General features: G+C 41.9%; 46 protein-coding genes, 4 tRNA genes and 1 pseudogene (2 of these 51 only partly in view). 28 read left to right on the plus strand and 23 right to left on the minus strand.

Translation table 11 applies throughout. The features are described 5' to 3' along the window. From CA265_04835 to CA265_04860, 6 genes are all read left to right on the plus strand, one after another. Positions 1 to 297, plus strand: partial view of a dihydrodipicolinate synthetase gene (locus CA265_04835; GenBank protein ARS39038.1) — the 3' end only. Its footprint begins 651 nt before the window's first position; the window shows 297 of its 948 coding nt (coding positions 652–948); the start codon falls outside the window, past its left edge; its stop codon occupies positions 295 to 297. Between the two features lie 69 nt (positions 298 to 366). Then, positions 367 to 1,524 (plus strand): hypothetical protein, encoded by a 1,158-nt coding sequence (locus CA265_04840; protein ARS39039.1) that lies wholly within the window; start codon positions 367 to 369, stop codon positions 1,522 to 1,524. After that, on the plus strand, positions 1,521 to 2,750 hold the full coding sequence (locus CA265_04845; GenBank protein ID ARS39040.1) for an MFS transporter: 1,230 nt from the start codon (positions 1,521 to 1,523) through the stop codon (positions 2,748 to 2,750). The genes CA265_04840 and CA265_04845 overlap by 4 nt, the downstream gene beginning before the upstream one ends. Continuing rightward, positions 2,743 to 4,320, plus strand: coding sequence for a glycosyl hydrolase (locus CA265_04850; GenBank protein ID ARS39041.1), 1,578 nt, complete (start codon positions 2,743 to 2,745; stop codon positions 4,318 to 4,320). Before CA265_04845 ends, CA265_04850 begins: the two co-directional genes overlap by 8 nt. Positions 4,321 to 4,325: 5 nt before the next feature. Beyond that, positions 4,326 to 6,398, plus strand: coding sequence for a sialate O-acetylesterase (locus tag CA265_04855; GenBank protein ID ARS39042.1), 2,073 nt, complete (start codon positions 4,326 to 4,328; stop codon positions 6,396 to 6,398). A gap of 6 nt (positions 6,399 to 6,404) precedes the next feature. After that, on the plus strand, positions 6,405 to 7,586 hold the full coding sequence (locus CA265_04860) for an N-acylglucosamine 2-epimerase (GenBank protein ID ARS39043.1): 1,182 nt from the start codon (positions 6,405 to 6,407) through the stop codon (positions 7,584 to 7,586). 57 nt (positions 7,587 to 7,643) lie between these two features. Here CA265_04860 and CA265_04865 read toward each other — a convergent pair whose 3' ends face one another. Beyond that, the gene (locus CA265_04865) at positions 7,644 to 8,054 is read right to left on the minus strand and encodes a DUF4440 domain-containing protein (GenBank protein ARS39044.1); all 411 of its coding nucleotides are present in this window, start codon (positions 8,052 to 8,054) and stop codon (positions 7,644 to 7,646) included. Positions 8,055 to 8,115: 61 nt separating this feature from the next. Then, complete coding sequence (locus CA265_04870) at positions 8,116 to 9,081, minus strand: hydrolase (GenBank protein ARS39045.1); 966 nt, start codon at positions 9,079 to 9,081, stop codon at positions 8,116 to 8,118. Between the two features lie 87 nt (positions 9,082 to 9,168). Between CA265_04870 and CA265_04875 the strand changes: the two genes are divergently transcribed. Then, on the plus strand, positions 9,169 to 10,041 hold the full coding sequence (locus tag CA265_04875; protein ID ARS39046.1) for a LysR family transcriptional regulator: 873 nt from the start codon (positions 9,169 to 9,171) through the stop codon (positions 10,039 to 10,041). Between the two features lie 1,484 nt (positions 10,042 to 11,525). Here CA265_04875 and CA265_04880 read toward each other — a convergent pair. Then, positions 11,526 to 11,609, minus strand: a tRNA-Leu gene (locus tag CA265_04880). Positions 11,610 to 11,676: 67 nt separating this feature from the next. Continuing rightward, positions 11,677 to 11,752: transfer RNA gene (locus CA265_04885), tRNA-Gly, on the minus strand. Between the two features lie 203 nt (positions 11,753 to 11,955). On the opposite strand from CA265_04885, the pseudogene CA265_04890 reads away from it, so the two are divergent. The 4 genes and pseudogenes from CA265_04890 (at position 11,956) to CA265_04905 (ending at position 15,945) form a co-directional block, all read left to right on the plus strand. Then, positions 11,956 to 12,266, plus strand: a pseudogene (locus CA265_04890) (hypothetical protein). A 237-nt stretch (positions 12,267 to 12,503) separates the two neighbouring features. Beyond that, on the plus strand, positions 12,504 to 13,604 hold the full coding sequence (locus CA265_04895) for a hypothetical protein (protein ARS39047.1): 1,101 nt from the start codon (positions 12,504 to 12,506) through the stop codon (positions 13,602 to 13,604). Then, positions 13,604 to 14,869: a hypothetical protein gene (locus tag CA265_04900; GenBank protein ID ARS39048.1), complete on the plus strand. Its 1,266-nt coding sequence runs from the start codon at positions 13,604 to 13,606 to the stop codon at positions 14,867 to 14,869. Before CA265_04895 ends, CA265_04900 begins: the two co-directional genes overlap by 1 nt. An 11-nt stretch (positions 14,870 to 14,880) precedes the next feature. Then, positions 14,881 to 15,945, plus strand: a complete 1,065-nt coding sequence (locus CA265_04905; protein ID ARS39049.1) for a hypothetical protein — start codon at positions 14,881 to 14,883, stop codon at positions 15,943 to 15,945. Positions 15,946 to 15,967: 22 nt separating this feature from the next. On the opposite strand, the gene CA265_04910 is transcribed toward CA265_04905, so the two are convergent. From CA265_04910 to CA265_04940, 7 genes are all read right to left on the minus strand, one after another. Continuing rightward, a complete protein-coding gene (locus CA265_04910) occupies positions 15,968 to 17,659 on the minus strand; it encodes a hypothetical protein (protein ID ARS39050.1) in 1,692 nt (563 codons plus the stop codon). Positions 17,660 to 17,661: 2 nt separating this feature from the next. Further along, positions 17,662 to 20,052 carry a hypothetical protein gene (locus CA265_04915; GenBank protein ARS39051.1) on the minus strand — a complete coding sequence of 797 codons (2,391 nt, stop codon included), beginning with the start codon at positions 20,050 to 20,052 and terminating at the stop codon, positions 17,662 to 17,664. A 10-nt stretch (positions 20,053 to 20,062) separates the two neighbouring features. Continuing rightward, positions 20,063 to 21,490 carry a hypothetical protein gene (locus tag CA265_04920; GenBank protein ARS39052.1) on the minus strand — a complete coding sequence of 476 codons (1,428 nt, stop codon included), beginning with the start codon at positions 21,488 to 21,490 and terminating at the stop codon, positions 20,063 to 20,065. A 44-nt stretch (positions 21,491 to 21,534) separates the two neighbouring features. Then, positions 21,535 to 22,350: a hypothetical protein gene (locus CA265_04925; GenBank protein ID ARS39053.1), complete on the minus strand. Its 816-nt coding sequence runs from the start codon at positions 22,348 to 22,350 to the stop codon at positions 21,535 to 21,537. Between the two features lie 558 nt (positions 22,351 to 22,908). Beyond that, positions 22,909 to 22,992, minus strand: a tRNA-Leu gene (locus CA265_04930). Positions 22,993 to 23,061: 69 nt separating this feature from the next. Next, positions 23,062 to 23,137, minus strand: a tRNA-Gly gene (locus CA265_04935). A gap of 94 nt (positions 23,138 to 23,231) precedes the next feature. Continuing rightward, a complete protein-coding gene (locus CA265_04940; GenBank protein ARS39054.1) occupies positions 23,232 to 23,720 on the minus strand; it encodes a RecX family transcriptional regulator in 489 nt (162 codons plus the stop codon). 61 nt (positions 23,721 to 23,781) lie between these two features. Between CA265_04940 and CA265_04945 the strand changes: the two genes are divergently transcribed. The 3 genes from CA265_04945 to CA265_04955 all read left to right on the plus strand — a co-directional run bounded on the left by CA265_04945 (position 23,782) and on the right by CA265_04955 (position 27,311). After that, on the plus strand, positions 23,782 to 26,241 hold the full coding sequence (locus CA265_04945) for a bifunctional UDP-N-acetylmuramoyl-tripeptide:D-alanyl-D-alanine ligase/alanine racemase (protein ID ARS39055.1): 2,460 nt from the start codon (positions 23,782 to 23,784) through the stop codon (positions 26,239 to 26,241). A gap of 124 nt (positions 26,242 to 26,365) precedes the next feature. Then, positions 26,366 to 26,956 (plus strand): hypothetical protein, encoded by a 591-nt coding sequence (locus CA265_04950; GenBank protein ID ARS39056.1) that lies wholly within the window; start codon positions 26,366 to 26,368, stop codon positions 26,954 to 26,956. A gap of 10 nt (positions 26,957 to 26,966) precedes the next feature. After that, entirely contained in the window at positions 26,967 to 27,311 is a 345-nt protein-coding gene (locus CA265_04955) for an arsenate reductase (glutaredoxin) (GenBank protein ID ARS39057.1), read from the plus strand. Positions 27,312 to 27,540: 229 nt separating this feature from the next. On the opposite strand, the gene CA265_04960 is transcribed toward CA265_04955, so the two are convergent. From CA265_04960 to CA265_04975, 4 genes are all read right to left on the minus strand, one after another. Then, positions 27,541 to 28,035, minus strand: coding sequence for a hypothetical protein (locus CA265_04960; protein ARS39058.1), 495 nt, complete (start codon positions 28,033 to 28,035; stop codon positions 27,541 to 27,543). Positions 28,036 to 28,059: 24 nt separating this feature from the next. Continuing rightward, positions 28,060 to 28,560 (minus strand): hypothetical protein, encoded by a 501-nt coding sequence (locus CA265_04965; GenBank protein ID ARS39059.1) that lies wholly within the window; start codon positions 28,558 to 28,560, stop codon positions 28,060 to 28,062. Between the two features lie 315 nt (positions 28,561 to 28,875). Further along, entirely contained in the window at positions 28,876 to 29,583 is a 708-nt protein-coding gene (locus CA265_04970) for a Rossman fold protein, TIGR00730 family (GenBank protein ARS39060.1), read from the minus strand. Between the two features lie 17 nt (positions 29,584 to 29,600). Further along, on the minus strand, positions 29,601 to 31,109 hold the full coding sequence (locus CA265_04975) for a sodium:solute symporter (protein ID ARS39061.1): 1,509 nt from the start codon (positions 31,107 to 31,109) through the stop codon (positions 29,601 to 29,603). Between the two features lie 458 nt (positions 31,110 to 31,567). On the opposite strand from CA265_04975, the gene CA265_04980 reads away from it, so the two are divergent. The 3 genes from CA265_04980 to CA265_04990 are packed head-to-tail and all read left to right on the plus strand — an operon-like array spanning position 31,568 to position 33,781. Next, positions 31,568 to 32,185, plus strand: coding sequence for a recombination protein RecR (locus CA265_04980; GenBank protein ARS39062.1), 618 nt, complete (start codon positions 31,568 to 31,570; stop codon positions 32,183 to 32,185). Next, positions 32,185 to 32,922, plus strand: coding sequence for a hypothetical protein (locus CA265_04985; protein ARS39063.1), 738 nt, complete (start codon positions 32,185 to 32,187; stop codon positions 32,920 to 32,922). Before CA265_04980 ends, CA265_04985 begins: the two co-directional genes overlap by 1 nt. Positions 32,923 to 32,962: 40 nt before the next feature. Further along, a complete protein-coding gene (locus CA265_04990; protein ID ARS39064.1) occupies positions 32,963 to 33,781 on the plus strand; it encodes a short chain dehydrogenase in 819 nt (272 codons plus the stop codon). Between the two features lie 149 nt (positions 33,782 to 33,930). Here CA265_04990 and CA265_04995 read toward each other — a convergent pair whose 3' ends face one another. Next, positions 33,931 to 34,335, minus strand: a complete 405-nt coding sequence (locus CA265_04995; protein ARS39065.1) for a hypothetical protein — start codon at positions 34,333 to 34,335, stop codon at positions 33,931 to 33,933. A gap of 103 nt (positions 34,336 to 34,438) precedes the next feature. Between CA265_04995 and CA265_05000 the strand changes: the two genes are divergently transcribed. Beyond that, the gene (locus tag CA265_05000) at positions 34,439 to 35,278 is read left to right on the plus strand and encodes an esterase (protein ARS39066.1); all 840 of its coding nucleotides are present in this window, start codon (positions 34,439 to 34,441) and stop codon (positions 35,276 to 35,278) included. A gap of 149 nt (positions 35,279 to 35,427) precedes the next feature. Here the strand turns inward: CA265_05000 and CA265_05005 are convergent, their stop codons facing one another. Continuing rightward, on the minus strand, positions 35,428 to 36,369 hold the full coding sequence (locus CA265_05005) for an ion transporter (protein ARS39067.1): 942 nt from the start codon (positions 36,367 to 36,369) through the stop codon (positions 35,428 to 35,430). A gap of 286 nt (positions 36,370 to 36,655) precedes the next feature. On the opposite strand from CA265_05005, the gene CA265_05010 reads away from it, so the two are divergent. From CA265_05010 to CA265_05025, 4 genes are all read left to right on the plus strand, one after another. After that, complete coding sequence (locus CA265_05010; protein ID ARS42890.1) at positions 36,656 to 37,645, plus strand: anthranilate phosphoribosyltransferase; 990 nt, start codon at positions 36,656 to 36,658, stop codon at positions 37,643 to 37,645. Positions 37,646 to 37,662: 17 nt separating this feature from the next. Further along, positions 37,663 to 38,268 carry an N-(5'-phosphoribosyl)anthranilate isomerase gene (locus tag CA265_05015; protein ARS42891.1) on the plus strand — a complete coding sequence of 202 codons (606 nt, stop codon included), beginning with the start codon at positions 37,663 to 37,665 and terminating at the stop codon, positions 38,266 to 38,268. Positions 38,269 to 38,319: 51 nt separating this feature from the next. Continuing rightward, the gene (locus tag CA265_05020) at positions 38,320 to 39,501 is read left to right on the plus strand and encodes a tryptophan synthase subunit beta (GenBank protein ARS39068.1); all 1,182 of its coding nucleotides are present in this window, start codon (positions 38,320 to 38,322) and stop codon (positions 39,499 to 39,501) included. A gap of 106 nt (positions 39,502 to 39,607) precedes the next feature. After that, positions 39,608 to 40,375 (plus strand): tryptophan synthase subunit alpha, encoded by a 768-nt coding sequence (locus tag CA265_05025; protein ID ARS39069.1) that lies wholly within the window; start codon positions 39,608 to 39,610, stop codon positions 40,373 to 40,375. A gap of 386 nt (positions 40,376 to 40,761) precedes the next feature. Here CA265_05025 and CA265_05030 read toward each other — a convergent pair whose 3' ends face one another. Next, positions 40,762 to 41,205, minus strand: a complete 444-nt coding sequence (locus CA265_05030; GenBank protein ID ARS39070.1) for a GNAT family N-acetyltransferase — start codon at positions 41,203 to 41,205, stop codon at positions 40,762 to 40,764. Between the two features lie 571 nt (positions 41,206 to 41,776). On the opposite strand from CA265_05030, the gene CA265_05035 reads away from it, so the two are divergent. The 5 genes from CA265_05035 (at position 41,777) to CA265_05055 (ending at position 50,026) form a co-directional block, all read left to right on the plus strand. Further along, positions 41,777 to 42,382 (plus strand): TetR family transcriptional regulator, encoded by a 606-nt coding sequence (locus CA265_05035; GenBank protein ARS39071.1) that lies wholly within the window; start codon positions 41,777 to 41,779, stop codon positions 42,380 to 42,382. 70 nt (positions 42,383 to 42,452) lie between these two features. Next, positions 42,453 to 43,655: an efflux transporter periplasmic adaptor subunit gene (locus CA265_05040; GenBank protein ARS39072.1), complete on the plus strand. Its 1,203-nt coding sequence runs from the start codon at positions 42,453 to 42,455 to the stop codon at positions 43,653 to 43,655. A 24-nt stretch (positions 43,656 to 43,679) separates the two neighbouring features. Next, positions 43,680 to 46,880, plus strand: coding sequence for a hydrophobe/amphiphile efflux-1 family RND transporter (locus CA265_05045; protein ARS39073.1), 3,201 nt, complete (start codon positions 43,680 to 43,682; stop codon positions 46,878 to 46,880). Continuing rightward, the gene (locus tag CA265_05050; GenBank protein ID ARS39074.1) at positions 46,867 to 48,273 is read left to right on the plus strand and encodes an RND transporter; all 1,407 of its coding nucleotides are present in this window, start codon (positions 46,867 to 46,869) and stop codon (positions 48,271 to 48,273) included. The genes CA265_05045 and CA265_05050 overlap by 14 nt, the downstream gene beginning before the upstream one ends. Before the next feature lie 1,222 nt (positions 48,274 to 49,495). Further along, positions 49,496 to 50,026 carry a hypothetical protein gene (locus tag CA265_05055; GenBank protein ID ARS39075.1) on the plus strand — a complete coding sequence of 177 codons (531 nt, stop codon included), beginning with the start codon at positions 49,496 to 49,498 and terminating at the stop codon, positions 50,024 to 50,026. Positions 50,027 to 50,336: 310 nt separating this feature from the next. Here CA265_05055 and CA265_05060 read toward each other — a convergent pair whose 3' ends face one another. Next, the gene (locus CA265_05060) at positions 50,337 to 50,648 is read right to left on the minus strand and encodes a hypothetical protein (GenBank protein ID ARS39076.1); all 312 of its coding nucleotides are present in this window, start codon (positions 50,646 to 50,648) and stop codon (positions 50,337 to 50,339) included. Between the two features lie 137 nt (positions 50,649 to 50,785). On the opposite strand from CA265_05060, the gene CA265_05065 reads away from it, so the two are divergent. After that, positions 50,786 to 51,019, plus strand: a complete 234-nt coding sequence (locus tag CA265_05065; GenBank protein ID ARS39077.1) for a hypothetical protein — start codon at positions 50,786 to 50,788, stop codon at positions 51,017 to 51,019. Between the two features lie 222 nt (positions 51,020 to 51,241). Here the strand turns inward: CA265_05065 and CA265_05070 are convergent, their stop codons facing one another. The 4 genes from CA265_05070 to CA265_05085 form a co-directional block, all read right to left on the minus strand. After that, positions 51,242 to 52,396, minus strand: a complete 1,155-nt coding sequence (locus CA265_05070) for a Na+/H+ antiporter NhaA (GenBank protein ARS39078.1) — start codon at positions 52,394 to 52,396, stop codon at positions 51,242 to 51,244. Between the two features lie 190 nt (positions 52,397 to 52,586). After that, positions 52,587 to 52,835 carry a hypothetical protein gene (locus CA265_05075; GenBank protein ID ARS39079.1) on the minus strand — a complete coding sequence of 83 codons (249 nt, stop codon included), beginning with the start codon at positions 52,833 to 52,835 and terminating at the stop codon, positions 52,587 to 52,589. A 483-nt stretch (positions 52,836 to 53,318) separates the two neighbouring features. Beyond that, positions 53,319 to 54,239: a hypothetical protein gene (locus CA265_05080; GenBank protein ARS39080.1), complete on the minus strand. Its 921-nt coding sequence runs from the start codon at positions 54,237 to 54,239 to the stop codon at positions 53,319 to 53,321. Positions 54,240 to 54,247: 8 nt separating this feature from the next. Further along, positions 54,248 to 57,671, minus strand: the 3' portion of a protein-coding gene (locus CA265_05085; protein ID ARS39081.1) for a hypothetical protein. It continues 2,891 nt past the right edge of the window; only the last 3,424 of its 6,315 coding nucleotides appear in the window; its start codon lies beyond the right edge, outside the window — the gene reads right to left on this strand; the stop codon is at positions 54,248 to 54,250.

The following is a 57,671-nucleotide window of genomic DNA, read 5'->3' on the forward strand; positions in this document are numbered from 1 at the left end:
AACTATTTGACGCCTTTATACAACCGGTTAATTGAAGCTTTTGAGCAAAATGACCTGAAAACCGCCGTTGCCTTCCAGCAGAAATCAATTGATTTTATTCGCTTATTGGGTAAATATGGTGGAATTGCAACAGGTAAAGCTTATATGAAAATGATCGGTTTAGACTGCGGCGAATTCAGGTTGCCGGTTAAAAATATGGATACAGCCGCATTCGAACGCTTTAAAAAGGATGTTGAAAGTTTAGACTTTGAAGGTTTTAAATCAACAGCCGGGCTAAATAAAATTGAAAAGGTTTAAAGCTTAACCGCATTGCGCTCAATTATCATTAAGCAATGGTTATCTTTATTTAATCCCTATTTCGTATTCATGAAAAAGATCATCTTATACCTTACTTTCTTGCTTACATCTATCATATCACCAGAATTATCGGCTCAGCACCACTATGTTAAAAATATAGGCTGGAATATAGCCGCCAAAATACCACCTGCTCCTAAACAAACAACCGCTATGGGTTTAGCTGGTGCGATTTCAGGTACCAGTCAAAACATGTTGCTTATTGCAGGAGGAACAAATTTTCCTAATGAAATGCCCTGGAACGGTGGCAAAAAGAAATACTACGATGATGTTTTTCTGTATCGAAAAGCCAATAGTAACCTGCGTTTAATGCCCGCTAAGAAAGACTTAAAATTACCTTTTAACCTGGCATACAGTGCAGTTTGTAGTACTCCACATGGTATTGTTGTTGCCGGCGGTGAAAATGAAAACGGACTGAGCAAAAAAGTATTGATCCTGAATTGGAAAGCAAATGAATTGCAGATCAGCTTTCTTCCCGATTTACCAAATGGACTAAGCAATGGCGCGCTAACCGCAGTAGGAGATGTTGTTTACCTCACTGGAGGCGAAGTAGAAAATGGAGCAACAGATCAATTTTTATCCTTGAATTTAACAAAACCACAAGATGGATGGAAAAAAATGATCAATCTTCCTCATCCCGTTTCACATACGGTATTGCTGCATCCTGAAACCAGCCGGGAAATTTTCATCATCGGGGGTAGAAAAAGAAACCAGGGCGATACCAGTACGCTCTATAAAAATGTATTTACCTATAATATCGACAAGCAAACCTGGACCATAAAAGAATCATTACCTTATGCTTTATCTGCCGCCTCGGGTGTAGCAAATGCGCAAGATCTTTTCATTTTTAGTGGAGATCAGGGTGAAACCTTTCATCAGGCAGAAAAACTAATTGCCGGAATAGATCGGGAGAAAGATCCTGTAAAAAAAGAAAGTTTAAATCAGCAGAAAATTAAACTTCAGTCTAATCACCCTGGTTTTAGTAAGTCGGTGCTAAAATATGATCTAAAACAGAATACCTGGCTCAGCCTAAATGGTTTATTGCCTTATGGTACAGTGACCACCAATGCCGTGCTTTTAGGTCAGGAGGTGATTATCCCAGGTGGTGAAATTAAAGCGGGGGTAAGAACGCCTAATATTTTAATGGGGAAATTAAAACCAAACAAATGAGAGAGAAAAGATACGCATGGGTAGTAGTGGGATTGCTTTGGTTTGTAGCCTTGTTGAATTACATGGACCGCCAAATGCTTTCGACCATGAAACCTGCCATGCAGATGGATATTGCTGAGCTAAAATCGGCCACTAATTTCGGCTATCTGATGGCTATTTTTTTGTGGATATATGGTCTAATGAGCCCTGTTTCAGGAATCATTGCCGATAAATTGAATCGTAAGTGGTTAATTGTTGGTAGTTTAATGGTTTGGTCGCTGGTTACTTTTTTAATGGGCTACGCCACTACTTTTAATCAGATTTATTGGTTAAGGGCATTAATGGGCGTTAGTGAAGCACTTTATATTCCTGCGGGATTATCGCTCATTGCCGATTACCACAGTTCTAAAACACGATCTGTCGCCATTGGTATACACATGACAGGACTTTACATGGGGCAGGCTTTAGGTGGTTTTGGTGCAACTATAGCTTCAAAATTCTCTTGGCAGGCTACCTTTCATTCTTTCGGCTTCGTAGGTATTGTATATGCATTAATCCTGATGTTCTTTTTAAGAGAGAAAAAACATACTGAAATACAGGGTACCGAAACGATCCGGATTAAACAACCGCTTTTTAAAGGACTGGCGCTTTTATTCAGCAATATTTCTTTTTGGGTAATTCTCATCTATTTTGCCATTCCCAGTTTGCCTGGTTGGGCCACTAAAAACTGGCTCCCTACTTTATTTGCCAATAATTTAGGCATCGATATGGCACAGGCCGGACCCATTTCGACCATTACGATTGCGGCATCCTCATTTTTAGGGGTAATTTTCGGAGGTATTTTATCCGATAGGTGGGTGCAAAAAAATATCAAAGGGCGTATTTACACCAGTGCCATTGGCTTGGGTTTAACCATTCCATCACTATTGCTTATTGGTTTTGGCCACTCTTTGTTCAATATCATTGGAGCTGCTTTTTGTTTTGGTTTCGGTTATGGCATGTTTGATGCCAACAATATGCCAATTCTTTGTCAGTTTGTTTCCTCAAAATCTAGGGCTACAGCATATGGGGTGATGAATATGACCGGTGTTTTTGCCGGGGCTTTCATTACCGATTTATTGGGCAAATCGACCGATTCAGGTAGTCTGGGGAAAGATTTTGCCATGCTTTCTATCATTGTTTTTATTGCCTTAATGATTCAACTTTATTTCCTGCGTCCAAAATTTAACGATTTTGAAGATGCTTAAATCAACAGAAAAAAATATGAAACTTATTAAAATAGGGGCAGTCTTGAATTTGCTGCTCATGCTTACCACATTCACCTTACAGGCTTCCCCATTAAAAGGGTTAAGCATTACCGCTTCTTCACCCGTAGTTCCTGTTTTAAAAGGGATGGATTCAAACCCACTTTTGCGGGTATTGATTTATATCCCGGAAGGTGATAAAGAAATTACGTTTAAAAAAATAGCGGCCAAGCTCAATCCCGCTGGACTGCAGTCGGTTGAAAAGATTGATGTTTATTTTACCGATCAGGAACCACTTTTTTCAGCAAAAAATAAACTAACTACCATTAATCCAATAGCTGTAAATATGGGCATTGAGGTGAACATTAAGCTCAAGCCGGGTATGTATTACATTTGGTTTAGTGCAAAATTAAAAGATCAGGCCGATATCGATTCGAAAATTGAATTTCATGTGAATCAGATGGAAGACACCAATGCTAAAAAATATACCGTTAAGGAAGAGGGGCAAGGTTTTGTTAAAAGATTGGGGATAGCAGTAAAAAAGGCTGGCGAAAACGGCATTAATACCTTTCGGATCCCTGGAATTGCTACAACAGACAAAGGTTCGTTGATTACTGTATACGATATCCGCTATAAAAACTCAGGGGATTTACCCGGAAATATCGACGTGGGCATGAGCAGAAGTACCGATGGCGGTAAAAGCTGGGAACCCATGAAAGTAATTATGGATATGGGCGAACCGAACGAAAATAATGGGGTAGGCGATCCCGCGGTTCTTTTTGATCCCGTTACCAAAAAAATATGGGTAGCCGCATTGTGGAGTAAAGGAAACAGATCAATAGCCGGATCAAAACCAGGCTTGTCAGAAGATGTTACCGGACAGTTGGTATTGGTGAGTAGTGATGATGATGGATTAACCTGGTCGGCACCGAAAAGCATCACCAAAAATGTTAAAGATCCGGCCTGGAATCTGTTTTTTAACGGTCCGGGTAGTGGTATCGCTATGGCCGATGGTAAACTGGTTTTTGCTGCGCAGTATTGGGATGAAAATGCCATGCCACATTCTACACTGTTATATAGTGCAGATCATGGCTTAAGCTGGAAAACAGAAGACGGCCCTAAGCCAAACACCACCGAAAGCCAGATTATAGAAACCACACCAGGTATTTTAATGCTGAATATGCGCGATAACCGCGGCAGCTTTAGAAGTGTAGCCACAACGGCTGATATGGGTAAAACCTGGGTAGAACACCATACTTCGTACAATGCATTGCCTGATCCGGTTTGCATGGCCAGTTTCATTAAAGCCATGGTGATGGTAAAAGGTAAGGAAAAAGAAGTGGTATTTTTTGGGAACGATAATACGCAAGCCAACCGTTACAATTTAACCATAAAAGCAAGTTTAGATTTGGGGGAAAGCTGGAATAAGAAAAATGAACTCTTGGTAGATGATCGAAAGTTTTATGGTTATTCCTCATTAACGAAGATTGATGACCAGACCATTGGCTTTTTCTACGAAGGCTTAAAAGATTTATACTTTGTGCGTATTCCGGTGAGTGAAATCGTAAAATAGACCTTATGAAAGCTTTTTTCGGGTTAATAACAGGACTGATCTTTTTGATCAGCGGCAATATTTATGCGCAAAAAGTAAAGGTTGCCTGTGTCGGGAATTCCGTAACGGCGGGTTATTTATTGCCTAATCCAAAACAAGAATCTTATCCGGCGCAATTGCAGCAGCTTTTGGGCGATCAATATCTGGTCGGTAATTTCGGCCATAGCGGAGCTACCTTGTTGAAAAAAGGCCATAATCCTTATTTTAAAACCAAAGAATTTAATGATGCACTAAACTTTCAGGCGGATATTGTCATTATTCATCTCGGTTTAAATGATACCGATCCCCGTAACTGGCCAAATTATAAAGGCGATTTTCAAGCTGATTACCAATGGCTGATCGATAGCTTGAAAAAAGGAAACCCAAAGCTTAAAATTTATTGCTGCAAACTAAGCCCGATTTTTAGCGGTCATCCAAGATTTAAGTCGGGAACACGCGATTGGTATGGGCAGGCTCAGGATAAAATTGAAGGGGTTGCAAAGGCAAATCAATTTGAACTGATCGACCTCAATAATGCTTTAAATAACCGCCCGGAGCTTTTTGCCGATAATCTCCATCCTGATATTAATGGCGCTGGTATTATTGCAAAAACGGTATATGCACATATTACCGGAAATTTTGGAGGCTTTAAATTAAATACACTATTTGCTGACCATATGGTTTTGCAGCGCGACCGGCCGATCCCGGTTTATGGAACAGCCAATGCTGGTGATTGGATTGAAGTCCAGTTTAACCACATTACCCGGCGAACAATAACCGATCGAAATGGCCAATGGAAAGTGTTTTTTAAACCGATGAAATTTGGTGGGCCATACCTGCTTAAAGTTAAGTCAAATCAACATGCTGTTTGGTTAAAAGATGTGATGATTGGCGATGTATGGTTGTGTTCGGGGCAATCGAATATGGCCTTTCCGTTAAAATCATCGGCTACCGCTCAGGCTACCTTAAGCCGGCTAAACAAAAATCTCCCGGTTAGATTATTGAAGTATAATCTACTGGCCGAAACAGATAACATTGCCTGGGATGAAAAAACATTAAAGCAGGTAAATGAACTCAATTATTTCGCTGGAACCTGGGCTAAACCCGATGAAAATAATGTCGGTAGTTTTTCAGCCGTTGCTTATTATTTTGGAGAAAAAGTTGTCTCAAATACGCAAATCCCAATTGGGCTCATTCAAATGGCCGTTGGCGGTTCAACGCTCGAATCGTGGATGGATCGAAAAACATTAGAACATGATAATTTGCTGGTTGATTTGTTGGCTAACTGGCGGAAATCGGATTTTATCCAGGATTGGGTAAGGGGCAGGGCAAATGTAAACCTCAAAAATGCATTGATCCCGAAACAACGGCACCCTTACGAACCAGCCTATAATTATGAAGCCGGGATTTCTAATTTAATCGGCTTTCCAATAAAAGGTGTGATTTGGTACCAGGGAGAGAGCAATGCACATAATATTGAGCTTTATAATCACGAATTTCCATTATTGGTTAAAAGCTGGCGTGAAAAATGGAATGGTAACTTTCCTTTTTATAGTGTTCAGCTGTCTTCTATCGATCGTCCTTCCTGGCCCTTTTTTAGGGATGCACAACGAAAACTGCAGGCTGTTATTCCCAATTCAGGTATGGCCGTGAGCTCTGATCTGGGCGATTCGCTTAATGTTCATCCTACACATAAAAAAGAGATAGGCGAACGCCTGGCTTTACTCGCCTTAAAAAATACTTACCATCAAAATATTTCAGCTATTGGCCCTGTTGCAGTGAAAGCTGTACGTAAGGGAAATACCATCATGATCAACTTTAGCCATGCCAAAAGGCTGATGTTGGGCAATGGGCCGGTTTTAAAAGGTTTTGAAGTAGCGGATGAAAAGGGAAATCACCTTCCCATCAGAGCGACTATCATTAATAACCAGGTACATTTAATTGTTCCTGCTCAACTGAAAATCAAGCAGGTTTTATATGCCTGGCAACCTTTTACCAGGGCTAATTTAATTAACGAAGCCAAACTACCAGCTTCCACATTTTCCATTTCCATCAATTAAATCTACATGAGTTATACGACCCAAGCACTGCAAAAACTTGCTGCATTTTATAAAAACCAGTTGTTAAATAATACCGTTCCTTTTTGGTTTCCAAGATCGTTTGATCAGGAACACGGCGGTTATCTGTTTATGCGCGATCGTGACGGAAGTTTAATCGATGATGATAAAGCGGTATGGATTCAGGGGCGCGCCGCATGGTTGTTATCTACCCTTTGTAATACCATTGAACCTAAACAAGCGTGGCTTGATGGCGCAAAATCCGGAATAGATTTTTTAAATAACCATTGTTTTGATAGCGACGGACAGATGTTTTTTCATGTAACCCGTGAGGGGCAGCCGATTCGCAAAAGACGCTATTATTTCTCTGAAACTTTTGCGGTGATTGCCAATGCAGCCTATGCAAAAGCCAGCGGTGATGAAGCTGCAGCTGAAAAAGCAAGATATCTGTTTGGGAAATGTATCGAATACGCCACAACACCAGGATTATTGCCTGCAAAATTTACAGGAACGCGTCCGGTAAAAGGGATAGGTGTACCCATGATTATGATGAATACCGCCCAGCAGTTGAGGGAAACCGTTGGCGATCCGCGTTGTGATGAATGGATTTCAACCTGGATTGAAGAAATCAAAAACGATTTTGTGAAAGATGATATCCAGTGTGTGATGGAACAGGTCGCACCAGATGGCTCCATAATCGATCATATCGATGGAAGAACATTAAATCCTGGTCATGCCATAGAAGGCGCCTGGTTTATCTTACACGAAGCAAAATACCGCAATAACGATCCCGAATTAATTAAATTAGGCTGTAAAATGCTCGATTATATGTGGGCGCGTGGCTGGGACAAAGAATATGGTGGGATTTTATACTTTAAAGATGTGTACAACAAACCTGTTCAGGAGTATTGGCAGGATATGAAATTCTGGTGGCCACAAAACGAAACGATTATTGCCACATTATTGGCTTATACCTTAACCGGTGATGAAAAATATGCGCGCTGGCATAAAATGGTTCATGATTACGCTTACGATAAATTTCATGATCAGGAACATGGAGAATGGTTTGGTTACCTGCATCGCGATGGTACGGTAGCGCAGACAGCGAAAGGCAACCTGTTTAAAGGGCCATTTCATTTGCCAAGACAGGAATGGTATTGTGCACAGTTATTGCAGGGAATGGGTTACTAAATAAAACACAAAAGCCATCATTGCTGACGGCTTTTGTGTTGATTCAAACTTCAATTTTTACAAGTGTCGATCCTGTTCAGCAATTTGCATATCATTTATACTGGCATAACGTTTCTGCATTAAGCCATTTTCGTCAAACTCCCATAACTCATTGCCATAGCTGCGGTACCACTGGCCAGCCTCGTTATGCCATTCGTATTCAAATCTTACTGCTATGCGGTTTTCGGTGAACGACCATAATTCTTTTCTGAGCTTATAATCCAGTTCCTTTTCCCATTTGCCCGATAAAAAGGCTTTTACCTCTTCACGACCATTAATAAATTCGCTTCGGTTGCGCCATTCTGTATTGATGGTGTAGGCCATACATACCCGCCCGGGATCGCGTGAGTTCCAGGCATCTTCGGCCATTTGTACTTTCTGTACTGCAGTTTCATGGGTAAATGGTGGTAGCGGTGGTTTTTGTTCCATTGTTCTAAAATTTTTTGATAGATAACACTTAAATCCAATTTATTTATGTTTGCTTTTCTGCTTATTTAGGTAAAGTTGCCAGAAATTTAAGGATTTCATCTCCAATTTCAACAACATGCGATTCTAAAGCGAAATGGCCGGTATTGTAAAATTTCACCTTTGCATCGGGTTGGTCTTTTTTATAGGCTTCTGCACCAGCAGGTAAAAAGAAAGGATCTTTATTGCCCCAAACAGCTAGTATTTTTGGCTTGTATGTTCTAAAATATTCCTGAAATTTAGGATATAAGGCCACATTATTTTTATAATCCTTAAAAAGATCAAGCTGAATTTCGGCCACACCCGGACGATCGAGAAAATACTGATCTAATGTGTAAGATTCCGGTGCAATAACCGAAGGATCATTCACCCCTGTCAAATATTGTGATTGAGTTGCTTCAAGGGTTAGAAAGTCTCTTAATGCCGCTCTGTTTGCTTGAGTGTCGTTTTCCCAGTAACGTCGGATCGGGTTCCAGCCTTCACTAAGCCCTTCTACATAGGCATTGCCGTTTTGTGAAATGATGCCCGTAATTTTTTCGGGATTTGCCAGTGCGAGACGATATCCGGTCGGTGCACCATAATCAAAAACATATATGGCGAATCGTTTAAGTTTTAATTCATCTACAAACGTCTGCATGGTTTTAGCCAGATTATCGAAAGTGTAATCAAATGTAGTGCGCTCAGGTAGATCGCTATAACCAAAACCTGGCAGATCGGGTGCAATAACATGATACTTTTTGCTCAGGATGGGGATGAGATTACGAAACATATGCGATGAGCTGGGGAAACCGTGAAGTAATAACACCGTTGGGGCGCCCAGCGGACCTGCTTCCCGATAAAATACATTCAAACCATTTATACTTACGCGGCGATAATGAACATTTGCTGTTTCTGAAGCAGATTTGCTTGTTGTTGAAATAGATTGTGCCATGAGGTTTGATTTTCCAAATACAACAGCCATTATTAATGCTGACCAAATTAATTTTTTCATTTTTTGTTTCTTTTCAAAAAAACTATCAACGATATTTGATTATTAAAAATGATTTATTAAGATGTTAATTATCATAATTTGTGATTTATGAATACCAATGATTTAAATTTGTTCGAAGCAGTTGCCCATCATGGTAGTTTTACCAGGGCTGCTGAAGCCATGTTTACAGTACAGTCGAACGTTACTGCCCGTATCAAAAATCTGGAAGAAGAATTCGGCACGCCATTGTTTACCAGAACATCGAGAAAGGTAGCGCTAACAGCTGCAGGTGAAACATTGATGCAGTACAGCAAGCAGCTTAACCACATCATTAGCGAAGCAAAGAGGGCTATTGGTAAAAGTGATTTGGTTAGAGGGCAGATCAAAATTGGCTTTTTGGAGACGATGATGACGATTAAGGGACCGGAGCTGGTTAACGAACTTGCGGCTAAATTTCCTTTTGTTGAGCTAGAATTTAAATCGGCCATGCGCCCGACCCTTTTAAATGATGTAATAAATTATAGGCTCGATGCGGCATTTGTGCCAGCTCCAATAGATGTTCAGGAATTGCATCAGATCAAAATCAAAGAAGAAGAAATTGTTGTGGTTGCGCCGGGCGACTGCAAAACGCTTGACGATTTATTGAATAAGAAACCGGTAAAAACGATAGTGTTCGATCAGGGCTGTGTATTTAGGGCCAGGCTCGAATCGTGGCTGGTAAGCAAGGGGATTGATCAATATCATAAAACGGTTATGAATTCGATAGAAGGTGTAGTTAATTTTATTGAATCAGGTATTGGCTTTAGTTTTTTGCCTAAAGAAATTATCTCCAGCTTTTATCGTGGTAAAAATATCAAAACTTTTGCCCTTCCGCGCGAACTTGGATTAATGACTACCCTTTTTGTTTATCGTAAAGATTTACCACTTACACCCGCTTTGCAAGGATTTATTAGCCTTTTTGAGGAAGGTAACAAGAATTGAATTAGTTGTTAAACAAAAAAAGCCATCATTGCTGATGGCTTTTTTTGTTCGATTTTTTTTGTGTACTCGGGGCGGGAATCGAACTGTGGTCTTAACCCCTTGATATACAGATATGTTTTATTCTGAAAGGCTAGAACGCACGAATGACGCGCTCGGGCCAATAGACAGGATCTTAAATTACTTACTATTCAAAGCCTGCATTACTTAAAAAATGATCTCAAAGTACTACAATCCTTATCAACCCAAAGATACAAATTCCTATTCCAATTTCATGCGGCAAATAAGAATTCGTCTGATAATAAAACTCCGGAAATCGAGCACCATATAGTCCTGTTCCATTTTTACGACTTTGCATAAAAGCTCTTAATTCAAGTTCGCGCTTGACCAGATAGAGGTTCAATTTTAGGTAAAATTGTTTTACGGGATTCAGGTAAATAAAGCGCTAAATAGTGTAAACATTTTTATCAATCATGTCCTTCAGAAATCCTTCCATTTTTTCCAACAACGAGATTGATTCCTCTATTTCCTTTGTTGTAAAGGTAGCCATACCGGCTACTGCGTATTTCGGCAAAAGTGTACACGCGTTTCGCATTTATGCTGACACTCTATTTCGCTGCAAACTGACGAGCTGTTTCGGACCAAACTGACGGTGCTGATCTTTGGATCAGAATTTCTTCTCTTGGCAATTCCATTTAATTTTATAAGTTCAGGCTAAATAAAAGGCTCAGGCGTTAATTACTACTAGATGCAATCTTCGATCTGTCTGGTGGGGTTTGGATGCTGTGGCGCGTCTTTTAGGTGTAATTCCTCTATGGTTTTCAATTAAAGAGCCGTTGTTGACCTTAGGGGATAGGTTGGATGTGAACCTGAATTAGATGAATCTGGTTGCTCCAGGAAGAAGGAAATTTGAGGTCGAGGCCTGTTTTTGTTCAGAGGGAAAGGGACATTTTAGACAGCCGCCCGGCAATCAAATTCGCGTACAGTTTGGCCCGAAATGGATTGACCAGTTTCATTGAAATATGCAGTATTGTGAAGGGAAGTTTAGAACATACGCTATTGATTCAATATTTTTAAGTAACACATTGGGTATAAATGAAAATGGGCTTCTCAAATTTGAGAAGCCTACTAACCTTGGGACGTTAGTCCCGTCCAGTACTCGGGACGGGAATCGAATCCGCACGCCTTTGAAAGCATCCCGACTTAGGTCGGGACGCGTCCATCAGTTCCACTATCAACCATTAGCCTTTCGGTCTATAAGAAATGACTATAAACAAAAAAACCTTTCATTTCTGAAAGGTTTTTGTTCGATTTTTTTTGTGTACTCGGGGCGGGAATCGAACCCGCAGGCCTTTGAAAGCATCCCGACTTAGGTCGGGACGCGTCCACCAGTTCCACTATCAACCATTAGCCTTTCGGTCTATAAGAAATGACTGTAAACAAAAAAACCTTTCATTTCTGAAAGGTTTTCGTTCGATTTTTTTGTGTACTCGGGGCGGGAATCGAACCCGCACGCCTTTGAAAGCACAGGATTTTAAGTCCTGCGTGTCTACCAGTTCCACCACCCGAGCATTAGCCTGTTCCGAAATCCTTCGGTAGGTTAACTTTAAAATAAATGCCTTCTGTGAGGAAGGCATTTAGAGCGAAAGACGAGATTCGAACTCGCGACCCCGACCTTGGCAAGGTCGTGCTCTACCAACTGAGCTACTTTCGCAAATGAATACTTGTTGTATTCCTTTGGGGTTGCAAATATAGAAATTAAACTTTCCAAATCAAAAAAATAAAATAAATTTTTTGAATAAAATGCTTAGTGCTTCAAAATCAAAGGGATAAAAATAAGGTTTGCTATGAAATGATTTTCTTATTGGTGGATTCTAAATAATAGCACGGTTATTCTATATTGTATAATCTAATACCATGAAAACAGATCAAATTCTTGTTTATCACACTAAAGATGGTGAAACAAAAATAGTCGTAAGGCTTGAAAATGAAACAATTTGGCTTACCTAGATCCAGATTGTTGGACTTTTTCAGCGTAGCGAGGCAAACTTAGCGAACATATTAAACATATTTTTCAATCCTAGGAACTGGATAAAGAATCAACTGTTCGGAATTTCCGAACAGTTAGAGAAGAAGGAGAAAGAAAGGTAAATAGGGATTTAATGTATTCTAGTCTTGATTTAATCATATCGGTAGGATATTGTGTCAATTCTATAAGGGGTATATAATTTCATATCTGGACAAATAAAGTGTTAATGATTGCAGAGAGTGAGATCAGGATTGAAAGATCATTTAGCGTTTTTAGAATGGTAATCGTCTATTTCTTTGTGGTTTATAAATAAAATCGCTATTTTAGTGTATCTAAATTCTGGGGCTCGAGATCGGATGGTGGTTACCATGGTTATGCCTCTTCATAACAGGGACTGCCGATTTAGCTATGTCTTTAGGTGCTAGCTTCAAAAACTATGGCAATTAGATTTAAAGATATCAAGCCCGGCCCCCAGACTCATGTAATGATTATCGGGGTTGGCCATTATCCATACCTTACAGGGGGTGACGAGGAAAAGGTACAGACCTTTGCCTTGGCCAAGGGACTTGGACAGTTGGATTCTACCGTGATTTCGGCACATGCCTTTTATGATGAGGTAATGGCGCTTCAAACAAGCAGTTCGTGGATCTCACCCCTTGGTAGTGTTGAGCTTTTGACCGATGGGGTAGAAGAGGCAACCAGGGCGAATGTGGAAAGAGCATATTGGGAATGGAAAGAGCGCTGCAGTTCCCATGAGGATAATGTAGCGGTATTCTACTATGCCGGACATGGCTTTGGGATGCCGCAGGAGCAATACCTTGTCCTGTCAGATTTTGGAAGGTTTCCTGCAAATCCCTGGAATTCATGTATTCCCTTTAGTGCTACCCGAATGGCCTTTCATGCCTGTAGGGCAAAGACCCAGCTTTTTTTCGTGGATGCCTGCCGGTCCGTAACTGCCGATGTGATGAGAAATACGATCGTAGTGCCCAATGTGGATGTGATTGATAATCTTCAGTCTGAGTGCATCCATAACCTGACTGTCCTCGGATCTGCTGCAAATGAGCAGGCATTCGGGATCAAGGGCGGAACAAGTTATTTTCTCGAAGCTATCTTAAGTGGATTGAGAGGCTTTGGCGCGGAAAACGGTGCGGAATGTATCATCTCAACGGCAGATTTTCCGCCGAATATCAACAATTGGCTCTCCCTTGCGCAGCGAAAGGATTCATCAGCCCAGCGTTGTACCGCAACGATCAATAAGCCAGGGAATTTCATTAAGCTGCCCAAGCATCCCGATGCCGAACTTGAACTGGACTGTATTCCGGCCGATGCAGTGCCGTTGGCAAGTTTCACTTATATGGGGGCAGCTGGAAGCCAGAGTCGGGCCCCGGAAGTTGCGCCCTGGAAGGTAAAGATTCCAGCAGGGATCTATCAGATGTCCGTCAATTTTACCGTTCCACATTACCAGAACAAAACGGATTTCAAAAAGGTGGTCGCACCCGGAATCAGGCAGATTTTTAACGTTAAAGTCGAACTGTAATGGCAGGAAATAATAAGATCAGGATTTTTGGAGATGTATCCTCTAAAAATGATTTTGCACTTAAAACGGCAAAACAGGTTGAGCTCCTGGATGAAAATCTTAACCGGGTGCAGTCCAAATGGATTACCGGAAACAGTTTTAACTATCTCGATGTTGATCCCGCGCTTTACGTGGTAAAACTTTCTTTTTCAACCGGTGAGCAGTATAGTAAGGTTGTAGATGTTCGTGAGGGAGGCGATAAATCAGTAGACTTTGATCTTGAGGACCTCGTGGAAAAAGACAAAGCTTTCTCCGGTCCCCAGGAGATGGATTTTATACTTTCCGAAGAAAGCAATCTGGAAATGCATGCACCTTCAGGAACTTCGGGAGGAATTGATCTGGATAATGATAAATCTGGAAGCATCTTCAAGTATGAAATAGACCGAAGTGTTCAGTTCCAGCTCAAGCGTCTTTACCTTCATGCGGGTAATTTTCTTCCCGAGACCATCATCACCTTCAGCGATTCTGAGCTAAGGGATGGACCTTTGAATCATGATTTTTTTAGCGGTAAAACCACTTTGTTGCTCCTCGAGTCCAACCGCTATGAACCGATCCTGCTTTGCTGTCCGTTCAATCAGCATATGTCCGTACAGATCAGGCTTAATCCGATTGAAGAGAAGTCAATTCCCATCGAGATTAAACTGATGTCCGAAAACTCTATTGCAGAATCACTCTTGAATCTGATGAGCAATGGCAGTATGATCCAGGCAGAGTCATTTTTTGATGGGGCAGTGGCAGCAGAGATGTTGTTTCAGGAGAAGCGTCGCGATGCAGCGGCAGCGGCGATCGGCGGTTACTTTTTACTCAAGATCAGGGACTATGAGCGGATGCATAATTGGGCCAATAATCTGGCCAATTGGTTTGGATGGATGCCTGATGGATGCATTATCCACGCATGGCAGATGATCAATGATGGTGTGAATGAACCTGGTGATGAATTAAGGGTGAGGGAGAGGCTGCTTGAAGCGCAGCAACGGGGAATTCCTTTATACACAGAAGGCGTCCGCCTATTATTCGATGGCTTAAAACAGCTCCATACCCTTGCCAAGGGACGGGATCGAGAAATTGCAGCTGCGCTGGAGATGGTGGATACTTACGTCGGAAAGATCGACTGGAGCCAAAAGAATACCACTGTAATTAACCCCGGGCGTAAGATTAATGGAGAAGAAATCCCATTGACTGACCGAAATGACCGTGGATTTTTGGATAGATTATTTGATCAATAACAAATACTGAAATGAGTTTAACCATTAGATTTTTTCCGGCCAGATATGGTGATTCGATCCTGATAGGTTATGGTGATGCCGGAAACCTCAAATATATTCTGATCGACGGGGGTACAGGAGGGACGCGATCAGAAATCCTTTCCTTTCTTAATGGATTGCCAGATGGGCATAACCGACTAGAGATAATGGCTGTTACCCATATTGATAAGGACCACATTGAAGGGGTTCAGCGAATCCTGGAAGCAGATGCGCTCGGTTTTGAAGTTGGGGATTTTTGGTTCAACGGCTATCACCACCTTTCTCCGGAAAGACCGGGTGAAGAAGCTTATGGTTCCAGACAGGGCGAGCTGATGACCGGAGATCTACTTCGGCACAATCTGAAATGGAACGATATTGTTGGCGGAGCTGCGCTTTTTGTACCCGAGGAGGGACCTCTTCCAGCTTTTGAACTGCGTGGTGGGCTCAAAATTACCCTGCTTTCCCCTTCTCTTCAGCACCTTTTTGATCTCAAACCGTTATGGGAGGCTGAACTGTTGAAGCTGAAACTTGAGTCGGGATTTGGTTCTGAAAAGGCGGAACCGAAGAGGGGTGATGAGCAAGCTTATGGAGCCATCAATGTAGATGCGCTCAATGCAATGAAGTTTGAAGAGGACCGTGCTGAGGCCAATGCCAGCAGCCTCGCTTTTCTGCTTGAGTTTGAAGGCAGAAAAATCCTATTACTGGGCGATGCGCAGCCAGGCCAGATTTATCAGAGCCTGAAAAGGCTTCAGCCCGAAGGCAGATTTGCGGTGGATCTCTGCAAAATCTCCCACCATGCGAGTCGCGGAAATACCAGTCCGGAGCTTCTTGAACTTTTAGACTGCAACCATTTTGTGATCTCCACCAATGGTTCTATCTATGGCCATCCCCATCAGGAGACCATTGCCAGGATCATCAAGCGTTCTTCAGCCGATGTAAAACTTTATTTTAATTACCGCACCAAACATAATTCGATCTGGGAGGATGCTGACCTTTGCTTTATGCACGGTTACTCCACCACTTATGGAAAGAAAGGAATGTTGGAGATCTCGCTCTGATCGGCAAGTCCCCAACATTTCTTTAGCGCTTTGCGACGGCCGGCTTTGCGGCCATCTCATCATACATAAAGTAGGGATCTTTCCTGAAACGATCAAAATCTGCTATGCACTGCGCATAGACTTCATCGATGAGTGTCTTATTGGTGGTATCCATTTCGGCATAGCCACTGCAACTATCCGTCATAATCTTTTCCAGGTAGATCTTCATGTTGAAGCACATGGTGAACTCACCCGATGCAATGAGCTTTCTCAAGGTCTGGTCAAGTACCTGCGTATCGGTGAACCAGAGGGATGTCCCGCATGTGGCAGCCTCCTCTGCTACTTTTTTAATGTTCTTGCCGATCAGGGTATCGTAATCTCCCTTTTGGCGTTTCTTGAAATCCGCTTCGGTCAGTTCTTTGATGCGGTTGTCTATCCGCTTAAACTTATAGCGCTCGTCCTCATAAAGGGTATTGTAGTTCAGCCTACGCACAATTTTGAGAAATACCTCGATCAGTAGGGTGATCAGGGAGTTTGCCCTGTCCATGATCAGTGGCTCGAGCCGGTGGAGCGAAAGCTGGTCAATATCGAGTGCCGAAAGCTTTTCCTGATAGAATTTTGGGATCAGGGCCAGAAGTTTTGCAGCTAACCATGATCTTCCCTTTTGGAACTGCCTTAAAAGATAGTTTTTGGAAATCATCAGCGTCATAGTAACTCCGCTCAGTCCTAAAAAAATGCCAGTGGCAATGTTGTGCTCATAGTGCCAGAAAAGCGGCAGGGACGGGAAGAGCAGTAGGCAGAGTGATAAGATAGTATTGATCCGCTGATCGATCCGCTGCGCCGTGGTCTTGAGTTGGCTATAGGTATATGCCTTGATGCCCTCCTTTGGCCCTGGAATAAATGGTTTGAATGCCTGCATGTCGGGAGAGGCAACATCTGAGATGATAATCAGGTCAAAATATGGATCTTTACTGTAAGAAAGGATGCTGTCGATTCCCTGGTTGTCAAAAATGCCACCATCCATTACCCCCATTGGTGGCTGCTGTTTTACAAGGTTGCTCGCTTTTAATGCGCTCAGGTTCGGGCTTTGGTCGTGGATAAAATCGTCTGGCCAGAGCATAGGCTCGAATCCGCCCGGGAAACAGGACGAAGCCGCGATGATGTCGGCCATGCTGACTTCATCCAGCTCCGGTCCGTAGATCCGGTTGTAAAAGTTTCCAGCATAAGAAGTTAGACTTAGGCTAATGTTCTTGAAGCGAAAGTTGATGGCATTGCTGAACTCGGTCGAGTTGAAAACGACCTGTTCGAGTTTGTCGGGAAGGATTTGAAGCTCCGCCATTACTGCATTCCCGGTAAAATGTTTCTTATACTGCTCGGCGAAGGCATTGATCAGGTTCTTCGTCTTTCCGGGGTTTTTCCAGACCGCGTCCGGATTGAGTTGTGTAATCCCGGTCCGCACCAGATCAAGGCTTTCCAGTTGTTGCAGCAGTAGCTCATAGATCTTTTCAAAACTTACTTTCTGTTTCCGCATGAGTACATATACTACCCCGGTTATCGTTCCTCCCGAAACCGTAGAGATCATCCGAAGATTCTGTAGAAGAGGATTTTTATCATAAATAAGCCGGTTAAGATAGGCCATTGTTCCCAGATGGAACGAAGCAGCACGGTAGCCTCCGCCCGAGAGGCTAAGGGCAATCTTGTCAAGTGGGTTGATTAGTTTTTGGTTGCTTTCCATGCTTATCTGCTTTTAAGAAAATTTAATAATGGGATGTCCAACACAAATGCGGCACTGATCCTGGAATAACGGGTATCTGCTTTTTCGGCAACTGTATCCGAGAGCTTGCGCAGGAGCGGTCCGGTCTGGTAACCGATATTGAATGAAATGGGAACCTTTGGAATCCCCAGTGAAATAAAAGCTCCAGGAGAAATGATATCGCCTAGCTTGATAGTTGGGATCTGCTCGGTCTCATCATCCTTAAACCTAAAGGCGACCGGCGCCCCAATATCAACGATGGATAAAAATAAGCTTGCCGACCAACCAGCCTTTTTATTAAAACCAAAGGACTTATTGATGGCAATTCCGATCGGAGCGGTCAATCCAGCAGTATTTAGTTTGTAGCTGTTGTCAAGACCATGGATTTTTTCTGACCCCACGTAAGGACCTACATACGCATTTAAGGAAATACTGAAACTGTTCTGTCTTTTCATCGAAGCACTGCCTACAGGGAGGGCGACTGCCTTGATCGCAGCGGAAATGTCTGACGAGCTGGAAGCGTTCACCACATTAGCCATGAAATTCCCGTATTTTTTGATAAAAGTTGCTGTTTTTGAAGATTCTTCATTGGCTTTTTCGCTGGCCTTTTCGGCTGCCTCTTTGGTTTTTTGGTCATCCAGGTTTGCTGTTTGGGGTTTGGTCACATAGATTTCACCATTCGGAGTCTGGAGCTCATTTGAGGATTTGTCCCGTTGACCAGTATACTGGGAATAAAGGTTGAAGATATCAACCACTGCAGAACCATAATTGTTGCGATTGAGGTTAAGCGCCAGGTTTGCTGCATTCTTGGTATAGGCCAGGTATTCGGGAATCTTTACAGCTAGGGGATTGGTGATGCCAAGTGCCGCCAGTTTCTCATTGTTTGAGAGTATTTCGATGATCTCGGTCGAGGAGAGGAAGATCCGGTGGTAAAGCTCGATCCGGGGCTGTTCGTTCTTTTTTTCCTTGAGCTCAGCCAGAGCACTTTCAATGGAACTGCACTTTTCACCGATCTGTTTGATGAGCGCGATCGCTTCTTGAACCTTTTCGGCCTGTGGTGCAAGTTTGTTCAATGCAGCGGTTAGCTTCTCCCCACCAAAGGAGATTTCGCTAACCTGTTCATAAAGTAGTCCAAGGTAAAGTCTGGCGACAAGAAAGTTGTTTTCGGAGCTAGCTAGCAGCTTTAATTTCTCTTTTGTCTCCCAATATTTTCCTTCATCGGGAGATCTTAGGGACTCGGAGATAATCTGGACAAGTTTGATGCTGGACTTAAGGTCGGTGTTGTTGATCTTATCGATGTAATCAGTGGGAAGATCACGGATGATGTCGGCCGGATGATTTCCTTCGGTGAGCTCCATGGCGATAAACAGGCCGATCAGCGCAGAATATTTGAGGTCGGGATGGTCAGTGAAATAAACACTGAACCTGCCTTCTTTAATAACCTTTGGCATCCTGTCAAGCAGCAATGAGAGATCCTCCTTAAAGCTTTCCCTCAAGGTCGAGATGTAGTTCTCGAACATATAGATGTCCCGATCGATCACATTTAAAGTTTCCATGGTGCGCGGAAAAAGGATCTGTGCATCCCGGTATTCGGGTTTGTTGATAAGTTCCTTAAACCGTCTGAAGAAGGCGATACTGAGTTCCTGCTTGCTCCGCTCGACCAGGAATTTGGCCATGCCGTCTGTTGCACTAGTAACGTCCCAGCCAAGAGCCTTGGCGCCGAATTGGGCGATGCCACCTGAGTTAATTCCTGCAGCAGTTTCTTTCATGCTCTTGGCATTAAGCTCTTCGAAGAATTTCTTCATAAAAGCATTGTCCCCATATAATTTCGCCAGCTCCTTGGGGTCTTTCTCATCGGTATGCTTAAGCTTGGCCAATAAAATATAAATCCCATTATCGCCCTTTTTGAATAGGTCAGATAATGTTAACGCATCCTGGAGTGCCGAGTTATAAACATTGGTATTTTTGTTCTGGGGCGGTTCTTCCCTATTGTCATTGTTTTTGATTCTGATAAATTTGCGCATATAATATATGCCGATGCCCTGACTCCCGCTCAGGCTGAGTTTTTGGTCATCTGCTAACATCGTTTCCAGCATCCGGGTGGTGTTGCTATAGCTGATTTTGAGAATATAGTCGGTGCCGCTTTTTTCGATCACGGGTTTTTGCTCAACACCCTGATCGCTTAAAATGGTGATGGGCGGTGCTTTGGAAGCCTTTTCACCCTGAAAGATGATTTTGATGCCCTGGGCGAACTTGGCTGCTACAGACTGGGTATCCTGGAGCTTGGTAACATTAATGTTCAGATCCTGTGCGCTGGACAGGTGGCTGCAGAGTAGGAGAAAAAGGAAAGCGAGGTAAAAATATTTTTTTTTCATGTTGTTTGGGTTATAATTGGATGACCGAATCTGCTTCTTTCAGGATTTCAACAAGAGGGAGGGCGTAGGTAAAATTGCTGTCTGCAGCGATTACCATCCCTATAGGGTGATCGTGTTCATCGTATACGCATGCACCGGAGTCGCCGGGAAAGCTTAGCGAGCTATAACTGGTGACCCCGTTTTTGGTACTTATGTCCGAGAGCAGCATGAGGTTGATTACCCCAAAATTCCCATCACTATATTTGATTTCAATGGGCATGGGTACATTTGCATTAATGATCGTTCCATTCTTGGGGATCCTTCCCTTTTGACGGATGACCCTGACCTTGGTGACCTTGATGTCTGCGCTGCTAACCGGTCTGGCATTTTTGGTGGGGTGGATGTAGGAAAAATTGTCGTTTGGAATGTTGATCAGCGCCGCATCCAGTTTACTGTTGCAGATCGCCCAAAAGAATTTTCCATTTTTGGTTTTATCTACAACACCGCTAATGGAGGGACTGATGTTGCCAAAATGATTCGTTGAGTTGCCCCCTTCCAGCACATGGCTACAGGTAAGCAGACCCAGTTTATCGTCCGAATTCCTTTTTACCTGGCAGCAGATGGTTCCATCAAGAGTTGAATTGCTTCCTAGGCCTACCGGGTCACCCTGTTGGCTCTGCACCGTAGGCGGATTTCCCTGAACAGGGACCAGGTTGACAGGAACCAAAATCACCTGCCCCTTTTCCAGCTTCACTTCTACTTTTGAGGGAAGGATCGGGCTGGTTCGGGTAATTACCCTAATATCGATACAGTCCACCAGCTTTCCTTTTTCCATCATCTTGCCGTGCATCGGAGGGGCCATGGTTCCTTTCGGGCTGAGCGCGGAAAGATTCTGGCTGATGGCATCCTGAATAATGGATCCATACCGCTTGGAGACATACTCATCAAACTGTTCGATGTCTTCCGCATTGAAGGTGTTCTCATCTGCAAGTTTCCGCTTGATGTTCTTCACCTGATAAAGCATATCCAAAAGATCGTGGAAGAACTTGGATCCAAAGGTGAGAAAGAATCCGGTCAAGCCAATGGAGGCCAACAGGCGGAAGTCGAGCAGAGTGCTGAAGGTCGGAAGTGGGTCCCAGAATATGACCATCCTTGGATCCGGTTGCTTAAGCATTTCGAACAGGTCGATATGAAAAATCCCTGCAATCAGGATTCCGATGATCAGGCTTAATGAAGTGACCTCGCGTTCGATCTTTTTTTTCTGTTCGGGGCCCCGGTCATTTGATTTCCTGTTGACGTTCCGCCAGATCCGAGTAGCAAAAGTTTTGTATAGCAAGTTTCCCGGCCTGATGAAAGGCGAGTATTTGCGTATGAGCTGGGTGACCTTTTCCACGATCACGCTCAGGAGGAAGAGAATGATCGCAATCGAGATCAGGCAGTCCAGAATATTATTTTCCATTTTGTTTAGGTTTGGTTAAAGAAAATTTAACTGCTTTTTTTTTGCTAATCCAATAAGGAATATCCTCCGCGGGGCTTAGATCCGTTGATAAGCGTTCCCCAAAAGCTTGCATGTCTTTTCCTCAGCTGATCGATTTCCAATGCGGTGGGGAAACGGTTTCCGGATTCATCATAATATCCCTTACTATAGTATACCGCGTGGGCAGTATTCCATATCAATAGGTTAGCATGAGTGCTTAAAGTTTGGTAAGAAGGGTTTTCATCCAAAGGAAGGACTTTTAAGCCCAGAAGTTTATAGATTTCTTCGGTCCTATAGCCGCCATTGATATCTGCTAAAGCCTCACTATAGCTGCCAGTGGCTGGCTCCGTCAGTCCCTGATAACGCTTCACGAGTACTGCGAAGCAGAGCTGGGCATAGTTGAAGATTTCCTTGAGTTCCTTTTGTGCCGTGTCACCGGGAAGGAACGCGCTGGCAGCGCTGGCCATTTCCAGTTCAGCTAGCGTTAGGCTTAGCAGGGTGCCGTCCCTGAGGATGACCGCTATCCCGTTCTCCCTCAGATGCTGCTGAAAAACTTTTCCGGTACCATAGGTGCCGATGGCAGCTTTGATAATTGCTACCGAGGCGCAATTTCCAGCTTTTTTTTCCTGGGTTTTTACAATGCCCTGCTTGAATGCGGAGAATAGGGGGCTTGATGATTGTGCAATGGCACCGCTGTTTATCAACAGCAGGATAATCAGAACATAGGTTGTTCTTTTTTTATTTCGGGTCCCTGCGTTTTGCTGCGCACAGGAGTTCCAAAAGATCGTTTCCCTCCAACTGCATGGAAAGAAAACGCGCTCTTTTTTGAGTGCATTGTTCATAATGGTGGATGAATAGTTTAGTTTTTCGAAATGTTCCGAATGTTGGTTTGGTTAACTAAATCTATAGAAATTTAGCAGACATACCAATACTTACTATTGGGTATTTTGATGTTATATCGCTGATTCTTAGTAGGATGTTCAGTTGATTCGGGTTTGTGTATTCGCCTTTTGGTCCGGTTTGTATTTGCCTGCTGACATTTTCGTTGGTTTTTGTTTGGGTATTGTTCCGGGCACAGATTGGAATTGAAACAACAGGGCTGATGAAGGGCTTTCAAACGGCAGATAAATCCAATTTCAGCGCCCTATAAAATCAGGATTGCCTGCAGGACGGAATCACCCGGTTACAATACTTATTTATCGGTATAATCAAGCTGGACTTGGATGGAACTTTTGTTCAAGGATAGGAAAATCCTGAATGGCAACTTCGGCAATAAATGGATCAAGGCCAAAAGCTATTTGTTTTTACCTTCCTCCACAACTTCTGGTATTGATCCTAAATAATCCTATAAACAAAAAAACCTTTCATTTCTAAAAGGTTTTCGTTCGATTTTTTTTGTGTACTCGGGGCGGGAATCGAACCCGCACGCCTTTGAAAGCACAGGATTTTAAGTCCTGCGTGTCTACCAGTTCCACCACCCGAGCATTAGCCGCTACCGATCTCCATCGGCTTGGTTAACTTTAAAATAAATGCCTTCTGGTAGGAAGGCATTTTGGAGCGAAAGACGAGATTCGAACTCGCGACCCCGACCTTGGCAAGGTCGTGCTCTACCAACTGAGCTACTTTCGCATGAACAAAACTGATGTTGTTGTTTCGTTTTGGTGATGCAAATATAGGCAGATTTATATTTCTGTCAAGAGATTTCTTGTTAAAAATTTAATATTTAATTTAAATTGCTGGCTTTCAGTACAAGTAAAATTAAATCAGTTTCAAAACCTTTTGCCTGAAGGTAGCTCATCAGCTTGTTTTTTCTTTTAAACGGATCATTTTCATTCAAACTTGCTGCTTTTTTTGAAGCTAATTTTTCGATGGTCTGTAAATAATCATCATCATCGATGCTGTAAATTGCCTTTTGCAAAATTTTATCGGGCACACCCTTTAATTTCAAACCCTGTTTAATTTTTACACGCCCCCAATGTTTGATGTTAAATTTGCCCGAAGCATAACTTTTAGCAAACCTTTCTTCATTCAAAAAATTATTCAAAATCAGTTCGCTTAAAATCTCTTCCAATTCATCTCCACGCATTCCCCATTCTACCAGTTTATACCGTACTTCCTTTTGCGAACGCTCCTGGTAAACACAAAAATGCTCCGCTTTTACCAGCGCTTGTTTTTTATCTAATAATACTGCCTCTTGTTTACCGCTTTTCATAATTATTTACTGAAATTCGTAAAAATAATAGCGATTACCGTATTTTTCTGAAATATAAAGCATGCAAAATCCAATATACACCATTGCCAAAATAGCCGAAATTTTAAATGCCGATGCCAAATTAGTTGATGAACAGGTGATTATTCAATATCTGGTGATCGATAGCCGTTCGGTTTTGGTGTCTGAAAATTCTGTGTTTTTTGCCCTTTCTCAGCACCGTGACGGACATGAATTTATTAAAGATGCCTACACAAAGGAAATCAGAAATTTTGTCATTACCGAAGCGAAATACATTAACGAATATCCCGACTGCAATTTTTTACTGGTAGACGATGCTTTGGCGGCGCTTCAAAAGCTTGCAATTGAACACCGGAATCAATTTGACCTAAAAACAATTGGTATCACGGGGAGTAATGGAAAAACGATTGTTAAAGAATGGTTATATCAACTTTTAGCAACCGACTTTAATATCGTTAAAAGTCCGAAAAGTTATAATTCACAGATAGGCGTTCCGCTTTCAGTATGGCAGATCGAGTCCGATCATACCCTAGGCATTTTTGAAGCTGGTATTTCTGCGGTTAACGAAATGCAACGTTTAGCTGAAATTATCCACCCTGAAATCGGAATACTAACCAATATTGGTGAAGCACATGCCGAAGGATTCAGCTCCAAAAAGGAAAAACTAACCGAGAAGCTGAAACTTTTTGCAGCATCTGAACTGTTTATTTATTCGCCCGAATATGTAACCGAAATCAGTGCAAAAGAACTTCCTGGTAAAAAACAATTCAGCTGGAGCAGTAAACAAGCGGCAGATCTTCAGATTATTGCGGTTGAACCCATTGAAGGAAACTGTTATTTACGGGCCATTTATCAAGACAGAGAAATTGAATGCATTTTGCCTTTTAAAGATAAAGCTTCGATAGAAAATGGAATGATCTGCTGGGCAACCTTACTGGCATTGGATTATACGCCGGAGCAAGCCGATTTACGTTTGGAAAAACTGAGCCATGTGAGCATGCGTTTGGAACTGAAAAATGGTATCAATCAATGTTCTATTATTGACGATTCTTACAGCGCCGATATTTCTTCCTTAGCCATTGCCCTCGATTTTTTAAATCAGCAGAATCAGCATGCAAAGAAAACCGTTATCCTTTCCGAACTATTTGAAACGGGGAGAGATGACCTGGATTTATATACAGAAATAGCCGAATTGCTTTTGCAGAAGAAAGTAAACCGACTGATTGGAATTGGGACTCATATTTCGAAGTATGCTGATCTTTTTAAATTTGAGACGCAGTTTTTCGACGATACGAATGCTTTTATTGATGCTTTCCCTGGTTTACAGTTTAACCACGAAACCATATTGGTAAAAGGGGCCAGGCGCTACGAGTTTGGCCGGATCAGTAAACTCCTTACCCAGAAAATACACGATACGGTTTTAGAAATCGATCTGAATGCCATGGTGAGTAATCTGCAATTTTACCGTTCTAAAATCAAACCAGGCGTTAAAATGATGGCCATGGTTAAGGCCTTTTCGTATGGTAGCGGAAGTTTCGAAATTGCCAATTTATTGCAGTTTCATAAGGTAGATTATCTGGCAGTAGCTTATGCCGATGAAGGTATTGCCTTGCGTAAAGCGGGCATTACGTTGCCCATTATGGTGATGAGTCCTGAGGAATCTGCTTTCGAAGCCATCATTAAACATAAACTCGAGCCCGAAATTTATAGTATCGAAATCCTGAATAGTTTTTTAAATGCACTGTCTGATTATGATTTCGATTATCCGATCCACATTAAAATAGATAGTGGAATGCATCGTTTGGGCTTTGATCAGCCTGAAATTGATACCTTGTCTAATCTGCTTAAAGATTCAGCGAAGGTCAAAGTTCAAAGTGTTTTTTCTCACCTGGTGGCAAGTGATGCTGCAGAACATGATGGATTTACACAACAACAGATTGAAAGGTTTAAAATCATCGCGGATCAGCTGCTTGAAGCTTTAAGTTATAAACCGCTGCTTCATATCTCCAATACTTCAGGCATTTCGCGTTGGCCCGAAGGGCAAATGGATATGGTACGCCTGGGGATAGGTTTGTATGGTTTTGATTCTGCTTTGGCTAATAACCGGGGTTTACAGACCGTAATGACACTTAAGACTACGGTTACCCAGGTGAAGACGCTGGCTCCGGGCGAAACTGTGGGTTATAGCAGGAAGGGTGTAATGCCAAATGGAGGGAAAATAGCGACGGTAAAAATAGGCTATGCAGACGGATACACCCGATATTTTGGCAACGGAGTGGGTAAAATGCTTATCAATGGCCATCTGGTGCCCACCATTGGCTCGATCTGCATGGATATGACCATGTTGGATATTACAGGTATTGATGTTAAACCTGGTGATGAAGCTATTGTTTTCAATAAAGCGCACACCATTATGCAGCTGGCGAGAGATATCGGTACCATTCCATATGAAATTTTAACCAATATCTCGCAAAGGGTTAAAAGGGTTTATTTCTATGAGTAAGAAAAGTGCTAAATTGTTTAATTGATATATTGTTGGGCTCAAAGCTAAAAGATTGGTAATAATCTAGCCATTAAACAATATAACAATCCTAACCATTTAGCCATATTTTTCCTAAGTTTGCACCATGAATAAAGTCGGGAAAGCTATTTTAAACTATTTGATTAAAGGTTTATTAATTGTTGTACCCATTGCCGTGAGTATTTTTATTGTGGTTTGGGCGGTTACAACTGTTGATAGCTGGTTAAATGTAAACAATATTTTAGGCGTAAATCCAAATACAGGCGAAAGCCGGAATATCCCTGGTTTAGGTTTATTGACGGTTTTAACGATCATTTTACTTGCTGGTATCTTTGTAACCAATTTGGTAACCGAACCCATGTACAATTGGTTTCAGCGGATTATGCAGCGGCTACCCTTACTTAATTTTATCTATTCATCTATAAAAGATTTAACAGAGGCTTTTGTTGGCGATGAGAAGAAATTTAACCACCCGGTGCTGGTAGAAGTGGAGGGAGGCTTAAAAAAAATCGGATTTTTAACGCAAAACGATCTCCATAAACTCAATCTGCCGGATGAAGTTGCCGTATATTTTCCACTTTCTTATTCTTTTGCAGGTCAGCTTTGCATTGTAAGAAGAGATAAGGTAACCGATTTGCATATGACAGCAGCAGATGCCATGAAACTGGTGGTAAGTGGCGGCGTAAGCGGACTTTAAACATTTCTAAATGATCACGATATACCATAATAACCGATGCACCAAAAGCCGTTGTGCTTTGGCCGAATTAGAAAACAGTGGAAAGGCTTTTGAGGTGATTTATTATTTGGAAACCCCACCCGGTAAAAGTGAACTGGAAGAAATTATTCGTAAACTGGGCATAAAACCACTGGAACTGATCCGTAAAGGGGAAAAGGTTTTTACTGAAAATTATAAAGGAAAAACTTTAACCGATGAAGAATGGATTGATGTTATGGTCGCGCATCCTATTTTAATTGAACGACCAATTATTATCTCAGGAGAGCAGGCGGTTATCGCCAGACCAACGGAAAAGATAAAAGAGATTTTGGATTAACCTAAGAAGTCGCTCTCGAGGTACGTCACCCTGAATTTATTTCAGGGTCTATATTGCAAGGTAGATGCTGAAATAAATTCAGCATGACGATTGCGTTTGGAAATGGACGAAAAATGACACTAGTCCTTGCGTCTCGCTACGACATAAAATAATGCTGTAATGTTGTTTAGTGTTTTCTAATGTCTTAGCGAGACGCTAAGACTAAATTAGACGCTAAGACTAGATTAGTCTAAAAAATATTCTTAAAGCTAAACAGAATGAACATAAAAATAATAAAACCAACCAAAAGCCTCGAATAATATTCCCTGATAAAAAGCCCGCATAAAATAAGCATATCATCATCTACATTGGTATGTACCAAACCATTTCCGGTTGAAGCATTAAACAGGATCTGTTTATCCTGATGGTTATTTAACGACCAGCGACTTAACCAACTGTTTTGAAAGCTCCAGTCAAAAGTATCGCCGGAGGCAAATAAAATTTTTGCTTTAAAACGAAGCCAATCGTAGGTAATTATAGCTAAAACCTCATTCTGGTTGTTCAGTAATTTAGTTTCAGGTTTAGAGAACCCTTCACTTTTTAATAAGTAAATACCGGTTTGAGTAGTGGCTATTGCCGAATTTTTCCACGAACTAAAATTTAACGCAAATTTTAATTGTGCATTGTTATATACCTGATAATTGCTATCAAATAAACCTTTTCTCCAATTTAATACCTGTTCCATCTCACAAAAGGATTTAATAAGTTACTAATCACGAAGTGTTGATATCGTAATGATCGGCATGAAGCATGCAATAAGGACAATTGCCTGTTTGTTATAAATCTGCTTAATAAATAAGCCTGCTATCATTAATAATTCATTGTCGGTATCAGATGATAATGCACCGCTGCTGCTGCTGGCGCTATACATAATGTGCTCATCTTTGTAATTGCTTACCGTCCACTTCGAACGCCATAAATTTGTCGATTTCCATTCGTACTGCTCACCTGACTTTAAGCTGATTACCGCTTTTGATTTCCAGGTGTCGTAAGTAATCATGGCTACCGTTTCATTTGTTTTTCTGTCGATTACCTGCGTGCGCGATTGCCAAAAGCCCTCGTTCGAAAAGAAGTAGTTTTTATCTTCGAACATGCTTTCTGCATCGCTTTTCCATGTTGCAAAAGTGATTACGCCTTTCTGTACACCATCTGCAAAGAGTTGAAAGTTTCCACTAAGCCAATTGTTTTTCCAGCTGATAAATTTCGACATCTTAGATACGTTTTACTTTAGATGGCAGTTTTCGTGAGTTGTTACAAATAAAAAAAGTGCTTATTGTTGATAAGCACTTTTTTAGTTGGCAGTTTACAATTTGCAGTTTACAATTTGCAATTTTCAGTAACCGATTAAACAGTTTACAATTTGCAGTTTTCAGTTAACCGATTAAGCAGTTTACAATTTGCAATCTTCAGTTAACCGATTAAGCAGTTTACAATTTGCAGTTTTCAGTTAACCGATTTAAACAATTAAGCAGTTAACCCTACTAATAAACCAATGACTAATGAACCAATGAACTAATGAACCAGTCTAAAAATTCGGTTTAAGTACATATTTATCATAGAAACGGAAAATATGTTCTGCGGCTTCTTCAGCGGTATCTACCAATCTGAAAAGATTCAAATCTTCTTCGTGGATGTTATGTTCTTTTTGAAGCATAGTACCTTTAATCCAGTCAATTAATCCGCCCCAATAATCGATACCAACCAATACAATCGGGAAACGGGCGATTTTACCTGTTTGGATCAGGGTTAAGGCTTCAAATAGCTCATCCATGGTACCAAATCCACCTGGTAAAACCACAAAACCCTGACTATATTTCATGAACATTACCTTGCGCACAAAGAAATAATCAAACTCCAGTAATTTATTATGATCGATATATTTATTGTGGAACTGCTCAAATGGTAACTCAATGTTTAAACCTACCGATTTGCCGCCATTGGTGTGTGCACCCTTATTACCCGCCTCCATAATACCCGGACCACCGCCTGTAATTACACCATAACCTCTGTCGGTTAATAATTTGCCACACTGCTCTGCTAACTGATAATACCGGTGTGTTTGGGCTGTACGCGCCGAACCGTAAATGGTAACACATGGACCAATTTTAGCTAGTTTTTCAAAGCCGTCTACAAATTCGGCCATGATTTTAAAAATTTGCCAGGAATCTGTTACTTTAATTTCCTGCCAGTCTTTGTTTTCGAAAGCACTTCTAATTTTTTCTTCACTCGTCATATAAGTAATGCTAAATATTAAAATTTGGTTTGCGCATCAGTCTTTTTGCTAATGACCAACAAGCCTATAAATGTGATTAAACCGTTAATCAAAATCAGTTCAACACTAAAAACGTAACCGCCAAGTAAAGTGGTCGAGTACGTGGCAAGCAAGTAACATAAAAAAGGTGATAATAAGCAAACTATTGGGACTAATTTATCGTGAAGACCACGTTTTTTGACAAATAATCCAAAACTGTATAAACCTAAAAGCGGCCCGTAGGTGTAAGAGGCGATGGTAAAAATCAAGCTGACTACCGATGAACTGTTTAATGCATTGATCACGATGATCACTAGGAACATCAAAATAGAAAAGGCCACGTGAACGGTATGGCGTTTTTTTACAGCATCTTTAGCATTTACATTTTCTGCTTTGGCCATGCCTAAAAAGTCGACACAGAACGATGTGGTTAAAGCGGTAAGGGCAGAGTCGGTGGTGGCAAATGTTGCTGCAGTTAAGCCCAGCATAAAGATAATTGCAGGTACCGCGCCCAGGTTATTTAAGGCGATTTCGGGGAATAATAAATCTGTTCTCGGTTTTCCGCTAATATGATCTAATGGAATATCGATGCCATTTTTCGCGGCGAAAATGTATAACAAGGCACCCACGCTTAAAAAGAAAACATTCAAAATCACGAATACGCCTGTAAAAGTGAACATGTTTTTCTGTGCCTCTTTAATGGTGCCCATACTCAGGTTTTTCTGCATCAAATCCTGATCTAAACCTGTCATGGCAATGGTAACGAAAATACCACCGATAAACTGTTTACTGAAATAGAACTTATTCGTCAGGAAATCGTTTAAAAAGAATATTTTCGAATAACTGCTGCTTTTTATCGTTTCGAATGCCTGAGGAATATTGAAATCAAGGCTGCTGCAAATAAAATAAATGGTCAGGAAAACCGAAAGCACCAGGAAAAAAGTCTGCAGGGTATCGGTAATGATAATGGTTTTTAATCCGCCTTTAAAGGTGTACGACCAGATCAGGGCCAGCGAAATTAAAACGGTTAACCAAAACGGAACGCCATAATTATCGAATATAAAACGCTGTAAAACAATCACAACGAGGTATAATCTTGTTGCCGATCCCAGGGTGCGGCTCAATAAAAATATGGATGCTGCTGTTTTGTAGCTATAATGGCCTAATCTCTTTTCGATATAGCTATAAATGGATGTTAGGTTCATCCGGTAGTACAATGGAAGCAAAACTGTGGCAATGATGATAAAACCAACAGCATTGCCCAGAACAAACTGAAAATATTGAAACTGGTTTCCGCTTGGTGCGCCAACCTCTCCGGGTACCGAAATAAAAGTCACACCCGAAAGTGCCGTTCCGATCATGCCAAAGGCCACTAAATACCATTTAGAATTTCGGTTAGCGACAAAAAAAGTGGAATTATCGGAAGATTTTTTTGAGGTTACGAATGAAATAATAATCAGCAGTAAAAAATAACCGATCAGGAAACATAAGAGGATGGTTGGAGACATAGTTTTGTGTTAAGGTGATAAATGTAAAGAAAACTATCAAATCAAGCAATATTCTTGAGTCCGAAGTCGGAAGTCCGGAGTCCGGAGTAAAATGACCAATGAACCAGTATCCGGTTTTCAGTTGGCAATTGTCAGTTACCAATGAACGACTGAACAAGTATCCAGTTGGCAATTTTCAGTTACCAATGAACCAATGGCAATTGAACTAATGAACTAATGAAGGAGTATTCAGTTTGCAATTGTCAGTTACCAATGAACTAATGACAATTGAACCAATGAACTACTGAATAAGTATACAGTTGGCAATTGTCAGTTACCAATGAACTATGACGAATGAACTAATGAACGAATGAAGGAGTATCCAGTTGGCAATTGTCAGTTACCAATGAACTAATAACGAATGAACTAATGAACCAATAACTATTGAACCAATGAACCATTTTACCTATTTTTGTAATATGAATTTTTCATCCAAGCTGCTCGAAGATGCGGTAAACGAATTCTCAAAACTTCCTGGTGTAGGGCAGAAAACAGCTTTACGTTTGGTATTACATCTTTTAAACAAAGAGCAGGAGGAGGTAAACCAGTTTGGCAATACTTTTATAAAACTTAAGCAGCAGATTAAACATTGCAGCACCTGTCATAACATTTCCGATTATGTGGTATGTGAAATCTGTACTTCACCAAAACGTGATAAAGAAACCATTTGTGTAGTAGAAGATACGCGAGATGTAATGGCGATTGAAAATACCGGTCAATATTTCGGCGTTTACCATGTTTTGGGGGGCTTAATTTCTCCAATGGATGGTGTTGGGCCTTCCGATCTGTTTATTGATGGATTAGTAAGCAGAATGACAGCAGGAGGGATTAAAGAAGTGATTTTAGCCCTTAGTCCGAATATGGAAGGCGATACCACATTGTTTTACCTGTACAAAAGATTAAAAGAATTTAATGTTCCGGTAACGACTATTGCACGGGGTATTGCTTTTGGTGGCGAGTTGGAATATACCGATGAAATTACGCTCGGCCGTTCGATTGTAACCCGTGTGCCTTATGAAACTGCAATGATGAAATAATGGTAAAACACTTTTTATTATTATCTGTAATTATTTTTGCGGCTTGGTTTGATCAAACACCTGTCAGGATTCATTCCCATAACGATTATACCCACAAAAAACCTTTTTACGAAGCGATTCAAAACAAGGCTTTTTCCATAGAGGCCGATGTTTTTGTCGTTGGCGATTCGTTAATGGTGGCGCATAGTAAAAAAGAAATTAAAGCTGGCCATACATTAGAACAATTATATTTAAAGCATATTAAATCCTTATCAGCTGAAAAGGAATATTATACTTTCCAATTGATGATCGATGTAAAAGGTGACTGGGATTCGACATATCGTTTGTTACGGAAAAATCTGAAAAAATACCAGAAATACTTTGGCCGACAAGGGCGAAATACCATTGTGGTGATTAGTGGCAATCGACCTGCTACAAATACATTTCACAAATATTCCCACTTATTTTTTGATGGCTTGCCACATGTTAGCTACGGCCTGGAAGACCTGAAGAAAATAGCGATGATCAGCGATAATTTTGCGACTTATTCTAAATGGAAAGGTGTTGGTGAGATTTCAGAAGCCGATAGAACTAAATTGGCAGCACTGATTAACAATGCGCATCAATTGGGTAAACCCTTTCGTTTCTGGGGCGCTCCAGACAATCAGGCTTGCTGGAAGTTATTACATGAATTAGGTGCAGATATCATCAATACGGACAAAGTTACCGAAGCAACAAACTATTTTAAAACGAACTAATAAGCGGGATCAATCTTGATGCTCGCTATAGGATACTATAATGAATTTAAAAGAAAAAGTAATCATCATTACTGGCGCATCGAGCGGAATCGGAAAAGCTTGTGCCGAAGAATTTGCAAAACGTGGCGCTAATTTGGTTTTGGCTGCCCGCCAATATGTAACGCTTTGCGAAATTACCGCCGATCTGGAGAAAAAATATAATATCAGGGCTGTGGCTGTCCAGGCTGATGTAAGCAAAGAAACCGATTGCGAACTCATTATCAAACAGGCTTTGGTTTCGTTTCAAAAGATTGATGTGCTGGTTAATAATGCTGGATTATCGATGCGTGCACTGTTTAACGATTTAGATTTATCAGTGCTTAAAAACCTGATGGATGTGAACTTTTGGGGAACGGTTTACTGCACCAAATATGCTTTGCCTGAGATTTTGAAAACCAAAGGTACTGTAGTTGGTGTATCATCAATTGCAGGTTTCCGTGGTTTGCCGGGCAGAACGGGTTATTCGGCCTCTAAATTTGCAATGAATGGTTTTATGGAATCTTTGCGGACTGAATTACTTAAAACAGGTGTAAATGTACTTTTGGCCTGTCCGGGTTTTACGGCTTCGAATATCCGTGTAACGGCCTTATCAAAAGATGGTGCTGCACATGGCGAAACCAGCATGGATGAAGGTAAAATGATGACATCGGAAGAAGTGGCCAGCATTATTGCCGATGGTATTGAAAAACGTAAACGTACCTTAATCATGACCGGACAAGGAAAATTGGCGGTATGGATGAATAAACTGTTTCCAGCCTTTGTAGATAAAAAGGTTTTTGATCTGTTTGCGAAAGAGAAAAATCCGTTGATAAAAGGGTAGGAGGTTGAGGGGTATAAAGGCGGAAGGTTTAGGGTGTAGGGGTAAATGGGGTTAGCGTGTAGCGGTTAGGGTTTAGGGTGGAAGGTTAAATAGGAGATTCAAACTGGCTAATTGTCAGTCGGAGCGGAGTCGAAGACCCTTAACAACCATCATTCAACTAGATAGCCCCTAATCCAGATGTGAAATCCAACCGTGTGGACAAATATATTTAAGAATAATCTAGGCATTTTGCTAAGCAACTTTAATAAAGCACACATTTTACAGAAGGACGCTGTCAATCCCAAGTGGCCGAAGAATCGAAAAAACAGTTGCAGAAGAGCACAAATGGCACTGCCAAACCTAAAACGTAGTGGTTTTGTGAAAATAATCTTCAAACTTTCACTTAGCAGAAACGAGCAAAACAAAGTGCCGCTGTTTTTTTGATGAGTGTGGGTGGTGAGGTGCCACATTGCTGGATTGACAAAGCGCTTTGGGTACTTTGGCGCCCCAAAGTACCATGCCCCCGCGGCATAGAGCGGGAAAATCAAAATTTGTACCGAATCTTCGGGCAGCATGACGATCGTTTTAGGAATTTGTACTAAAAAACTGATGCAGCTTATGAAAATCCACATCTACAACAATTTCGTTTATTCACTGTTGAAATGATAAACCTTTTTTATGTATAAACCCCTTGTTCTATTGATGCTCTTGTTTCAAACGATACTTTCTGTTGCGCAGGTTAAAAAAGTAAAAAATATCAATTATGCGGGCAATGCTGATGAGGCCAATACGCTGAATATTTTTTATAAAAACGATAGCATCAAAAATAAACCTGTTCTGGTTTTTATTCATGGCGGCTCATGGAGTAGTGGGAAGAAAGAGACTTATTGGTGGTTGGGGAGGAATTTCGCGCGGAAAGGTGTAGTTACCGTCATTATCAATTACCCATTGGCGCCAAATGTTCAATATGAAAAAATGGGCGATGACTGCGCTTTGGCTGTAAAATGGGTTAAAACGCATATTGCGGATTATACAGCAAATGCAGACAAAATTTTTATAATGGGGCATTCGGCGGGGGCACATCTGGCCGAGTTAATCAATGCTGATCCTAGATATTTTAACAAAGCTGGAATTAAAAATCCGATTAAAGGTGTAATCCTGAACGATCCTTTTGGGCTCGATATGAACGAATATTTAACCACCGCCGAAAAAGACCATTTTTATTTCGATTTCATCAGAACCTTTACCGATCAGCCTGCGGTGTGGAAAGTAGCTTCGCCATTAGATTATGTGAAGAATATTAAAAACCCGCATTTACTTTTTTATGGAAGCAAAACTTATGGTGCCATTAAATTGCAGACACCAAGGTTATACGAAAAGCTTAAAGCTAACCATGTTCCTGTCGAAATAAAGGAGATTAAAGGTAAAAGCCATGTGCCGATGATTAGCCAGATGATTTTTGGTGGAAATCAGTTGTATGAGGATATTTTGGATTTTATCCAAAAGACATCATCCTAAAAGTTGTCAACTTTTTTCAATAAAAGTATCGTCATCTCGACTGGAGCACAGTCCCGAATTTTCGGGAGAGAGATCCATCTAAATAGATTTCTCGACTGCGTTGCACTCCGCTCGAAATGACGGTATCGCGAGGCAAATAATAAAAATCTTTACACCGTCCGCGTAACCTTATCCAGCTTACTGTAATCCATGACCATTTTACCCGCCTCGTTATGGTAATACATTTTCTCAAACTTAGCGTCCATTTCGATTTCCTCATCCTGATAACTGGTTCTGGTATGAATGTGTTGCGAAAAAGTATCATCAAAAGCCTTAAGCATTACAAAAATTTCTACCTCTGCATGTTGCAACTCCGTTAACGATTTTTCGTAAAACGGACTGTCTTCTGTAATGGGATGTACCAATGTCCAGTTTAAAGACAGGATGCCGATTTTATCACGCTCCAGTGCCAAAGGATAAAATCTTCTCACCTGTTTGCCATCAACCGTTTCGTTGTACGACATTACCATCTGTACCTCTACCTCGATGAGCTGATTCCGTCTTAAATTAACCAAACGGCACATCAGGCCGTGACCTTTCTCATAAGGCGCAATCACCATTTTTTTACTAAAACTTACCTTAGATGTAGGTCGGCTGAAACGGCCGTACAATAAACCTGTTGCTAAAGCAAAAGCCAGCAGGCCCAGCATACTTTCGAATGCCGCCAAAATACTCGTGATAAAACCCTGTGGCGAAATGTGACCATAACCTACCGTAGAAATGGTTTGGGCAGAAAAGAAAAATGCATCAAAAAACTGATCGCGGAGTGTTAAACCTTTAGCACCTTCCAGGTTTTCGATTCCAACCACATTATATAATACTGCGAATATGGTATTCACAATGAGGTAGGCGACAAGAATAACAAAGAAAAAACGCGGCCAGCTCATGGTAACCAGTCGGGTGTAGGTATCATCGAACTTAAACCAGGGCAGGCCGGTACGCTCGATATTTGCAGAACCATCGGGGTTAAGCATGCGCTGGTTTTTGGTAACGGGATTGGATCCGAAACCGAAATCATCATTAAACTGTACTTTTCTTTTAAAGAAAGCCATATATTTTTAGAAAGATTTTGGAATATTAAAAAACTATGTCAATATTTGCTTTATACAAACATGATAATTAAAAACTTAAATAACAATTGGTGGTGGCATAACGAAATTCGTTAGGCAAATTCTATTGTTATATATTTTAAAATATTTTAAACACAACGAAGAGGATTGCCCAAAAAGCAATCCTTTTTTTATGCAATTTTTTTGAAGTCGTCATGCTGATTTAGTTTAGCATCTATTTAAAAGATTCTGAATCAAGTTCAGAATGACGGAAATGAGTATACAAAACATGAAAAAAATATTAAACCATTTATTCGAGAACAAAAGTTTTAGCAGGGAAGAAGCAAAGAACATTTTAATCTCCATTTCTGAAGGGGCATTTAATTCTTCACAAATTGCTGCTTTTATTACGGCTTATGCCATGCGTAATATTACGGTACAGGAGTTACAGGGTTTTCGGGATGCGATGCTTGATATGTGCGTTAAGGTAAACTTATCGGGTTACGATTTGATTGATCTTTGTGGTACCGGAGGTGATGGTAAAGACACTTTCAATATTTCCACCCTGTCTTCATTTGTGGTGGCAGGTGCTGGTCATCATGTAGCCAAACACGGTAATTATGGCGTTTCTTCGGGCTGTGGCTCTTCTAACGTAATGGAATATTTAGGTTATACGTTCACCAATAATGAGGATACATTAAAGCGTAATTTAGATGCTGCAGGGATCTGTTTTTTACATGCACCACTGTTTAATCCGGCGATGAAAATTGTGGCACCAATTCGTAAGGAACTGGGCGTAAAAACATTTTTCAATATGCTAGGGCCAATGGTTAACCCCGGACAGCCAAAATACCAGATGGTAGGTGTATTCAGCTTGGAACTAGCACGCTTATACGCCTATTTATATCAGGATACGGATAAAAGTTATACCATTGTACATGCTCTGGAGGGTTACGATGAAGTTTCGCTAACCTGCGATGTGAAAACCTTTTCGAATAAGGGGGAGCAGATTTTAACTCTTCAGGATATGGGCTTTGATAAGGTGGAGGTGAATGCGATTAAAGGTGGCGATACCGTAGAGTCATCAGCCAAAATATTTATGGATGTTTTAAATGGTAAAGCTACAGATGTACAGAACAATGTGGTGTTGTGTAATTCAGCATTGGCCATTAAAACCATAAAACCACAACAATCTTTTGCCGATTGTTTTTATGAAGCGGAAGAATCGTTAATGAGCAAAAAAGCACTTAACAGTTTCAAACAACTATTGGCATGTTAAAGTTAAAAGTTTGTGGAATGCGTTTAGCCGCCAATATTGCGGCGGTTGCAGAATTGCAGCCAGATTACCTGGGTTTTATCTTTTATGAAAAATCGCCCAGACTGATCAGTGATGTTTCTGCTGAATTAATCAAATACATTCCATCTGAGATTAAAACCGTAGGTGTTTTTGTAAATGAAGACTTAGAAAAAGTAAAGGATAAAGTAAACACATTGAAGCTAAAAGCTGTTCAGTTACATGGCAGCGAATCGCCTGAATACTGTGCAGCATTAAAAACCGCCTTTGGCTCGTTACAAGTAATCAAAGCCTTTGGAATAGATGAGGATTTCGATTTTTCTGAGCTGGAAACTTATTTAGGTGTGGTGGATTATTTCCTGTTTGATACCAAAACCAAAGCACATGGTGGATCGGGAAAAACATTCGATTGGTCTGTTTTAGACCGATATACTTATACCAAACCTTACTTTTTAAGTGGCGGAATTGATTTAGAACATGCCCCGGCCATAAAAAACATAAACGACGAACGTTTATATGCGTTGGATATCAATAGCAGATTTGAAATTGAACCAGGCTTAAAAGATGCAGAGAAGATTAAAGAATTTATAAAAGAAATGAATAAATAAGTTGTTATTCATAACCCCTGGTTTCAACCAAGGGAAGGAAAAGAAAAAAACATGAAATACAAAGTAAACGAAAAAGGATATTATGGAGATTTTGGTGGCGCGTACATCCCCGAAATGCTTTATCCAAACGTAGAAGAATTGCGTCAAAACTATTTAAAGATTATTGATGATGCCGATTTTCAAAAGGAATTTCATCAATTATTGAAAGATTATGTTGGCCGTCCTTCGCCTTTATATCTGGCCAAAAGGTATTCGGAAAGATATGGTGCCAATATTTTCTTAAAAAGAGAAGATTTAAACCATACCGGTGCACATAAGATCAACAATACCATCGGCCAGATTTTACTGGCAGAGAAGCTGGGCAAAAAAAGAATTATCGCCGAAACAGGCGCTGGTCAGCATGGTGTAGCCACGGCAACGGTATGTGCGCTGCGTAACCTGGAGTGTGTGATTTACATGGGTGAAGTCGATATCGAGCGCCAGGCACCGAACGTGGCCCGTATGAAAATGCTGGGCGCCAAGGTGGTTCCCGCAAGTTCAGGGAGTAAAACCTTAAAAGATGCCACTAATGAGGCGATGCGCGATTGGATCAACAATCCGGTAGATACGCATTACATTATCGGTTCGGTGGTTGGCCCGCATCCTTACCCTGATATGGTAGCGATTTTCCAATCGATTATCTCGGAAGAAACCAAAAAACAACTATTGGAGCAAACCGGAAGCGATCAGCCTGATTATGTTTTGGCTTGCGTAGGTGGTGGCAGTAACGCCATGGGTATGTTTTACCATTTTATGGATGATGAAAATGTGAAACTCATTGCGGTTGAAGCTGCGGGAAAAGGGGTATCGAGTGGGTTTTCTGCAGCAACTACTTATCTGGGTAAAGAAGGTGTGCTCCATGGCAGCAGAAGTATTTTAATGCAAACGGAAGACGGGCAGGTGGTGGAACCGCATTCGGTTTCTGCCGGATTGGATTACCCGGGGATTGGTCCACAGCATGCACATTTGTTTAAAACCGGTCGCGGACAATATGTTTCCATCACCGATGAAGAAAGTTTAGATGCAGGTTTGCTTTGCACCCAATTGGAAGGGATTATCCCGGCGATTGAAAGTGCACACGCCCTGGCTTACTTAGAAAAAATGGAATTTAAAGGTGGCGAAAACGTAGTGGTTTGCCTTTCAGGTCGTGGCGACAAGGATCTGGATACTTATATTAAATATTTTAACTTATAGATATGAGATAATAGATGTGAGACATGAGACGATGGACTTTCTGATAAGCACTTAATCTCCCATCTCACATCTCCCATCTCACGTCTCACATTTCAAGGCTAAAAACATGAACCGAATTAAACAACTCTTCCAGGAGAAGAAAAATATATTATCAATTTATTATACCGCTGGTTATCCAAATACTGGCGATACGCTGCAAATTGCAGAGGCATTGGAGCAATCGGGTGCCGATATGCTCGAGATAGGGTTCCCTTACTCAGATCCAGTTGCCGATGGACCGGTAATTCAGGCGAGTAGCAAACAGTCATTAGATCAGGGAATGACGCTTCAGCTGCTTTTCGAACAGTTGAAAGACTTACGCAAAAAGGTTACTATTCCTGTTTTGTTAATGGGTTATGTGAACCCTGTTTTGCAGTTTGGCGTAGAAAAGTTCTGTGAAGCCTGTGCCGAAGTAGGCGTAGATGGTTGTATTGTTCCCGATCTGCCGATGGTAGAATACGAGGAGTTTTATAAAGATTGCTTCGAAAAACATAACCTGAGCAATGTGTTTTTAATCACCCCTCAAACAGCTGAAGAACGGATCCATAAAATTGACGGCTTAACCAATGGATTTATCTATTTGTTATCATCATCGGCTACTACGGGTAAAAACCTCGAAGTAGGCAATACCACTGAAGCCTATTTCAGCAGGATTAAAAACCTGAACCTGAAGAATCCAACCATGATTGGTTTCGGGATCAGCGATAAACAAACTTTTGATAAGGCCTGCTCGTATGCGAATGGCGCTATTATCGGTACAGCTTTCGTTAAAGCCATCGCTGATGGGAATTTAGCAGAAAGTGTGAGCAATTTCATGAAAAAGTTTAAGGATTAGTGTTTTACCACAAAGACAAAAAGGCACATTCAGTCGGTTCGTCATTTCGACCGTAGCGGAGAAATCTAACTAGATAGATCTCTCCGCTTCACTGCGTTCCGGTCGAGATGACGGTCAATCTATCGGGTCGTCGCCTTGAACTTATTTTACTGTGTAGCTTTCCGCTTCGCTCAAGGTCTTAGTGGTTAAAACTTTTATTATAGTTTTTCACCACATAAGAAATGTAAGAACATATTAGGTATAGCACTTATATGCGACTTATATACCTTATATGGTTTAGTCTTTTGACGGCTATTATTTAGGCAGATAACTTTGTATCTGGTAATTAATAAACTAATAAAACATCTCCGTGTTAATCTGTGCCTCCGTGGCAATAAAACTCACTATTAAGCGCTTCGTTTCACCCAATCCGCATAAGTCATTTCAAATTTCACTTCACCTTTGTTGACCAATCCAACGTTTTTCCAGCCTTGCCGGGTATAAAATTCTTCCGCGCGGGTATTGGGCGAGGTACCCAACCAAACCGTTTCCTGAGTTTGATTAAAATACCAGTCCATCATCAATCGGTGCAGCTCTTTACCAATGCCTTTACCTTCAAATTCGGGACGAAGAAATAAAGCCCAGATGTTATGTTCTTTCAGGTCAACAATGGAAAAACCGACCAGTTCTCCATCCACTTCGCAAACCCATCCTTTGCCGCGCTGCGTCATAAATTCTTCGCAATCTTTGTCAGTCACCAGCGCCGGATCAGACAAAGTGTTCTCTTTTACCGCATGCCTGACAATTTGTATCGCTGGTATGTCAGTTAGGCGTGCTTCACGGAATATCATTGTACTAAGATAATGATTGGTTGGAATTTATTTATCATGCTGTGAGAGAATGGAGCGCAATTGCAGTTCTAATCAGTTTCAGCGTTCCCGCTTTCCTTTCTGCCCCCGATGAAATATCGGTGGCATCCATTCAATCGGGGCCAGGCACAAAGTTTATTGCCAACAGGCGTGGACTAACGTTTAATAAACCTGACAGCAGCGACAGCCCCTTCATGATTTTTATATAGGGATCATGAGGGCTACAGCGAATGGCGGGGCTTTCGGGTCCGATAAACACCGGAACCCGCTTTTCAAAAAAAATATGACTTCGCTCTCTTTAACTGCCTGCACTGCCAAAAAGGCTGCGGCAGTTGCTTTTCAAAATAAAAAAAATGTCAGCCCTGTCAGTTGAGAAAAAAATGTCATCCTATTCTTTCAATATATGATCATGATTAAAAAAGCTTGTTTAAACGCAAATAGACCGCTATTTATTTCTGAAAAACGCGATATGACAAATGAATGATTGTGAATTCTGGAATTGGTTCTACATTTGCTTAACGGTGTTAGATTATTTACACCTAATATTCCAGTCATGGGAAGTAAAGAAAGAATTCTACGTTTAAAAGATGAAACCAGAACAAAAATTCTGGATGCTGCCTTGAACATTGTTCAAACAGAGGGCTGGCAGGCATTAAGTATGCGTAAAATTGCCGACCAGATTGAATATACTGCACCGATTATTTACGAATACTTTTCTAACAAAGATGGCATCTTACTGGAACTCACCAGAAGAGGGTATTTAATGTTGGCCAAAGATATCCGCGAAGCCAGGGATAAACACGAATCTCCGGAAGATAAAATGGAAGCCATGTGGATTGCCTACTGGAACTTCGCCTTTGCCCACAAAGAATTTTATCAGTTGATGTACGGTGTAGATATGGTTTGTTGTACTGTTAAAAATTCGATGCCTGAAGCCGAAAACGTAGGCAGTATGTTGGGCGATGTAATCGAATCGTTATTTGAGAAGAAACCAGTTTCAGACAATGATATCTGCATGAAGTATTACACCTATTGGTCGATCATTCATGGCTTGATTTCCATCAATTTAGTTCGCCCCAACGGAAGAACAACCGACGAGTTAAACCAGCAAATTTTAAAAGATGCCATCAAGGGCATTACGTTATCTATTAACAGTTAATTTTTTTTTACACAGTAATTTAACACTGTTAGATTATTTATACACTATAATTCCAATTAAATTTAATCATATGAAATCTCTACATCGCTTGTACCCTTTACTTAACACTGTTAAACAGTTTAATAGTATTAAGTTATTGTTAACAATTTCTCTTCTATCTATAATTTTGGTGAGCTGTAAGTCATCTCCGGAGCAATCAGCAGCTGCACCACCGCCACCTGCACTGCCTGTAAGCGCGATTAACTCGAGTACAGAAACCACCTATATCGAATATCCGGCCTCTATTCAGGGTGCTGTTGATATCGACGTTCGCCCGCAGGTGAGTGGTTATTTACAAAGTGTACTGGTTAACGAAGGTGCTTATGTAACGGCAGGACAAACCCTGTTCAAAATCAATGAAAACCCTTATCGCGAGGCGTTAAACAATGCTAAAGCAAGTTTACATGCAGCAGAAGCGGCCATCTTAAACGCTCAGTTGGAAGTGGATAAGTTAACCCCTCTTGTTCAGAATAAAGTAGTTTCTGATTTTCAGTTGAAGACGGCTAAAACAGCTTATAAAATCGCTCAGGCAAATGCCGAACAAGCTAAAGCCAGTGTGGCTTCGGCACAGATTAACTTAGGTTATACCAATGTTAAGGCTACAGTGAGCGGTTACATCGGCCGTATCCCGAAGAAACAGGGAAGTTTAGTTTCTCCAACTGATCAGGTAGCGTTAACACAATTATCAGATATCCACGAAGTGCATGTTTATTTCGCTCTGGCTGAAAACGACTTCAATAACTTCAATGCCAACTACCCGGGTAAAAGTCCTGCCGACCGGATTAAACATTTACCAGCGGTTGAACTTTTATTGGCCGATAACTCAGCTTATCCGATTAAAGGTAAGATTGATATGATTGACGGTCAGTTTGATAAAAACACCGGTGCCATTACGTTAAGGGCCAGTTTCCCTAATGCCAGCGGAATCCTTCGCTCAGGTAATACGGGTAAAATCCGTTTAGGTTTACAACACGATGATGCCATTCTGGTACCGCAGTCTTCGACGGTAGAAATGCAGGATAAGGTATTTGTGTTTACCGTAGGCGACAGCAGTAAGGTGAAAAAACAAGCCATTACCATTGTGGGTAAAGCCGGCGAAAATTACCTGGTTAAAGACGGGGTAAAAGCTGGCGACCAGATCGTGTTAAGCGGCGTTGATAAATTACAGGAGGGTATGGTGATCCAGCCTCAAAAAGCAGCAGATAAAGTAGCTGTTGCCAAAACAAAAAAATAATAAACCACTAAAGTTTAAGCAATCATGTTTCAGAAATTTATAGACAGGCCTGTACTTTCGACTGTTATTTCCATCTTATTGGTAATAGTTGGTATACTGGGCTTAACCAAGTTGCCCTTAGAGCGCTTTCCAAATATCGCACCTCCGTCGGTATTGGTAACAGCGGTATACCCTGGGGCCAATGCCGAAACGATTTTACGTTCGGTAACTCCATCATTGGAGGAAGCCATTAATGGTGTGGAGAACATGACCTACATGACCTCCAGCGCCAGTAATGATGGTACCCTGGCGATCACGGTATACTTTCAGCAAGGTACCAACCCCGATCAGGCCGCAGTTAATGTGCAAAACCGGGTTTCACAGGCCACCAGTCAACTGCCTGCTGAGGTAGTACAATATGGTATCACCACCACAAAACAGCAAAACAGTTTTATTGGCGCAATCGGGGTTTACTCGGAAGATCCAAAAAAATACGATGCGGTTTTTGTTAATAACTATGCACAAATCAATATCATTCCCGAACTTAAACGTATCCCGGGTGTAGGTTCGGCCAGTGTATTTGGTGGTATTAAAGATTATTCGATGCGGATTTGGTTAAACCCAAGTCAATTGGCTACTTATAAAATTACACCTAATGAAGTGATCACCGCCATTCAGGACAAAAACCTGGAAGCGGCTCCGGGCAGGTTTGGAGAAAGAAGTAGTGAGGCTTTTGAATACATCATTAAATATAAAGGTAAGCTGACCAAACCAGAGGAATATCAGAATATCGCGATCCGCTCTAATGCAGATGGTTCTATATTACGTTTAAAAGATGTGGCCCGTGTTGAATTGGGTGCATACAGTTATGGTAGTGTAAACCGTTTAAACGGACATGATGGGATTACCATTGGTGTAATCCAGTTATCAGGCTCGAATGCCAACGAAATCCAGATTGCCATTGATAAACTGTTAGCGAAACTTTCAAAAGATTTCCCGGCAGGTATTAAACACAATCAGTTTTACCGTACCAAAACCGATCTTGACGAATCCATCAATCAGGTGGAACACACTTTGATCGAAGCCTTTTTACTGGTATTTATCGTTGTATTTATCTTCCTTCAGGATTTCAGGTCAACTTTAATTCCAGCAATTGCCGTTCCGGTGGCGATTATCGGTACTTTCTTTTTCATGCAGCTGTTCGGCTTCTCGGTTAACCTTTTAACGCTGTTTGCATTGGTACTCGCCATTGGTATTGTGGTGGATGATGCGATTGTGGTCGTCGAAGCGGTGCATGCCAAAATGGAAGAAAATCCTTCGCTTAGTCCGAGGGCGGCAACTACCGAAGCGATGAACGAAATTACCGGGGCCATTATATCGATTACCCTGGTGATGGCAGCCGTATTTTTACCGGTTGGTTTTATGACCGGCTCAACAGGTATCTTTTACAAACAGTTTGCCTTAACCATGGCCATTGCCATCATTATATCGGCTGTTAACGCCTTAACTTTAAGTCCTGCTTTGGCAGCCTTATTCTTAAAGAACAAACATGCCGAAGGCGGTCATCACGCACCTAAAAAAGGTTTTGTAGAAAAGTTTTATGCAGGTTTTAACGGTGGCTTCAATTATATGACCAACCGTTATATTGGCGGCTTAAGGGTGTTGATCCGCAATAAATGGATCAGTATGGGCGGGCTTGCTTTAATCGTTTTGGTTACCATTTTTCTGGTAGGCAGAACCAAAACAGGCTTTATTCCGACAGAGGATCAGGGTTTTGTGGCGATCGCGGTGGCCAGTCCATCGGGAACATCACTGGCTAATACGAATAAAATATTAAAACAGGCTGAAGCTGAGTTGAGGGCGATGCCATCAGCACGATTTGTAATGTCGCTGGCCGGTTATAACTTTTTAACGGCTTCCAACAGTCCATCAGCTGGTCAGATTTTCTTATTGTTAAAACCAAACGACGAAAGGGGAGCGGTTAAAAATATCGATGAGATCCAGAATATCGTAAGGGCTAAAATGGCGGCTATCTCTGCCGGTACTTTCTTTGTATTCAGTTTTCCTACGGTTCCGGGCTTTAGTAATGTGGAAGCCATGAACGTGATGTTACAGGATAAAACGAATGGCAGACTGGATAAATTTAGTGGTGTAGCGAATAACTTTATCGCCAAGTTAATGGCGAAACCGGCTATTGCTTATGCTTTTACTTCTTATAAAGCAGATTATCCGCAGTTACAACTGGATGTTAACGACGAAAAAGCCGATCAGCTGGGCGTAAGTAAAAAAGATATTTTACAAACGATGCAGACTTATTTCGGTACGGCACAGGCATCAGATTTTAACCGCTTTGGTAAATACTACCGTGTAGTGGTTCAGGCGGATGTTGCCGACAGGACCGATCCGGCCAGTATCGACCGTGTGTTTGTGAAAAACAAATCTGGAGAAAGTGTGCCCATCAGTACGCTGGTTAAATTAACCCGTGTATATGGTTCGGAAACGGCTTCACGTTATAACCTGTTTAACTCGATCGAAGTCAATGCGATCCCTAAACCAGGTTTCAGTTCTGGTGATGCGATCAAGGCGATTGAAGAAACCGCCAGAGAACAATTGCCAACGGGTTATGCTTACGAATTCTCCGGACAAACCCGTGAGGAAATTTCTTCAGGCGGACAGTCGACGGTGATCTTCCTGTTATGTTTGGTGTTTGTTTACTTCTTATTATCGGCACAGTATGAGAGTTATATCCTGCCATTAGCGGTAATCTTATCTATCCCTACAGGTGTATTCGGTGTGTTTGTGGTATTGGGTTTAACCGGTATCGAAAATAACATTTATGTACAGGTAGCGCTGATCATGCTGATCGGATTGCTCGCTAAAAATGCCATCCTGATTGTGGAGTTTGCGGTACAGCGACGAAAGGCTGGACTGAGTTTGGTTAATGCGGCCATAGAAGCAGCGCGATTAAGGATCAGACCGATCATTATGACCTCACTGGCCTTTGTGTTTGGTTTATTCCCGATGAGTATTGCCACGGGGCCATCGGCACAGGGTAACCACTCCATCAGTATTGGTGCTGCAGGCGGTATGGTATCAGGTGTAATTTTAGGTTTGTTCATCATTCCGGTACTCTTTGTCATCTTCCAGGCTTTACAGGAAAAAATATCAAAAAAATCAAGAAATGAGGTTGTTCACCATCATGGAGAACCTGTCAATAATAATCATGTAGTTTATGAAACGGTTTAATATTTTTACCATCCTGCTCCTGGCTTTAATCTGGAGCGGATGTTCGGTTTCGAAAGATACAGCCTTGCCCAATGTGGCACCAGGCTTGTTCAGAAACGCATTACCTAAAGATTCTTCAAGTGTTGGCGGTATGCCTTTGAAGAGTTTTATCAACGACCTTACTGTTCAAAATTTAATTGATACAGCATTGGTTAAAAATTACGATATGCAAATTGCATTGAAAAATATCGATGCCGCTGAAGTATTGTTTAAACAATCGAAATTGGGTTATTTGCCTGAATTGAAATTACAGGTGGCAGCGAGTTCGAGCCGTCCGTCTGATAACAGTTTAAATGGTTTAAGCCTGAACCAGTTTACCGGTTCGAGCCACATCGAAGATTACAATGCGAATCTGGGTGTGGTTTGGGAAGCCGATATCTGGGGTAAAATCCGTAATCAAAAAGCTGGCGCTTTAGCCAGTTTTTTGCAGACAGAAGAGGCACGTAAAGCCGTTCAAACGCGTTTGGTTGCCAATGTGGCACAAGGTTATTACAACCTGTTAATGCTTGATGCACAACTGGAAATCGCCAAAAAGAACTTAAAGCTTAACGACAGCACATTAAGGATTATCAATTTACAGTTCGATGCTGGTCAGGTTACTTCGCTGGCCATTCAGCAGGCACAGGCACAGCAATTGGTGGCGGCACAGCTGATCCCTCGTTTGGAGCAGAATGTAACTTTACAGGAGAATGCTCTAAGTGTATTGATTGGTACCTTGCCTAAAGCGATTAACCGCGATAGCCGTCTGGATAAAATGAGTATTCCACAGGAATTAAACGCAGGTTTTCCTTCTGCCATGTTAAGCCGCAGACCGGATATTAAAAGTGCTGAACTGGCTTTAACCATTGCCAATGCAAAGGTTGGGGTGGCGAAAGCGAGTTTATACCCATCGCTGGTGATTACCGCTAGCGGAGGCATCAACTCTTTTAAAGCGAGCAACTGGTTTAATGTACCGGCATCCTTATTCGGTTTGGTTGGGGCAGGGATTACGCAACCGATTTTTCAAAGAGGTCAGTTGAAAACTTCTTTGGAACTGGCTAAAATCGACCGTGAGAAATCAGTGATCCAGTTCCGTCAGTCGGTATTGAACGCGGTTGGTGAAGTGTCGGATGAGTTAACGAAAGTAGAGAAGTTAAAAACTCAATATAGTATCGCCGAGAAAAGGGCACAGACTTTACAACAGGCCTCGAAAAATGCAAGTTTGTTATTCAAAAGTGGTATGGCTAATTATTTAGAGGTGATTACCGCACAAGGCAATTTATTACAAAGCGAACTGGAGTTAACGACGATTAAAACGGAGCAGTTAAATGCTGTTGTTGGGTTGTATCGTTCGTTAGGGGGTGGCTGGAATTAATTTGTAAATCCTATATATGAGCCTATAACATCTTTAAGATTTTATAGGCTTGTGTATAAATTTAGGCACTAAGAGCGCGATGTTCTTGGTGCTTTTTTGTTTAAAGCTGTCATTGCAACATCAATTCCGTCATTGCGAGGAGGAACGACGAAGCAATCTTACTACTATGGGTTATCTGCGATTTGTATCAAAATTATTCCGTTATCCGGATTCTAAACATCGTTCGTCATTCCCGCGCAGGTGAGAACCTTAAAGCTATGGGTGGGAGCTCCCCTCCTTATTTTCAAGGAGGGGCTGGGGGTAGTTATAAGCTACAACACGGTCGTCATTTTGCGCAGGAGAGAACCACGAGGTGCTCAGTGAAGCTAATCTTATGCGTGTGCTATTCTTTGCCCCAGGCTCGAGCTTGCCTCGGCTCACCGCCTCCGAGAAGGCTCTTACCTTTTTCTTGATAAAAAGGTAACCAAAAATCAAGGCTTGGATCTGATGTCGGATAAATTCGTCAAAGCTTTATTGGTCGCCAGCACAAGTTCCGACGAAGGGTCGGAAAGGGCGTGCTGCCTCGGGGCAGTGGTCGGTTGAAAGGTGGTGCAAAAGCTTTAACGTTTTCTCCTTCCATCATATCCAAGGCCGGATGGCAGGACGCAGATCGCATGGAGCATATCGCAGGGTGCTGTAATTGTCTTTTAGTCCTTTCCCTTTCAGGGGAAAGGTGCCGAAGGCGGATAGGGGGCTAAAACGCTCGCTATAATACGATCGTCATTCCCGCGCAGGCGGGAATCTTAAAGCTATGGGTGGGAGCTCCCCTCCTTATTTTCAAGGAGGGGCTGGGGGTGGTTTGTCCTTCGCTCAGTCTTGCCTCGGCTCACCGCCGCCGAAGGGGCTCTTACTTTTGGCTTGGCCCAAAAGAAACAAACCTGAGCGCAGCGAAAGCATGCTTGCCATTAAAAACAACTAACACAAAAGCATAACTGAAAGGCTTGGATCTGATGTCGGATAAATTCGTCAAAGCTTTATTGGTCGCCAGCACAAGTTCCGACGAAAGGTCGGAAAGGGCGTGCTGCCTCGGGGCAGTGGTAGGTTGAAAGGGGGTACAAAAGCTTTAACGTTTTCTCCTTCCATCATATCCGAGGCCGGATAGCAGGGTGCGGTAATTGTTTTCAAGTCCGATCCCATTTAAGGGAAAGGCGCGGATTAGGGGTTAAATGATGGAAGATGTAAAATGGATGATGGAATGTTACGCCCAGCGCTGTGCCTTCTGCGGCTTTTTCCTTTGCGTTCTTGGTGGTTAAAAAAAGAAAAAAGTTTTGAAATCGCAGTAAGGAGTTTTGAAGTTGCAGTAAGGAGTTTTGAAGTTGCAGTAAGGAGTTTTGAAGTTGCAGTAGAAAGTTTTAAAGTCGCAGTAGGTAGTTTTAAAGTTGCAGTAGGTAGTTTTGAAGTCGCAGTAGGCAGTTTTAAAGTTGCAGTAAGGAGTTTTAAAGTCGCAGTAAGGAGTTTTAAAGTCGCAGTAAGGATTTTTAAAGTCTCAGTAAGAAGTTTTGAAGTTGCAGTAAGGAGTTTTAAAGTCGCAGTAAGAAGTTTTGAAGTCGCAGTAGATAGTTTTGAAGTCGCAGTAAGGAGTTTTAAAGTTGCAGTAAGGAGTTTTAAAGTCGCAGTAGGTAGTTTTGAAGTCGCAGTAAGAAGTTTTGAATGGGCATTTCGGCAAAAATGGCCGCCCGTTCCGGGTTTAAGCTGTCACCCCATTTCGCTTTAAAGTGACCACCTGTTCCGGGGCAAACTGGCCACTCTGATCTTTCGATCAACTTTTTTCACGACTTACTTTTGAGAATAATCTTTTCGTTTCTGCGTAAAATAAAGGCTCCTGGGAGCATATCTACAATTCGGAGTAGACTATTGTCGTTTCGCTATTTTGGAGGGGTTATGACGTTTTTTTAAGCGTTCCGATGCAAGCGAGCGGATTTTGATCTTAAGGAAGGTCTGAATTGAAGATAAATCTGGCAGTAGGATAGATTGAACTGAGAAGTCTTGAGGAAAATGGATTTGGATCCGAAATGTATATTTGTTCAGAGGGAAAGGAACTTAGATGTGCATGATCCGGTAACCAAATTGGTGGCCAGTTTGGCCCGAAACAGAGGGGTCACTTTCACTGAAATACACACTTTGATGACTCCATCTGGATAGATTTTTAGAAAATTTGGCGTGTCATAATAAATATAACGGTTTTTGTTTTTATAGAAATGACCAGTAAACTCAATAGTAACAGACTTGGTTTTATTCCCTGCAATTTGCATATCATACTGACGGGTAACGGTATATTGTGCGGTTAATGTTTGTGCCATGGCCTGAACACTAAGGTTAAGTAAAATGCTTAACATTAAAAAGATTCTCATAAATATTTATATATGCAAAACGAAAATAATAATTTTTAGTTAGGAATAAATCGCATTGGTAAATAAGCTAGTCCAAAATCGAAAATAATCAAACCAAATTATCCGTAGAAAGACTCATTCAAGTGTCGGAAATACTAGAAGTCACGTTAATAGATATTTTAGATACTGTTGACTTTGAAAACAGTCAAGCGAAAACTAAACCGATACAACAAGAATTATTTAATTTATATCGAAACTTCAAAGATGAAATAAGGAATGTTGAAGCTTTATATGCTAAATTATTAGATAATAAAGAAGCATTGATTTCGCAGTTAGAAGAAAATATTAGGTGTCTGCAAATGATATATGCTAAATAGTTATATGATTAATAAGGCTGTATTATAAATATATAATTGTCTTCCTTGTCCAAAGGATTCCTACGGGAGCTTACCGAAGGGCCTCTTAAATATGCTTTAAGGTGTTTCGGCCAGCTCAAAATTAAGGCATCTAAAGTTAAATCGCATTTATGATACAACTTCATTGTATTTTTTCCTGGCTAGTACTTTTCCTTGCGAATCCCCTTTGCGGTTAATGTACCGTTAATCCCTTTTCACCGATTTCAAAAACACAAAACCTAGCACACCCGATAGGATCGAAGCCGTTAGGATGGCAAACTTCGCTTCGGATACATGCAACGCATCGCTAAAAGAAAGCAGGGCAATAAAGATCGACATGGTAAAACCGATTCCGGCGAGCATACCCAAACCCCATACATGTTTCCAGCCTGCGCCTGTAGGGAGATTGGCCCATTTTAATTTCACGGCTAACCAGCTGAAAAAGGTTACGCCAATGGTTTTGCCTGCAAATAAACCGATGATAATGCCGAGACCGAGGGGTGAAAGCAGTCCGGCGAGCATTTCTTTCTGGAAAGTGATATTGGTATTGGCCAAAGCGAAAATTGGCATAATGATGTAGTTGACCGGGGTGGTTAAAAAATGCTCCAGTTTTTCCAAAGGCGACTCTTCGTATGTTTCGTTGGTGGGGATGGTAAAAGCCAGCAGTACCCCTGCAATGGTGGCATGGATGCCCGAGTGGTGGATGAAATACCAGAGGAAGATGCCCGGGATGAGGTAGAATACCAGTTTCTTGACGCCGAAATAGTTCATCAGTCCTAAAAGCACGAGGATGCCTCCAGCCATGGCGAGGTATTCGAAATGAATCTGTTTCGTATAAAAAATCGCGATCACGAGAATGGCCCCGAGATCGTCGACAATGGCCAGTGCGGCCAGGAAGATTTTTAAACTGGTGGGTACACTTTTACCGAGCATCGCAATAATGGCGAGGGCAAAGGCAATATCGGTAGCCATGGGGATGCCCCAGCCTGATGCGGAGGCTTCGCCTTTATTAAAGAGGGAATAAATTAATGCCGGTACGAGCATGCCGCCCAGGGCCGCGATTACGGGTAAGGCTGCACTTTTTACAGAAGATAATTCGCCCTCTATCAGTTCGCGTTTGATTTCGAGGCCGACCAATAAAAAGAAAATGGCCATCAGGGCATCGTTAATCCAGGCTAAAATGCTGTAGTTTACCGGGCCAAAACCCAGTTTAATGTCGAGGAAATGCATGAAAGCATCTTTGGCAGTGGTGTTGGCGATTATCAGAGAAATGGCTACGCAGATCAATAATAAAAAACCACCTACTTGTCCGGAGCGGAAGAAACGCTGAAATGCTTCCAGATTGATTAATTTAGCCATAGGGGTAAAAATAGTGAAAGGGAAGGGAAAAGGGGTGTTTTTTGTGAGGAAATGTAAGGTGCTAATACGGTCGTCATTCTATTACAACAATAAGTCCGTCATTGCGATGAGGCTTTTTCAGCCGAGGAAGCAATCTTACTACTATGGGTTATCTGCGATTGATACGGCAGTGACTCCATCGTTTTTGCTTCTAACAATTTTCTGTCATCCTGAGGCACGAAGGATCTTTTACCGAAAGATTCTTCACTGCGTTCAGAATGACAATTGTAGGTTTTACCCTAGGCTCGGGCTTGCCTCGGCTACCGATGAAAAATCGGTACAGGTCCACCGCCGCCGAAGGGCTCTTACTTTTTTCAGCTGTGTTTATGTTTTTATAGGTCTTCAAGCTTGCTTTGCAGGTTGGCTTGGCCCAAAAGTAACAAAAACCCAAGGCTTGCATCTTTTCTTGTAAAAACCTACGGAAATCTCAATTGCGGCAGCATCGAGGCTCTTACCCTCGTTTATCCCCACGCACCCGCTTGATTCTGCCTTGGGTTGTGAGGTAACGAGAGGGAGTGTACAGATTTACGTGCTTTTTCCTACGAAAATCTGCCATGCCGGATAGCAAGGTGCATATTGCAGGACGCGACAATTTGTCTTTTAGTCCTTTCCCTTTCAGGGGAAAGGTGCCGAAGGCGGATAGGGGTTAGGGGTTAATGATATAAACAAAAAGCCGCAGATCATAAATCTGCGGCTTTGTTCGGTTGTCATGCTGAGCTTGTGTTCATCGAAGATAATTTTTATTATCTATTGCATTAAGATCCCCGCCTGCGCGGGGATGACGACCCTTTCTTTAAAATTGAAACAAGATCAGCATGACGCATATTGGTGCATTAAGATCCCCTCCAGCGCGGGGAGGACGACCTTTTTTGTAAAACAAAAATTATCGTTTCTTACCAATATTCACACGGATATTCACTTCGAAATCGCCGTCGGTGTAACCACTGATGGCCGAAGTTGCCGTATTGTAATAAGCCATGAAATATAAGGTCGATTTGTAGTTCATGCCGAAACCAACGGTTGCATTTTGCGTGTTGTGGTACATGGCCATGACGTACAGTTTATCGTTGGCAAAATTTGCATTCAAACCGGCATCCCATAAATTTTCGTAATTTTTGATCCCCCTGAAAACACCTTTAGGCTCGAGACTGATGCCGTTGATACCCGATCCCAGCATGAACTTATAACTCACTGCTGAATAAAAGGTGGGTTTATCGGCAAAATTTAAATCGTCTTTTCTGAACACCGAACGCATGTTTGGAATGGCACCTTCTACGGTTAAGCCTTTCGAGGTGTAAGAGATCCCGAAATCGCCGTCTAGGTAATAACCCCGGTCGTTAAAACGGGCGATGGACGGATCGTTAATATCGCTGTTTCTTACACTGCTTAAATCGAGTTTATCCTGACTGGCGCCAAAAGAGATCCCGAAGTTTAGTTTCTGGTCCTCGCTGTTTAAGGGAAGGTGGTAGGCAAAAGTTCCTACGGCTTTGGTGCGCTGTATACCGCCCGATTTCTCGTTGTAGATGTTCACGCCCCAGCCCACTTTATTCACCTGTTGATCTAAAGTTACACTCTGGGTAATGGGTGCGCCGGGGATGTTAGACCATTGTTTACGGAAACTGCCGTTGATGTTAAAACCTTCGGTAATACCTGCCATGGATGGATTAACCAGGTAACGGTTCTGGAAATATTGTGCATTGAGCGGAAGGATCTGTGCCTTCGCGGTATTTAAAAATAATGTGCCGGCCGCAACTAGAAACGTTACGCGACGCATTTGCTTTATGTTTTTGATAATTGCTTTCATGTCTGTAATTAGTCTCTAATGATGTTGATAAAACCTTTGAATGTGCCGATGCCCTTACCGAGATCGATGATGTAGTAGTAGGTACCTTCACTTAAAGGGCTACCGTTTATCGTTCCATCCCAATCGTTGGCATAAGTTTGTTTAGTATATAAAACCCGCCCGGCCTTATCGAATATCTTCAGGGTATTATTTGGATAATAATCGATGTTTTTGACGATAAACTTATCATTATAACCATCGCCATTTGGCGTGACCACGGTACTGGCTTCTAATTTATAATCTTCGGTGACGCTTATCGAAATCGTTTGATCGCTTACACAACCACTGGCATTGGTTACCGTTACTTTATAGGTGCCGCTTTGTTTTGGCCGGACGGTTACCGCTGCCGCATTTTGTCCGCTGGTGATTTCAGGACCTGTCCAGCTGTATTGTGCGCCGCCCGTTGCCGTTAAAATCAGGGCATCGCCTTTAGAGATCGTAAGCCCTTTATTACTGCTGATGGACACTACCGGTAAAGCATTTACGGTTACGGTGGCTGTTCCGGTTTGCAGCTGACTGGCATAAGCATCGGCCACGCTCACCAGTGTATAGGTAAAGGTACCCGGTGTATTGGTCGGGGCGCTCACTGTAACGGTAGTTGAATTGGTGGTTATCGTACGGTTACTACCGCCATTTATCGTGTAAGTAAAGGTATAAGGCGCGGTACCTGCTGAGCCGGTAAAGGTAATGTTGGGAGAGGTGCCGAAGTTACATACTGAGGTTGTACCCGCAATGCTGGCTACCGGTAAAGGGCGTATCAGCACCGTTGCCGAACCCGTTTGTGCCTGGCTACAGTTTACATCGGCCACGCTAACTAAATTGTAAACAAATGTGCCTACCGTAGTCGTTGGTGCGGCCACTGTTGCCGTGTTTCCGGTTGAGCTAATCGTTTGGTTTGTGCCGCCATTAATGTTGTAGGTGAAGGTGTATGGTGCCGTTCCGTTTGCACCGGTAAAGGTAATATTTGGTGCGGCTGCTAAGTTCGGTACGGCAGTTGAACCCGAAATGCTGGCTGTTGCCAGGGTTCTCACCGTGATGGTTGCCGTTCCGCTTTGTGGCTGACCACAGTTTGCATCTTTAACGTTTACTAAGTTATAGGCAAAGGTACCCGCAACGTTAGCTGGGGCCGAAACCGTTACCGAAGCGCTTGTGCCTATAGTGCTTACTGTTTGATTTGTTCCGCCGTTAATGTTATAGGTAAAGGTATAAGGGGCAGTTCCGTTTGCGCCGGTAAAGGTGATGGTTTGGGCAGCGCCATTTAAACACACTGCAGCAGTACCTGTAACGGTTGCTGTAGCGGTTGAGCTAACCGTTAATTTGAAGGTTTTGGTGGTTTTATTTACCCCTCCAAAATCTGTCCCGCCGTTATCCATTACCGTAACGGTAATATTGGCTACACCACTTACATTGTTTTTTAAGTGATAAGTAATGGTGCCTTTGTCAGCGCCGTTTGCGGCTACCGTTAATACATCAAACAGGTTGGCGTTATCAGCACTAACCGAAAGTGTAGTGTTTTGTGCCGTTTCAGGACCAGCCGAAATTCCGGTTAAAGCCAGGCTTTGGTTGGCTGAGCTATAACAAACAGCCTGGTTGGCTACCGCATCGAGGGTAGGCGCACCATTGCCGAATAAATACCTCGTTTTAATCGGATAGTGATCGGTGGTGGTAGAGCTGTAATTGGTCACCAGGTTTTTAACGGCATCTAAAACCTCGGCTGAGGCCGGGATATAGTTGAGGTTAAGGCTTTTGGTGATGATGACGTTATCAATTACGGTATTAAATCCGGCTGTAGATTGTTTTCCTGCTAAACTTAAAGGTAAGGTAACCGGGAAATAATTAGCCACATCCTGGGTGAAATCTGAATAGGAAGTTCCGGTGCCTGGCATTGGTGCAATGGTTTTATCCGCATCCAGTACGTCGTTAAAATCGCCGAGAATAATTACCTTTTTACCGGCAAGGTTAGCGTCTAACCAGTCTTTCATTTGTTTATTGCCGCCTTTTCTGCGGTTGTAGGCATCAATCTGGTCGGCGGTGGTACCAGTGTTTGCTTTGGCATGGATCTCGACAAAATAAACCGTATCCAATTTATTGTTGATTTTCACCTGCGCCTGCATCAGGTAAGGGAAACGGCCCGACGACCAGTTTTTGTAAGGGGTGCCATCGGCACTGGTTGCCGGTATAGCAGGGTTATAAGTATCTCTTAAAATGTCTAAAGTTGAAATGGGTTTAATCAGATCGGTACGGTACATAAAAGCCAGTTTCTGCGCCAGCGGATAATCTGCATCGGCTTTATCATCGGCATAGGATCCGAACTCGCTGAATAAAACATTGTATCCGGCCGGTAAAACGGTGTTTCTAAACAACGTAGTATCTACCACCTCTGCGAAACCATAAATATCTGCATTTAGGTTGTTCACGATGGTTTTAACATTGGCGGCCTGCTGTACATCATTTGATGGATCCTGAGCCGGGCTGCCAAACCATTCGATGTTCCAGTTGACCACTTCTAAGGTATTGGCGATATCGAAAGTATTTCCGCTAAAGGCTACGGTTTTGTTTGCCGAGCCGGCAGTGGCAATGCTTACATTTCCGGTATAACTCGTATTCACCACCGTTGGCGAAAATTTAGCATAAACGGTTGGCGAAGTATTGTTGATATCGGCTTTGGGATAAGTAATGGTACTGCTGTAGGTTCCGGTACTGGTTTTAGATAAGGTAAAGTTAGCCGGAGCGGTTAAGGTTACATCGCCCGTCAAGTTACCTGCAGAGAAACCAAAGGTGCTGGCTGCTGAAGTGGTGTTGGCTGCCTGGAAACCAAAACTGACGCTAGACGGCGAAGTGCTGATATCAACTGCTGGTGGCGTGTTGGAATTGGTTACGGCGAAATCATCAACAGTCCAGCGGCTGGCCGATGAGGTGGTCGAATTATATACAATAGCCACATAAACTGGCGTTGCTTTATAGGCGGATAAATCTATATTATCCGATTTGGTCCATTTATCGGTACCCGTTTCAGGGAATTTACCATCTAAGCTGGTCCAGGTAGCCAGTGCAGGATTGCCTGAACCGGTATAATTTGTTGAGATTTTGAGTTGTAATTTATCTCCTGCGAAAGCAGATCTTGTCCAGAAAGATAAAATGGCATAGTTAAACGAAGAGATATTTAAAGCTGGTGAGATTAACCAATCCTCATTTAAAATATTACCACCTGAATAACCATTAATCTGCAGGGCATTTCCTGCGCTTGCCACACCTGTAGGGTCGGTCGCATCATGTCCGAAAGTAGTGGTACAGCCCCAGGTTTGTGCACCGGTTACGCTGTATTGATAAAAGCCATCGGATAAGGCTCCGCTACCCACCGTGGTACAGTTTTCGAAGTTGAAAGCCGTTTGG

This window comes from Sphingobacteriaceae bacterium GW460-11-11-14-LB5, assembly GCA_002151545.1.
In the GTDB taxonomy this organism is placed as follows: Bacteria; Bacteroidota; Bacteroidia; order Sphingobacteriales; family Sphingobacteriaceae; genus Pedobacter.

Excerpts from the sequence above, each read along its gene's own strand:
- CA265_05050 (ARS39074.1), top strand. The coding sequence starts at position 46,867 with ATGAAACGGTTTAATATTTTTACCATCCTGCTCCTGGCTTTAATCTGG.
- CA265_04870 (ARS39045.1), bottom strand. The coding sequence starts at position 9,081 with ATGAAAAAATTAATTTGGTCAGCATTAATAATGGCTGTTGTATTTGGA.
- CA265_05080 (ARS39080.1), bottom strand. The coding sequence starts at position 54,239 with ATGAAAGCAATTATCAAAAACATAAAGCAAATGCGTCGCGTAACGTTT.
- CA265_05005 (ARS39067.1), bottom strand. The coding sequence starts at position 36,369 with ATGGCTTTCTTTAAAAGAAAAGTACAGTTTAATGATGATTTCGGTTTC.
- CA265_04915 (ARS39051.1), bottom strand. The coding sequence starts at position 20,052 with ATGAAAAAAAAATATTTTTACCTCGCTTTCCTTTTTCTCCTACTCTGC.
- CA265_05030 (ARS39070.1), bottom strand. The coding sequence starts at position 41,205 with ATGATATTCCGTGAAGCACGCCTAACTGACATACCAGCGATACAAATT.
- CA265_04925 (ARS39053.1), bottom strand. The coding sequence starts at position 22,350 with ATGAACAATGCACTCAAAAAAGAGCGCGTTTTCTTTCCATGCAGTTGG.
- CA265_05010 (ARS42890.1), top strand. The coding sequence starts at position 36,656 with ATGAAAAAAATATTAAACCATTTATTCGAGAACAAAAGTTTTAGCAGG.
- CA265_04990 (ARS39064.1), top strand. The coding sequence starts at position 32,963 with ATGAATTTAAAAGAAAAAGTAATCATCATTACTGGCGCATCGAGCGGA.
- CA265_04995 (ARS39065.1), bottom strand. The coding sequence starts at position 34,335 with ATGCTGCCCGAAGATTCGGTACAAATTTTGATTTTCCCGCTCTATGCC.
- CA265_04900 (ARS39048.1), top strand. The coding sequence starts at position 13,604 with ATGGCAGGAAATAATAAGATCAGGATTTTTGGAGATGTATCCTCTAAA.
- CA265_05070 (ARS39078.1), bottom strand. The coding sequence starts at position 52,396 with ATGGCTAAATTAATCAATCTGGAAGCATTTCAGCGTTTCTTCCGCTCC.
- CA265_04950 (ARS39056.1), top strand. The coding sequence starts at position 26,366 with ATGAATAAAGTCGGGAAAGCTATTTTAAACTATTTGATTAAAGGTTTA.
- CA265_04975 (ARS39061.1), bottom strand. The coding sequence starts at position 31,109 with ATGTCTCCAACCATCCTCTTATGTTTCCTGATCGGTTATTTTTTACTG.
- CA265_04940 (ARS39054.1), bottom strand. The coding sequence starts at position 23,720 with ATGAAAAGCGGTAAACAAGAGGCAGTATTATTAGATAAAAAACAAGCG.
- CA265_04855 (ARS39042.1), top strand. The coding sequence starts at position 4,326 with ATGAAAGCTTTTTTCGGGTTAATAACAGGACTGATCTTTTTGATCAGC.
- CA265_05025 (ARS39069.1), top strand. The coding sequence starts at position 39,608 with ATGAACCGAATTAAACAACTCTTCCAGGAGAAGAAAAATATATTATCA.
- CA265_05055 (ARS39075.1), top strand. The coding sequence starts at position 49,496 with ATGGATGATGGAATGTTACGCCCAGCGCTGTGCCTTCTGCGGCTTTTT.
- CA265_04920 (ARS39052.1), bottom strand. The coding sequence starts at position 21,490 with ATGGAAAATAATATTCTGGACTGCCTGATCTCGATTGCGATCATTCTC.
- CA265_05015 (ARS42891.1), top strand. The coding sequence starts at position 37,663 with ATGCGTTTAGCCGCCAATATTGCGGCGGTTGCAGAATTGCAGCCAGAT.
- CA265_04850 (ARS39041.1), top strand. The coding sequence starts at position 2,743 with ATGCTTAAATCAACAGAAAAAAATATGAAACTTATTAAAATAGGGGCA.
- CA265_04980 (ARS39062.1), top strand. The coding sequence starts at position 31,568 with ATGAATTTTTCATCCAAGCTGCTCGAAGATGCGGTAAACGAATTCTCA.
- CA265_04875 (ARS39046.1), top strand. The coding sequence starts at position 9,169 with ATGAATACCAATGATTTAAATTTGTTCGAAGCAGTTGCCCATCATGGT.
- CA265_04965 (ARS39059.1), bottom strand. The coding sequence starts at position 28,560 with ATGTCGAAATTTATCAGCTGGAAAAACAATTGGCTTAGTGGAAACTTT.
- CA265_04960 (ARS39058.1), bottom strand. The coding sequence starts at position 28,035 with ATGGAACAGGTATTAAATTGGAGAAAAGGTTTATTTGATAGCAATTAT.
- CA265_05020 (ARS39068.1), top strand. The coding sequence starts at position 38,320 with ATGAAATACAAAGTAAACGAAAAAGGATATTATGGAGATTTTGGTGGC.
- CA265_05045 (ARS39073.1), top strand. The coding sequence starts at position 43,680 with ATGTTTCAGAAATTTATAGACAGGCCTGTACTTTCGACTGTTATTTCC.
- CA265_04845 (ARS39040.1), top strand. The coding sequence starts at position 1,521 with ATGAGAGAGAAAAGATACGCATGGGTAGTAGTGGGATTGCTTTGGTTT.
- CA265_04970 (ARS39060.1), bottom strand. The coding sequence starts at position 29,583 with ATGACGAGTGAAGAAAAAATTAGAAGTGCTTTCGAAAACAAAGACTGG.
- CA265_05060 (ARS39076.1), bottom strand. The coding sequence starts at position 50,648 with ATGTTAAGCATTTTACTTAACCTTAGTGTTCAGGCCATGGCACAAACA.
- CA265_05000 (ARS39066.1), top strand. The coding sequence starts at position 34,439 with ATGTATAAACCCCTTGTTCTATTGATGCTCTTGTTTCAAACGATACTT.
- CA265_04860 (ARS39043.1), top strand. The coding sequence starts at position 6,405 with ATGAGTTATACGACCCAAGCACTGCAAAAACTTGCTGCATTTTATAAA.
- CA265_04945 (ARS39055.1), top strand. The coding sequence starts at position 23,782 with ATGCAAAATCCAATATACACCATTGCCAAAATAGCCGAAATTTTAAAT.
- CA265_05075 (ARS39079.1), bottom strand. The coding sequence starts at position 52,835 with ATGCAAGCCTTGGGTTTTTGTTACTTTTGGGCCAAGCCAACCTGCAAA.
- CA265_04865 (ARS39044.1), bottom strand. The coding sequence starts at position 8,054 with ATGGAACAAAAACCACCGCTACCACCATTTACCCATGAAACTGCAGTA.
- CA265_04840 (ARS39039.1), top strand. The coding sequence starts at position 367 with ATGAAAAAGATCATCTTATACCTTACTTTCTTGCTTACATCTATCATA.
- CA265_04905 (ARS39049.1), top strand. The coding sequence starts at position 14,881 with ATGAGTTTAACCATTAGATTTTTTCCGGCCAGATATGGTGATTCGATC.
- CA265_05035 (ARS39071.1), top strand. The coding sequence starts at position 41,777 with ATGGGAAGTAAAGAAAGAATTCTACGTTTAAAAGATGAAACCAGAACA.
- CA265_05040 (ARS39072.1), top strand. The coding sequence starts at position 42,453 with ATGAAATCTCTACATCGCTTGTACCCTTTACTTAACACTGTTAAACAG.
- CA265_04955 (ARS39057.1), top strand. The coding sequence starts at position 26,967 with ATGATCACGATATACCATAATAACCGATGCACCAAAAGCCGTTGTGCT.
- CA265_04985 (ARS39063.1), top strand. The coding sequence starts at position 32,185 with ATGGTAAAACACTTTTTATTATTATCTGTAATTATTTTTGCGGCTTGG.
- CA265_04895 (ARS39047.1), top strand. The coding sequence starts at position 12,504 with ATGGCAATTAGATTTAAAGATATCAAGCCCGGCCCCCAGACTCATGTA.
- CA265_04910 (ARS39050.1), bottom strand. The coding sequence starts at position 17,659 with ATGGAAAGCAACCAAAAACTAATCAACCCACTTGACAAGATTGCCCTT.